Annotated in this window: 59 protein-coding genes, 1 pseudogene and 1 riboswitch (1 of these 61 only partly in view); of the genes and pseudogenes, 32 read left to right on the forward strand and 28 right to left on the reverse strand. The window is 72.2% G+C overall.

Features of this window, described 5'->3' with window-relative positions; translation table 11 throughout:
* From ACGFIB_RS18120 to ACGFIB_RS18140, 5 genes are all read left to right on the forward strand, one after another.
* A protein-coding gene (locus tag ACGFIB_RS18120; protein WP_142574254.1) for a mannose-1-phosphate guanyltransferase crosses the window boundary here: on the forward strand, positions 1–1,762 show its 3' portion. Its footprint begins 743 nt before the window's first position; only the last 1,762 of its 2,505 coding nucleotides appear in the window; its start codon lies off the left edge, out of view; the stop codon is at positions 1,760–1,762.
* Between the two features lie 140 nt (positions 1,763–1,902).
* The gene (locus ACGFIB_RS18125) at positions 1,903–2,406 is read left to right on the forward strand and encodes an FHA domain-containing protein (RefSeq protein WP_142574255.1); all 504 of its coding nucleotides are present in this window, start codon (positions 1,903–1,905) and stop codon (positions 2,404–2,406) included.
* A 19-nt stretch (positions 2,407–2,425) separates the two neighbouring features.
* Positions 2,426–3,082 carry a transcriptional regulator FtsR gene (gene ftsR / locus ACGFIB_RS18130; protein WP_357247206.1) on the forward strand — a complete coding sequence of 219 codons (657 nt, stop codon included), beginning with the start codon at positions 2,426–2,428 and terminating at the stop codon, positions 3,080–3,082.
* Positions 3,083–3,158: 76 nt separating this feature from the next.
* Entirely contained in the window at positions 3,159–3,629 is a 471-nt protein-coding gene (locus tag ACGFIB_RS18135; RefSeq protein WP_111698626.1) for a bifunctional nuclease family protein, read from the forward strand.
* A 155-nt stretch (positions 3,630–3,784) separates the two neighbouring features.
* Positions 3,785–4,402 (forward strand): MerR family transcriptional regulator, encoded by a 618-nt coding sequence (locus ACGFIB_RS18140; protein ID WP_244311170.1) that lies wholly within the window; start codon positions 3,785–3,787, stop codon positions 4,400–4,402.
* Between the two features lie 32 nt (positions 4,403–4,434).
* Here ACGFIB_RS18140 and ACGFIB_RS18145 read toward each other — a convergent pair whose 3' ends face one another.
* Complete coding sequence (locus tag ACGFIB_RS18145; protein WP_393373131.1) at positions 4,435–5,160, reverse strand: hypothetical protein; 726 nt, start codon at positions 5,158–5,160, stop codon at positions 4,435–4,437.
* A gap of 1,163 nt (positions 5,161–6,323) precedes the next feature.
* On the opposite strand from ACGFIB_RS18145, the pseudogene ACGFIB_RS18150 reads away from it, so the two are divergent.
* The 4 genes and pseudogenes from ACGFIB_RS18150 to ACGFIB_RS18165 all read left to right on the forward strand — a co-directional run.
* A pseudogene (locus ACGFIB_RS18150) lies at positions 6,324–6,890 on the forward strand (histidine kinase); the annotation flags it as partial.
* Between the two features lie 338 nt (positions 6,891–7,228).
* Entirely contained in the window at positions 7,229–7,741 is a 513-nt protein-coding gene (locus ACGFIB_RS18155) for a LuxR C-terminal-related transcriptional regulator (RefSeq protein WP_393373134.1), read from the forward strand.
* 22 nt (positions 7,742–7,763) lie between these two features.
* A riboswitch (glycine riboswitch) is annotated at positions 7,764–7,856 on the forward strand.
* A 182-nt stretch (positions 7,857–8,038) separates the two neighbouring features.
* A complete protein-coding gene (gene gcvP / locus ACGFIB_RS18160; protein WP_393373137.1) occupies positions 8,039–10,864 on the forward strand; it encodes an aminomethyl-transferring glycine dehydrogenase in 2,826 nt (941 codons plus the stop codon).
* A 91-nt stretch (positions 10,865–10,955) separates the two neighbouring features.
* Positions 10,956–11,498 (forward strand): hypothetical protein, encoded by a 543-nt coding sequence (locus tag ACGFIB_RS18165; RefSeq protein ID WP_142574261.1) that lies wholly within the window; start codon positions 10,956–10,958, stop codon positions 11,496–11,498.
* An 81-nt stretch (positions 11,499–11,579) separates the two neighbouring features.
* Here ACGFIB_RS18165 and ACGFIB_RS18170 read toward each other — a convergent pair whose 3' ends face one another.
* Complete coding sequence (locus ACGFIB_RS18170; protein WP_191053700.1) at positions 11,580–12,002, reverse strand: hypothetical protein; 423 nt, start codon at positions 12,000–12,002, stop codon at positions 11,580–11,582.
* 93 nt (positions 12,003–12,095) lie between these two features.
* Between ACGFIB_RS18170 and ACGFIB_RS18175 the strand changes: the two genes are divergently transcribed.
* Positions 12,096–12,692, forward strand: a complete 597-nt coding sequence (locus tag ACGFIB_RS18175) for an alpha/beta hydrolase family protein (RefSeq protein ID WP_393373140.1) — start codon at positions 12,096–12,098, stop codon at positions 12,690–12,692.
* On the opposite strand, the gene ACGFIB_RS18180 is transcribed toward ACGFIB_RS18175, so the two are convergent.
* Positions 12,679–12,879: a DUF5999 family protein gene (locus tag ACGFIB_RS18180; RefSeq protein ID WP_079313908.1), complete on the reverse strand. Its 201-nt coding sequence runs from the start codon at positions 12,877–12,879 to the stop codon at positions 12,679–12,681. The two genes, ACGFIB_RS18175 and ACGFIB_RS18180, sit on opposite strands and share 14 nt — an antisense overlap.
* Before the next feature lie 323 nt (positions 12,880–13,202).
* Positions 13,203–13,769 carry a TetR/AcrR family transcriptional regulator C-terminal domain-containing protein gene (locus ACGFIB_RS18185; protein ID WP_393373143.1) on the reverse strand — a complete coding sequence of 189 codons (567 nt, stop codon included), beginning with the start codon at positions 13,767–13,769 and terminating at the stop codon, positions 13,203–13,205.
* 150 nt (positions 13,770–13,919) lie between these two features.
* Here ACGFIB_RS18185 and ACGFIB_RS18190 point away from each other — a divergent pair, with 150 nt between their 5' ends.
* Positions 13,920–14,372 carry a hypothetical protein gene (locus ACGFIB_RS18190; RefSeq protein WP_393373146.1) on the forward strand — a complete coding sequence of 151 codons (453 nt, stop codon included), beginning with the start codon at positions 13,920–13,922 and terminating at the stop codon, positions 14,370–14,372.
* A gap of 105 nt (positions 14,373–14,477) precedes the next feature.
* Here the strand turns inward: ACGFIB_RS18190 and ACGFIB_RS18195 are convergent, their stop codons facing one another.
* From ACGFIB_RS18195 to ACGFIB_RS18205, 3 genes are all read right to left on the reverse strand, one after another.
* Positions 14,478–15,875 (reverse strand): RNA polymerase sigma factor, encoded by a 1,398-nt coding sequence (locus ACGFIB_RS18195; RefSeq protein WP_357261914.1) that lies wholly within the window; start codon positions 15,873–15,875, stop codon positions 14,478–14,480.
* Positions 15,876–16,040: 165 nt separating this feature from the next.
* Complete coding sequence (locus ACGFIB_RS18200; RefSeq protein WP_142574266.1) at positions 16,041–16,424, reverse strand: hypothetical protein; 384 nt, start codon at positions 16,422–16,424, stop codon at positions 16,041–16,043.
* Positions 16,425–16,464: 40 nt separating this feature from the next.
* Positions 16,465–17,598 (reverse strand): AMP-binding protein, encoded by a 1,134-nt coding sequence (locus tag ACGFIB_RS18205; protein WP_393373149.1) that lies wholly within the window; start codon positions 17,596–17,598, stop codon positions 16,465–16,467.
* Positions 17,599–17,719: 121 nt separating this feature from the next.
* On the opposite strand from ACGFIB_RS18205, the gene menB reads away from it, so the two are divergent.
* The 8 genes from menB (at position 17,720) to ACGFIB_RS18245 (ending at position 23,266) form a co-directional block, all read left to right on the forward strand.
* On the forward strand, positions 17,720–18,550 hold the full coding sequence (gene menB, locus ACGFIB_RS18210) for a 1,4-dihydroxy-2-naphthoyl-CoA synthase (protein ID WP_191053697.1): 831 nt from the start codon (positions 17,720–17,722) through the stop codon (positions 18,548–18,550).
* 118 nt (positions 18,551–18,668) lie between these two features.
* Complete coding sequence (gene menD / locus ACGFIB_RS18215) at positions 18,669–20,318, forward strand: 2-succinyl-5-enolpyruvyl-6-hydroxy-3-cyclohexene-1-carboxylic-acid synthase (protein ID WP_357247234.1); 1,650 nt, start codon at positions 18,669–18,671, stop codon at positions 20,316–20,318.
* 127 nt (positions 20,319–20,445) lie between these two features.
* Entirely contained in the window at positions 20,446–21,087 is a 642-nt protein-coding gene (locus tag ACGFIB_RS18220; RefSeq protein WP_357247237.1) for a DedA family protein, read from the forward strand.
* Positions 21,088–21,142: 55 nt separating this feature from the next.
* Complete coding sequence (locus tag ACGFIB_RS18225) at positions 21,143–21,682, forward strand: DUF1203 domain-containing protein (RefSeq protein WP_393373153.1); 540 nt, start codon at positions 21,143–21,145, stop codon at positions 21,680–21,682.
* Between the two features lie 129 nt (positions 21,683–21,811).
* Complete coding sequence (locus ACGFIB_RS18230; protein ID WP_393374113.1) at positions 21,812–21,958, forward strand: hypothetical protein; 147 nt, start codon at positions 21,812–21,814, stop codon at positions 21,956–21,958.
* Between the two features lie 34 nt (positions 21,959–21,992).
* Positions 21,993–22,454, forward strand: coding sequence for an SRPBCC family protein (locus ACGFIB_RS18235; protein ID WP_142574321.1), 462 nt, complete (start codon positions 21,993–21,995; stop codon positions 22,452–22,454).
* Entirely contained in the window at positions 22,451–22,801 is a 351-nt protein-coding gene (locus ACGFIB_RS18240) for an ArsR/SmtB family transcription factor (protein ID WP_142574271.1), read from the forward strand. Before ACGFIB_RS18235 ends, ACGFIB_RS18240 begins: the two co-directional genes overlap by 4 nt.
* Positions 22,802–22,822: 21 nt before the next feature.
* A complete protein-coding gene (locus ACGFIB_RS18245; RefSeq protein ID WP_357247246.1) occupies positions 22,823–23,266 on the forward strand; it encodes an SRPBCC family protein in 444 nt (147 codons plus the stop codon).
* On the opposite strand, the gene ACGFIB_RS18250 is transcribed toward ACGFIB_RS18245, so the two are convergent.
* The 3 genes from ACGFIB_RS18250 to ACGFIB_RS18260 all read right to left on the reverse strand — a co-directional run bounded on the left by ACGFIB_RS18250 (position 23,250) and on the right by ACGFIB_RS18260 (position 24,895).
* The gene (locus ACGFIB_RS18250; RefSeq protein WP_393373157.1) at positions 23,250–23,753 is read right to left on the reverse strand and encodes a hypothetical protein; all 504 of its coding nucleotides are present in this window, start codon (positions 23,751–23,753) and stop codon (positions 23,250–23,252) included. The two genes, ACGFIB_RS18245 and ACGFIB_RS18250, sit on opposite strands and share 17 nt — an antisense overlap.
* A gap of 292 nt (positions 23,754–24,045) precedes the next feature.
* A complete protein-coding gene (locus tag ACGFIB_RS18255; RefSeq protein ID WP_393373160.1) occupies positions 24,046–24,345 on the reverse strand; it encodes a hypothetical protein in 300 nt (99 codons plus the stop codon).
* 55 nt (positions 24,346–24,400) lie between these two features.
* On the reverse strand, positions 24,401–24,895 hold the full coding sequence (locus ACGFIB_RS18260; protein ID WP_393373163.1) for a dipeptidase: 495 nt from the start codon (positions 24,893–24,895) through the stop codon (positions 24,401–24,403).
* Between the two features lie 92 nt (positions 24,896–24,987).
* Here ACGFIB_RS18260 and ACGFIB_RS18265 point away from each other — a divergent pair, with 92 nt between their 5' ends.
* A complete protein-coding gene (locus ACGFIB_RS18265; RefSeq protein WP_357164023.1) occupies positions 24,988–25,608 on the forward strand; it encodes an IMPACT family protein in 621 nt (206 codons plus the stop codon).
* A 64-nt stretch (positions 25,609–25,672) separates the two neighbouring features.
* On the opposite strand, the gene ACGFIB_RS18270 is transcribed toward ACGFIB_RS18265, so the two are convergent.
* Positions 25,673–26,896 (reverse strand): isochorismate synthase, encoded by a 1,224-nt coding sequence (locus ACGFIB_RS18270; RefSeq protein WP_357247257.1) that lies wholly within the window; start codon positions 26,894–26,896, stop codon positions 25,673–25,675.
* 171 nt (positions 26,897–27,067) lie between these two features.
* Between ACGFIB_RS18270 and ACGFIB_RS18275 the strand changes: the two genes are divergently transcribed.
* Positions 27,068–27,883 carry an SGNH/GDSL hydrolase family protein gene (locus ACGFIB_RS18275; RefSeq protein WP_142574276.1) on the forward strand — a complete coding sequence of 272 codons (816 nt, stop codon included), beginning with the start codon at positions 27,068–27,070 and terminating at the stop codon, positions 27,881–27,883.
* Between the two features lie 10 nt (positions 27,884–27,893).
* Here the strand turns inward: ACGFIB_RS18275 and ACGFIB_RS18280 are convergent, their stop codons facing one another.
* Entirely contained in the window at positions 27,894–28,586 is a 693-nt protein-coding gene (locus ACGFIB_RS18280; RefSeq protein ID WP_191053688.1) for a FadR/GntR family transcriptional regulator, read from the reverse strand.
* A gap of 294 nt (positions 28,587–28,880) precedes the next feature.
* Between ACGFIB_RS18280 and ACGFIB_RS18285 the strand changes: the two genes are divergently transcribed.
* Complete coding sequence (locus ACGFIB_RS18285; RefSeq protein WP_393374116.1) at positions 28,881–30,536, forward strand: 2-isopropylmalate synthase; 1,656 nt, start codon at positions 28,881–28,883, stop codon at positions 30,534–30,536.
* Here ACGFIB_RS18285 and ACGFIB_RS18290 read toward each other — a convergent pair whose 3' ends face one another.
* Positions 30,537–31,394 carry a helix-turn-helix transcriptional regulator gene (locus ACGFIB_RS18290; RefSeq protein ID WP_393373168.1) on the reverse strand — a complete coding sequence of 286 codons (858 nt, stop codon included), beginning with the start codon at positions 31,392–31,394 and terminating at the stop codon, positions 30,537–30,539. It abuts the gene before it with no gap.
* Between the two features lie 152 nt (positions 31,395–31,546).
* On the opposite strand from ACGFIB_RS18290, the gene ACGFIB_RS18295 reads away from it, so the two are divergent.
* Positions 31,547–32,464 (forward strand): NADP-dependent oxidoreductase, encoded by a 918-nt coding sequence (locus tag ACGFIB_RS18295; protein ID WP_393373171.1) that lies wholly within the window; start codon positions 31,547–31,549, stop codon positions 32,462–32,464.
* Between the two features lie 34 nt (positions 32,465–32,498).
* Here ACGFIB_RS18295 and ACGFIB_RS18300 read toward each other — a convergent pair whose 3' ends face one another.
* The gene (locus tag ACGFIB_RS18300; RefSeq protein ID WP_393373174.1) at positions 32,499–32,963 is read right to left on the reverse strand and encodes a MarR family winged helix-turn-helix transcriptional regulator; all 465 of its coding nucleotides are present in this window, start codon (positions 32,961–32,963) and stop codon (positions 32,499–32,501) included.
* A 107-nt stretch (positions 32,964–33,070) separates the two neighbouring features.
* Between ACGFIB_RS18300 and ACGFIB_RS18305 the strand changes: the two genes are divergently transcribed.
* On the forward strand, positions 33,071–33,529 hold the full coding sequence (locus ACGFIB_RS18305) for a MarR family winged helix-turn-helix transcriptional regulator (RefSeq protein ID WP_191053684.1): 459 nt from the start codon (positions 33,071–33,073) through the stop codon (positions 33,527–33,529).
* Here ACGFIB_RS18305 and ACGFIB_RS18310 read toward each other — a convergent pair.
* Positions 33,526–34,098, reverse strand: a complete 573-nt coding sequence (locus tag ACGFIB_RS18310) for a CGNR zinc finger domain-containing protein (protein WP_357247276.1) — start codon at positions 34,096–34,098, stop codon at positions 33,526–33,528. The genes ACGFIB_RS18305 and ACGFIB_RS18310 overlap by 4 nt on opposite strands.
* Positions 34,099–34,119: 21 nt before the next feature.
* On the opposite strand from ACGFIB_RS18310, the gene ACGFIB_RS18315 reads away from it, so the two are divergent.
* On the forward strand, positions 34,120–34,563 hold the full coding sequence (locus ACGFIB_RS18315; RefSeq protein WP_393373178.1) for a VOC family protein: 444 nt from the start codon (positions 34,120–34,122) through the stop codon (positions 34,561–34,563).
* Between the two features lie 4 nt (positions 34,564–34,567).
* Here ACGFIB_RS18315 and ACGFIB_RS18320 read toward each other — a convergent pair whose 3' ends face one another.
* From ACGFIB_RS18320 to ACGFIB_RS18340, 5 genes are all read right to left on the reverse strand, one after another.
* Entirely contained in the window at positions 34,568–35,173 is a 606-nt protein-coding gene (locus ACGFIB_RS18320) for a response regulator transcription factor (RefSeq protein WP_357247280.1), read from the reverse strand.
* Positions 35,170–36,294, reverse strand: a complete 1,125-nt coding sequence (locus ACGFIB_RS18325) for a sensor histidine kinase (protein ID WP_393373181.1) — start codon at positions 36,292–36,294, stop codon at positions 35,170–35,172. The genes ACGFIB_RS18320 and ACGFIB_RS18325 overlap by 4 nt, the downstream gene beginning before the upstream one ends.
* Positions 36,295–36,314: 20 nt before the next feature.
* Complete coding sequence (locus ACGFIB_RS18330; protein WP_142574324.1) at positions 36,315–37,040, reverse strand: ABC transporter permease; 726 nt, start codon at positions 37,038–37,040, stop codon at positions 36,315–36,317.
* Positions 37,040–37,936, reverse strand: a complete 897-nt coding sequence (locus ACGFIB_RS18335; protein ID WP_142574285.1) for an ABC transporter ATP-binding protein — start codon at positions 37,934–37,936, stop codon at positions 37,040–37,042. The genes ACGFIB_RS18330 and ACGFIB_RS18335 overlap by 1 nt, the downstream gene beginning before the upstream one ends.
* A gap of 108 nt (positions 37,937–38,044) precedes the next feature.
* Positions 38,045–38,779 carry an alpha/beta fold hydrolase gene (locus ACGFIB_RS18340; protein WP_393373185.1) on the reverse strand — a complete coding sequence of 245 codons (735 nt, stop codon included), beginning with the start codon at positions 38,777–38,779 and terminating at the stop codon, positions 38,045–38,047.
* A 42-nt stretch (positions 38,780–38,821) separates the two neighbouring features.
* Here ACGFIB_RS18340 and ACGFIB_RS18345 point away from each other — a divergent pair, with 42 nt between their 5' ends.
* Entirely contained in the window at positions 38,822–39,826 is a 1,005-nt protein-coding gene (locus ACGFIB_RS18345; RefSeq protein ID WP_393373188.1) for a helix-turn-helix transcriptional regulator, read from the forward strand.
* Here ACGFIB_RS18345 and ACGFIB_RS18350 read toward each other — a convergent pair.
* Positions 39,808–40,647: a helix-turn-helix transcriptional regulator gene (locus ACGFIB_RS18350; protein ID WP_357247295.1), complete on the reverse strand. Its 840-nt coding sequence runs from the start codon at positions 40,645–40,647 to the stop codon at positions 39,808–39,810. The genes ACGFIB_RS18345 and ACGFIB_RS18350 overlap by 19 nt on opposite strands.
* A gap of 236 nt (positions 40,648–40,883) precedes the next feature.
* Between ACGFIB_RS18350 and ACGFIB_RS18355 the strand changes: the two genes are divergently transcribed.
* Complete coding sequence (locus ACGFIB_RS18355; RefSeq protein WP_393373192.1) at positions 40,884–41,645, forward strand: SDR family NAD(P)-dependent oxidoreductase; 762 nt, start codon at positions 40,884–40,886, stop codon at positions 41,643–41,645.
* On the opposite strand, the gene ACGFIB_RS18360 is transcribed toward ACGFIB_RS18355, so the two are convergent.
* The 3 genes from ACGFIB_RS18360 to ACGFIB_RS18370 all read right to left on the reverse strand — a co-directional run bounded on the left by ACGFIB_RS18360 (position 41,609) and on the right by ACGFIB_RS18370 (position 44,437).
* Positions 41,609–42,949 carry a glycosyltransferase family 4 protein gene (locus ACGFIB_RS18360; protein WP_393373195.1) on the reverse strand — a complete coding sequence of 447 codons (1,341 nt, stop codon included), beginning with the start codon at positions 42,947–42,949 and terminating at the stop codon, positions 41,609–41,611. The two genes, ACGFIB_RS18355 and ACGFIB_RS18360, sit on opposite strands and share 37 nt — an antisense overlap.
* 96 nt (positions 42,950–43,045) lie before the next feature.
* On the reverse strand, positions 43,046–43,705 hold the full coding sequence (locus tag ACGFIB_RS18365; RefSeq protein WP_393373198.1) for a class I SAM-dependent methyltransferase: 660 nt from the start codon (positions 43,703–43,705) through the stop codon (positions 43,046–43,048).
* Between the two features lie 75 nt (positions 43,706–43,780).
* A complete protein-coding gene (locus tag ACGFIB_RS18370; protein WP_393373201.1) occupies positions 43,781–44,437 on the reverse strand; it encodes a CatB-related O-acetyltransferase in 657 nt (218 codons plus the stop codon).
* Positions 44,438–44,594: 157 nt separating this feature from the next.
* On the opposite strand from ACGFIB_RS18370, the gene ACGFIB_RS18375 reads away from it, so the two are divergent.
* Positions 44,595–45,206 carry a TetR/AcrR family transcriptional regulator gene (locus ACGFIB_RS18375; protein ID WP_393373204.1) on the forward strand — a complete coding sequence of 204 codons (612 nt, stop codon included), beginning with the start codon at positions 44,595–44,597 and terminating at the stop codon, positions 45,204–45,206.
* A gap of 103 nt (positions 45,207–45,309) precedes the next feature.
* Here ACGFIB_RS18375 and ACGFIB_RS18380 read toward each other — a convergent pair whose 3' ends face one another.
* Complete coding sequence (locus tag ACGFIB_RS18380; protein WP_393373207.1) at positions 45,310–46,362, reverse strand: Rv2578c family radical SAM protein; 1,053 nt, start codon at positions 46,360–46,362, stop codon at positions 45,310–45,312.
* Positions 46,363–46,497: 135 nt separating this feature from the next.
* Between ACGFIB_RS18380 and ACGFIB_RS18385 the strand changes: the two genes are divergently transcribed.
* Positions 46,498–46,755, forward strand: a complete 258-nt coding sequence (locus tag ACGFIB_RS18385) for a DUF3040 domain-containing protein (RefSeq protein WP_142574293.1) — start codon at positions 46,498–46,500, stop codon at positions 46,753–46,755.
* 9 nt (positions 46,756–46,764) lie between these two features.
* Here ACGFIB_RS18385 and ACGFIB_RS18390 read toward each other — a convergent pair whose 3' ends face one another.
* Both ACGFIB_RS18390 and ACGFIB_RS18395 read right to left on the reverse strand, forming a co-directional pair.
* Complete coding sequence (locus ACGFIB_RS18390) at positions 46,765–48,387, reverse strand: penicillin-binding transpeptidase domain-containing protein (RefSeq protein WP_393373210.1); 1,623 nt, start codon at positions 48,385–48,387, stop codon at positions 46,765–46,767.
* Between the two features lie 59 nt (positions 48,388–48,446).
* Positions 48,447–49,109, reverse strand: a complete 663-nt coding sequence (locus ACGFIB_RS18395; protein WP_393373213.1) for a lysophospholipid acyltransferase family protein — start codon at positions 49,107–49,109, stop codon at positions 48,447–48,449.
* Between the two features lie 423 nt (positions 49,110–49,532).
* On the opposite strand from ACGFIB_RS18395, the gene ACGFIB_RS18400 reads away from it, so the two are divergent.
* Genes ACGFIB_RS18400 through ACGFIB_RS18410 form a run of 3 tightly spaced genes read left to right on the forward strand, consistent with a single transcriptional unit; the run spans position 49,533 to position 52,463 of the window.
* Positions 49,533–50,069 carry a GNAT family N-acetyltransferase gene (locus ACGFIB_RS18400; protein ID WP_393373216.1) on the forward strand — a complete coding sequence of 179 codons (537 nt, stop codon included), beginning with the start codon at positions 49,533–49,535 and terminating at the stop codon, positions 50,067–50,069.
* A 5-nt stretch (positions 50,070–50,074) separates the two neighbouring features.
* A complete protein-coding gene (locus ACGFIB_RS18405) occupies positions 50,075–51,064 on the forward strand; it encodes an NAD-dependent epimerase/dehydratase family protein (RefSeq protein ID WP_393373219.1) in 990 nt (329 codons plus the stop codon).
* 4 nt (positions 51,065–51,068) lie between these two features.
* On the forward strand, positions 51,069–52,463 hold the full coding sequence (locus tag ACGFIB_RS18410; protein WP_393373222.1) for a pyridoxal phosphate-dependent decarboxylase family protein: 1,395 nt from the start codon (positions 51,069–51,071) through the stop codon (positions 52,461–52,463).
* Positions 52,464–52,466: 3 nt separating this feature from the next.
* On the opposite strand, the gene ACGFIB_RS18415 is transcribed toward ACGFIB_RS18410, so the two are convergent.
* Complete coding sequence (locus ACGFIB_RS18415; RefSeq protein ID WP_393373228.1) at positions 52,467–53,372, reverse strand: alpha/beta fold hydrolase; 906 nt, start codon at positions 53,370–53,372, stop codon at positions 52,467–52,469.
* Positions 53,373–53,419 lie beyond the last annotated feature (47 nt).

The following is a 53,419-nucleotide window of genomic DNA, read 5'->3' on the forward strand; positions in this document are numbered from 1 at the left end:
GGGCGTGTGGGCCGCAGAGGGCGCCTCGGTGGACCCCGAGGCGGTGCTCAAGGGCCCCCTCTACATCGGCGACTACGCCAAGGTCGAGGCCGGCGCCGAACTGCGGGAGTACACGGTGCTCGGCAGCAACGCCGTCGTCAAGGAGGGCGCCTTCCTCCACCGCGCCGTGGTCAGCGACAACGTGTACGTCGGCCCCGCCGCCCACCTGCGCGGCTGTGTGATCGGCAAGAACACCGACGTGATGACCGGCGCGAGGATCGAGGAGAACGCCGTCGTCGGCGACGAGTGCGTCATCGAGGCCGAGGCGTACGTCTCCTCCGGCGTGAAGATCTACCCGTTCAAGACGATCGAGGCGGGCACGGTCGTCAACACCAGCGTCATCTGGGAGTCGCGCGGCCAGCGCAGCCTGTTCGGCCCCCGCGGGGTGTCCGGGCTGGTCAACGTCGAGATCACCCCGGAGCTGTGCGTACGGCTGGCCAGCGCGTACGCCACGACGCTGCGCAAGGGCGACACCGTCGTCACCTCCCGCGACGCCTCGCGCGCGGCCCGGGCGCTCAAGCGAGCGGTGATCAGCGCGCTGAACTCCAGCGCGATCAACGTGGTCGATCTGGAGGCCGCCGCCCTGCCGGTCGCCAGGTTCAACACCTCACGGGAGAACGTCCGGGGCGGCATCGCCGTGCGCACCACGGCGGGCGACCCCCAGAGCGTCGACATCGTGTTCATGGACGAGACGGGGGCCGACCTGTCCCAGGCGGCCCAGCGCAAGCTGGAGCGGGTCTTCTCCCGGCAGGAGTACCGCCGGGCCTTCCCCGGCGAGATCGCCGAGCTGACCTTCCCGGCCCGCGCCGTCGACACGTACGCGCGGGAGCTGCTGGCCTGCATCGACATGTCCGGGGTGAAGGACGCCGAGATGAAGGTCGTGGTCGACTGCGCGGGCGGCACCTCCTCGCTCGTGCTGCCGAGCCTGCTGGGCCGGGCCGGGGTCGACGTGCTCACCGTGAACAACCGCCTCGACGACGCCTCGCCGACCGAGACGCTCGCCGAGCGCCGCCGCGACCTGCAGCGCCTGGCGGAGCTGGTGGCCTCGGCGCGGGCCGCCTTCGGCGTACGGTTCGACCCGGTGGGGGAGCGCGTGTCCCTCGTGGACGAGATGGGCCAGCTGATCAGCGAGGAGCGGGCCCTGCTCGTCGTGCTCGACCTGGTGGCGGCCGAGCGCCGGGGCGGCCGGGTGGCCCTGCCGGTCACCACGACCCGGGTGGCGGAGATGGTGTGCCGCTTCCACGGCGTGCAGGTCGACTGGACGGCCACCAGCCTCGACACGCTGACGCGGTCGGCCCGGCATCCCGACACGATCTTCGCGGGCGACGGGAAGGGCGGCTTCATCGTCCCGGAGTTCGCGCCCACCGTGGACGGCCTGGCGGTGTTCCTGCGCCTGCTCGGCCTGGTCGCGCGCACCCGGCTGTCGCTCAGCCAGATCGACGCCCGCATCCCGGAGGCCAAGCTGCTCAAGCGGACCGTTCCCACGCCCTGGGCGCACAAGGGGGCCGTGATGCGCTCGGTCGTCGAGGCGGCCGAGGGCCACCGCCTGGACACCACCGACGGCGTCCGCGTCGTGGAGGACGACGGGAGCTGGGCCCTCGTCCTGCCCGACCCCGCCGAGGCCGTCACCCACCTGTGGGCGGAGGGCCACGACATGGACACCGCCCAGGCACTCCTGGAGCGCTGGGCCCGCGTCGTCGAACAAGCAGCGGGTGCTAGATGACATTGAACCTCCGCTGGCTGTAGCGTTGGTCAGTCCGCGCCCAGCCGCGGTCTTGACCTTTGTGCCTGATCAGCGTAAGTTGCGGCATTCGCAGTTTGAGCTAGTCCTAGAGCAAGTCGTGAGAGAGGCCGAGCCGTTCGATGCCCAGCGTCTACTGCACGCAGTGCGGTCATGCCAACCCCGAGGATGCCCGTTTCTGCTCACGATGCGGTTCGCCGCTGAGCGCTCCGGCGCCCGTCGCAGCCGACACCACCTCGACGATCTCACTTGAGGCGCTTGAGGCGGAGACGGGCCAGACGCTTCTGCCGGACAGGGCCTCGGTCGAGCAGTTGCCGCCCGGCACGGCTCTTCTGGTGGTCATGCGGGGTCCGAACGCGGGGAGCCGATTTCTGCTCGACAGCGACCTCACTACGGCGGGTCGCCACCCGGAAAGCGACATTTTCCTGGACGATGTGACCGTGTCCAGGAGGCACGTGGAGTTCTACCGGCGCGGCGGCCAGTTCACCGTGCGTGACGTGGGCAGCCTCAACGGCAGCTACGTCAACCGGGAGCGCATCGAGGAGTCCCCCTTGCAGGGCGGCGACGAGGTGCAGATCGGCAAGTTCCGGCTGGTGTTCCTCACGCGTGGTCCCGGAGGGCTGTGATCGGTGAGGAGGAGGAGTCATGAGCGCGCAGGCCGTACGGGCGTTCATGAGCATCGGGGAGGTGCTCGCCCTGCTGCAGGTCGAGTTCCCGGACGTGACCGTCTCCAAGATCCGGTTTCTGGAGGGTGAGGGGCTGATCGAGCCCCAGCGGAGCCCGTCGGGCTACCGCAAGTTCACCTACAACGACGTCGAGCGCCTGCGGTACATCCTGCGTGCGCAGCGTGACCAGTACCTGCCGCTCCGTGTGATCAAGGATCAGCTGGACGAGCAGGCGGCCCGTCCGCACGCGGTGTCCGACGGCGCCCCGCCCGTGCGTCTCAGCCGGGAGGAGCTCATCGAGGCCGCCGGCATCGACGAGGAGACCCTGACCGAGATGGAGAGCTTCGGCCTGGTCGCGGCCGTGGCGCGCCGCTACGACGGGGAGGCGCTGGAGGTCGCGCGCAGCGTGGGGGCGCTGGCGCGGTTCGGCCTGCGGGCGCGGCACCTGAGGGCGGTCCGCGCCGTGGTGGAGCGGGAGACCGGTCTCATCGAGCAGGCGGTGGCCCCGCTGCTGCGGCGCAAGGCGCCGGGGGCGATCGCGGAGGCGGACGAGACCGCCCGGGAGATCTCCGGACTTCTCCAGGAACTGCACAATGCATTACTGCGTGGGAGTGTTCGCGGCGTTCTGGGGCGGTGACCGGCACATCCGCACCTCCGTGGGTGTTACGTTGAATGCCTGGTGATATGCCGCGACGCTTGAGACGGAGCCGCCCGTGTTGCAGATGGAGGTCGTGGGGGTTCGCGTTGAGATGCCCACCAACCAGCCGATCGTTCTCCTGAAGGAGGCGAGCGGTGATCGGTACCTGCCGATCTGGATCGGGATGACCGAGGCGACCGCCATCGCGCTGGCCCAGGCGGAGGAGCCCCCGCCCCGGCCGCTCACCCACGACTTGTTCCGTGACGTTCTTGAGGCCCTGGGGGTGCGGTTGCGCACCGTCAACATCGTCGCGCTCCGCGATGGCATCTTCTTCGCCGATCTGGTCTTCTCCAACGGTGTGGAGGTCAGCGCCCGTCCTTCGGACTCGATCGCGCTGGCGTTGCGTACGGGTGCGACGATTTACGCGAGTGAGGACGTGATCCAGGAGGCGGGCGTGAGCATGCCCGACGACCAGGAAGACGAAGTGGAGAAGTTTCGCGAGTTCCTGGACAAAATCACACCGGAAGACTTCGGCCGGGCGGGCTGACGTGCCGGACGATTTCGGGAGATTACGCTTCACGACGCGCCGGACGGGGTCGTTGACTGACGATGGCCCCGGTCCTACGGTGCAAGGGAAACCACGGTTGTAATTCACGAACCCCCAGATCAGACCGTGGGATGAGAGAAAGCCGGAGGTCCGCAGTGGCGGTCAGCAGCGGCGAGGGTAAGTCGGCCGGCCAGCACGACCCGGTTCGGCAGGCGGCGCGCGAGCGCGCCGGCGAACAGGGCCTGCTGTTCGACGAGCAGCCGACGGCGCTGCCTCAGGGCATCGGATACCGCGGGCCCACGGCGTGTGCCGCGGCCGGGATCACCTACCGGCAGCTCGACTACTGGGCCCGGACCGAGCTGGTGCTCCCGACGATAAGGGCCGCCCAGGGATCCGGGTCCCAGCGACTGTACAGCTTCCGCGACATCCTCGTCCTGAAGGTCGTCAAACGTCTTCTGGACACGGGGGTCTCCCTCCAGCAGATACGCACCGCCGTTCAGCATCTGCGCGACCGCGGCGTCAACGACCTGGCCCAGATCACCTTGATGAGCGACGGCGTGAGCGTCTACGAGTGCACGAGCGCCGACGAGGTGATCGATCTGCTGCAGGGCGGCCAGGGTGTGTTCGGCATCGCGCTCGGGCGGGTGTGGCGGGAGGTCGAGGGATCGCTGGCCGAGCTTCCGGGTGAGCGCGCGGAGGCCGCTCCGGATGCGGAGGGGGACCATCCGTCGGACGAGCTGGCCCGCCGGAGAAAGGCCCGCAGGACCGGCTGACGGATGCCCCGGCTATCACCGGGCTCGAACGGTCAGGCGCGCGCGCCGGGCCTGGCCGGTGGCAGGTCGAACTCGTCGTTACGCATACGCAGCAGGGCGACGGACGCGCCGGCGAAGCCCACGGCCGTGATCAGCAGGCCGATGCCCGACGCGGTGTGACCGGGCATGAACGGATGGGTGAACCCGCCGGCAGCGAGCAGAAGGCCCATCCAGGCCGGTGCCGCGCCGCCGCGCGATAGCGCGAGGCCGAGCAGTAGCAGGCCGACGACGATGCCCACGATGAACAGCAGGCTCGCCACCAGCTGTACGGGGTCGTCCTCGAGCGCGTTCTGAATCCTCGCCATGGTCGCCACGTCGAAGTGCCTGGTCACTGTCAGGTACGCCAGGTCGTCGCCGCCGCGGATCAAGGGGAAGCCGGCCAGGTCGCCGAGCAGCGCGAGGAGGACGCCCGCCGTGGTGAGCCTGGGAGCGCCGCGACGGGCCACCCAGGCCACGGCGAAGGTGGCCGGGATCAGCCCGACCAGGAACGGCAGGGCGAACCATCGGATCACGCCCGCGGCCTGCTCGTGGGCCGCGTACGCCGCGACCGTGGCCTCGAACGACTCGCCGCCGTCCACGGGGCTGAACAGGTAGTGGAGACCCATGCCGAGCATGGGGAGCGGAGCGACGACGGCGAGCAGCACCCGCCAGAAGCCGCGCACGTCCCGCGGCGGTTTCTGCGGGGTGGTGGCGGCGCGGGCGTCGATGGTCGGCTGCATGATGATCCTCCGAGAGTTCGGGAGCTGTCCGATCGAGTCCGAGGATGGGCGCGGACCGCTCCCTTCGTCGTGGGGGCATGGTCCCGATTCCGGTCCCATGCTCCCCGTGATCCGGGAGCACGCTCCTATGGCCGATGGGAGCGCCGGGGTCCGATGATGAGCGCATGGCAGTCAGGCGGGCCGGTCCGGTCGCGGTGCTCATCCTCACGGCCGTCGTGGTGGCGGCGGCGTGGGTGTCGTGGTTCCTCGGCGGGTTCACCTTCGCCGACGCGGCCGACGACTCCTACCTGCTGACCAACAGCGTCCAGGCGCTGACCTTCACCGCGTTCGGCGCGCTGGTGCTCGCCCACCGCCCCGGGCACCGCATCGGGCTGCTGTTCGTGGCGTACGGCGCCTGTTACACGCTGAGCGTGGCCTGCCTCGGGCTGATCACCGACGCGGTCGGGCTGCCGGAGGGGTGGGCGCGGGCGGTCGAGCTGTTCGGCATCACCGTGTGGATCCCGGCGCCGGCCGTCTGTCTTCCGCTGATCGTCCAGTTGTTTCCCGACGGCAGGCCGCTGTCGCGGCGCTGGCGGCCGCTGGCCGTCGCGACCCTCGCCGTCCTGCCGCTCACGCCCACCCTGACCCTGCCCGTGGTGGCCGGGCTGGCGGGGGACGGGCTGGCCATGGGGGAGCCGATGCTGCCCGTCGTCGCGGGTGAGGTCGCCCAGCGGCTGATTCCGGTGTTCGCCGCCGCCGACGCGCTGGTGCTGCTGGCCTCTGTCGGCGCGCTCGTCCTGCGCGTCCGCCGGTCCCGCGGGGTGCCACGGCTGCAGTTGATGTGGCTGCTGTGGGCGGTGGGACTGTTCGCCGCGCTCAACGCGCAGCGGATCGTGACGACCGACGGGCCGGTGTTGTTCCTGCTGACCCTGCCGCTGATCCCGGCCGCGGCCACGGTGGCGATCCTGCGCCACGGGTTGTACGACATCGAGCTGATCGTCAACCGGTCGCTGGTGTACGGGGTGCTCACGCTCGGCGTCGTGCTGGCCTACCTGGGCATCGTCGCGGGGCTGTCCGCGCTGGCGCGGGACCGGCTGTCGGCCACCCCGCTGATCGCGACCGCGGTCGTCGCGCTCGCCTTCGCGCCCGCCCGCTCGGCCGTACAGTCCGCGGTGGACCGGGTCATGTACGGCCAGCGCCGCGATCCTGCGGCGGCCGCCGCCCGGGTCGGCCTGCGGCTCGGCACCGGCCTGGACGGGGTCTTGCGTGCCGTGTGCGAGGCGCTGCGGCTGCCGTACGCCGCGGTCAGCTCCGACGGGCGGCTGGTCGCGACGTACGGCCGGGCGCCGCGGCTGCGGCACACCGTGCCGCTGGAGGTGGCCGGCGGGCCGCCCGCGGACCTGCTCGTCGGGCTGCGGGCGGGGGAGAGCCGGCTGTCCGGCGCGGACCGGCGGGCCCTGGGACTGCTGGCCGCCCCGGTCGGCCTGGCCCTGCAGGCGGTGCGTTTGTCGGAGCAACTGGGCGAGTCCCGCACGCGCATCGTGGCCGCGCGGGAGGAGGAACGCCGGCGACTGCGCCGCGATCTGCACGACGGCCTCGGCACCGTGCTCACCGCGGTGACGCTCAAGGCCGACGCGGCCCACAATCTGCGTCACACCGACCCCGAGCGGAGCGGGCGGCTCCTGCTCGACCTGCGCGCCGACCTGACTGCCGCGATCGCCGACATCCGCCGGCTCGTCTACGATCTGCGCCCGCCCGACCTCGACGAGCTCGGACTGCTGGGCGCGCTGCGCCAGCGCGCCCAGCAATCCTGGCGCCGCGAGCACGCCGGGTGCGTGGTCACGGTCGACGCCCCGGACGACCTGCCGCCGCTGCCCGCCGCGGTGGAGGTGGCCGCCTATCGCATCGCCACCGAGGCGGTCACCAACGCGCTGCGCCACGGCGGGGCGACGGCGTGCCGGGTCTCCCTGCGCGCCGATCACGCCCTGCACGTTGAGGTGAGCGACAGCGGCTCCGGGGGCGCCGGAGCGACGCCGCCCGCCGTGAGGTGCAGCTCACGCGCCCCGATGTCGTGGTCATGGACCTGCACATGCCGGGCGTCAACGGGGTGGAGGCCACCAGGGCCATCGTGCGCGCCGTGCCCGCCACCCGGGTGCTCGTGCTCACGATGTTCGAGGACGACGAGTCGGTGTTCGCGGCGATGCGCGCCGGAGCCTTCGGATACCTGGTCAAGGGCGCGAAGCAGGAGGAGATCGTCTGGGCGGTCCGCTCGGTCGCGGCCGGACACGCCGTCTTCGGCCCGAGCGTGGCTCGCCGGATCATCGACTTCTTCGCCGTCGGGGCCTCCCGCGCGCCGGCCCCGGAGCCCTTTCCCGAGCTCACCGCGCGTGAACGGGAGGTCCTCGACCTCATCGCGGCGGGACGGTCCAACCCCGCGATCGCCCGGCATCTGGCCATCAGCGGCAAGACGGTGAGCAACCACATCACCGCCATCTTCGCCAAGCTGGCGGTCGCCGACCGGGCCGAGGCCATCGTCCGCGCCCGCCAGGCCGGTCTCGGCGCCGATCTCGAGCAGGGTGCGAGTCGGGCCGATCCGGGGTAGCCGGTAGAGTGGGAACGGCCGACGACCTCGTGCGGGAGAGACCCCTGGCATTTCAGGGGCGCCGAAGGAGCAAACCTCCCCGGAATCTCTCAGGCATCCGTACCGCACGGACGAGGCGACTCTGAAAAGCAGGCCCGCCGGCCAGGCGGCGCCTCACCGAAGGGGAAAGCCGGGCTCGACGGCCCGGTGAAGCTCTCAGGTCCGATGACAGAGGGGGAGACCGCTTCACGACCGGCCGCGCCACCCAGGGCGCCGGACGGTCGCCGCAGGTCTCGACCCGCCCAGGAGGCCCCTGTCATGACCGATCGGTCCACACTTCGCGATCTTTCCGCTCCGCCCTTCGCCACCCGTCATATCGGCCCCTCCGAGGCCGGCCGCGCCCGGATGCTGGAGGCCGTCGGCTACGAGTCGGTGGCCGACCTGCTCGCCGTGGCCGTGCCCGAGGCCATCCGCACGCGCGGCCCGCTGAACCTGCCCGCGGCGGTGGGGGAGGCCGAGGCCCTGGCCGAGCTGCGCGCCCTCGCCGGCCGCAACCGGGTGCTGACTCCGATGATCGGCCTCGGATACCACGACACGATCACCCCGGGTGTCGTCCTCCGCAACGTGCTGGAGAACCCCGGGTGGTACACGGCGTACACGCCCTACCAGCCGGAGATCTCACAGGGGCGGCTGGAGGCGCTGCTGAACTTCCAGACGGTCGTGTCGGACCTCACCGGCCTCGACGTCGCCGGTGCGTCCCTGCTCGACGAGGCGACGGCCGCGGCCGAGGCGATGACGCTGGCGCGGCGGGCGAGCAAGGCGAAGACCGACGTGTTCGTGGTGGACGCCGACGCGCTGCCGCAGACCAAGGCCGTGCTGGCGACCCGCGCCGAGCCGCTCGGCATCACGCTGGTGGAGTCCGACCTCGCCGGTGAGCTGCCCGAGTGCTTCGGGGTCCTCGTCCAGTATCCGGGCGCGAGCGGCCGGGTGGCGTCCTTCCACGCGGTCGCCGAGCGGGCGCACGCCCAGGGGGCGCTGCTGGTGGCCGCGGCCGACCTGCTGGCGCTGACCCTGTTGGAGCCTCCGGGCGAGCAGGGCGCCGACATCGCCGTCGGCTCCTCTCAGCGCTTCGGTGTCCCGCTGGGCTACGGCGGCCCCCACGCCGCGTACATGGCCGTCCGCGAGGGCCTGCAGCGGCAGATGCCGGGCCGCCTGGTCGGCGTCTCGGTGGATGCCGACGGCCGCACGGCCTACCGGCTGGCCCTGCAGACCCGCGAGCAGCACATCCGGCGGGAGAAGGCCACCAGCAACATCTGCACCGCGCAGGTCCTGCTCGCCGTCATGGCCTCGATGTACGCCGTCTACCACGGCCCGGACGGTCTCAGGAGGATCGCCCAGCGGGCGCACCGGTACGCGGCCGTCCTGGCAGCCGGGCTGCGCGAGGGCGGCGTGGAGGTCGTCCACGACGAGTTCTTCGACACCGTGCTCGCCCGCGTGCCCGGCCGGGCCGCCGAGGTCGTGGCCGCCGCCGCGGAGCGGGGCGTGAACCTGCGCCTGGCCGGCGACGACCACGTCGGCGTCGCCTGCGACGAGAAGACCACCACGGACCACCTGCGGGCGGTCTGGGCGGCGTTCGGCGCGCCCGACCTCGTGGTCGAGGACCTCGACCGGGTGACCTCCGACGCGTTTCCGGCCGACCTCCACCGGACCTCGGACTTCCTCACCCACCCGGTGTTCCACTCCCACCGGTCCGAGACGGCGATGCTGCGCTACCTGCGGCGGCTGCAGGACAAGGACATCGCGCTCGACCGCTCGATGATCCCGCTGGGCTCCTGCACGATGAAGCTCAACGCGACCACCGAGATGGAGCCCATCACCTGGCCGGAGTTCGCGTCCATCCACCCGTTCGCGCCGGTGGAGCAGGCCGAGGGGTACGCCGAGCTGATCGCGACGCTGGAGGGCTGGCTGGCCGAGGTCACCGGCTACGACCGGGTGTCGATCCAGCCGAACGCGGGCTCCCAGGGCGAGTTCGCCGGGCTGCTGGCCATCAGGTCCTACCATCGCTCCAGGGGCGAGGGTAGCCGCGACGTGTGCCTCATCCCGTCCTCCGCGCACGGCACCAACGCCGCCAGCGCCGTCATGGCGGGCATGCGGGTCGTCGTGGTGGCCTGCGACGAAAGCGGCAACGTCGACCTGGCCGATCTCGCCGTCAAGATCGGCAAGCACCGCGACGCGCTCGCCGCGATCATGGTGACCTACCCGTCCACCCACGGGGTGTACGAGGAGACGATCGTCGAGATCTGCGAGCGGGTGCACGAGGCCGGCGGGCAGGTCTACGTCGACGGGGCCAACCTCAACGCGCTGGTGGGCCTGGCCAAGCTGGGCGAGTTCGGCGCGGACGTCTCCCACCTGAACCTGCACAAGACCTTCTGCATCCCGCACGGCGGCGGTGGTCCCGGCGTCGGCCCGGTCGCGGTCAAGGCCCACCTCGCCGAGCACCTGCCGGCGCACGTCTCGGCCGCGCCGTACGGCTCGGCGGGCATCCTGCCGATCTCGTGGGCGTACGTCAGGATGATGGGCGCCGACGGGCTGCGGCAGGCCACCGAGCAGGCGATCCTGTCGGCCAACTACCTGGCCCGGCGGCTGTCGCCGCACTACCCGGTGCTCTACACCGGCAAGGACGGCCTCGTCGCCCACGAGTGCATCGTCGACCTTCGCCAGATCACCAAGGAGACCGGCGTCACGGTGGACGACGTGGCCAAGCGGCTGATCGACTACGGCTTCCACGCGCCCACGATGTCGTTCCCCGTCGCCGGCACGCTCATGATCGAGCCGACCGAGAGCGAGGACCTGGCCGAGCTCGACCGCTTCGCCGACGCGATGATCGCCATCCGGGGCGAGATCGCGAAGGTGGCGTCGGGAGAGTACGACGCGACCGACAACCCGCTCCGCAACGCTCCGCACACGGCCGAGTGCCTCACCGTCGGCGAGTGGACCCACCCGTACTCGCGGGCGGTGGCCGCCTACCCGGTTCCCGGCCTGCGCGACGACAAGTACTGGTCGCCGGTGCGCCGCATCGACCAGGCGTACGGCGACCGCAACCTCGTCTGCTCCTGCCCGCCCCTGGAGGCCTACGAGGACTGATCAGTTGGGTATGTCGGCCCCGCCCGGCGGCCGGTCTCGTTAAGATCGCGGTGATCGTTTCTCATCACCTGCGACCATGCGAGGCCCCTGTATGACGGCCATCGATTCCGGGCGGCGGTCCGACCGGCTCGACCACGCGCGCCGGCTCGCCGAAGGCGGCGACCTCGACGGCGCGGCCGCGATCTTCGCGGAACTCGCCGCGGACGAGGACGCGCCGGACCGCGGCGAGGCCGGCGAGGGTCTGTCCGTCGTGGTCGAGCGGATGGCCGAGCGGCTGCTGGAGGACGGCGAGCCCGAGCGGGCCGCCGACGTCCTGCTTGAGGCGCTGTCGGTCAGCGCGGTGGCCGACCCGGCGCGGCTGCGGGTGCTGCTCGGCATGGCGCACCTGGAGATGGCGTGCGCGCAGTTCGCCGGAGCCGTGGAGGACAGCCGTCAGGAGGGGGCCGACGCCGGCACCGGCGCGCTCGCGATCGAACTGCTGGCCCGCACGCTGCCGCTGCGGGGCCGCGACGCCGACGCGGAGACCGTGTGGCGCTACGGCCTCGACCATCCCGATCCCGCGCTCGCCGAGCAGGTGCTGCTGCGCCTGGGCCGGGACGTCCGTCCCGGGATGGAGGCCGGCGCGGCCGGCTGAGGACGCTCAGCCGGCGGCGGTGAACCGACGGGCCGGATGTCAGCGCCCGGACGTCAGCGCCCGGACGTCAGCGCCCGGACGTCAGCGCTGGGAGCGGCGGCTGACGGCGTAGGCGAAGTTGACCGCGATGATCCCGCCCCAGGACAGGAGCAGGCCCGGGAGGTTCGCGTTTCCCACCGCGATCCCGGTCAGGGGGATGCCCAGGGCCAGCGACCCCATGGCCACGCCCACGGCGCCGTCCCTCTGCTTGACCACGGGGCCGGGCGGCTGGTGACGCAGCTGGGCCGCCACCTCGTTGCGTATTCGTGCGGCGATCTCGACGTCGAGCTTGTCGAGGAACGAGTCCACCAGCGCGTCCTCGTACTCGGGGCCGAGGTCACGACGGGCCGCCATGACGGCGCGCAGGTCCTCGCGGGTCGAGGAGGCCGCCGACGGCGGAGGAAGCGGCGGAGGAACGGGGCGCCCGGTCGCGGGCGGCGGCTGCTGCGATGTGATGTCCGTCACTGTGACATTCTGGCCCCTTCCGCGGGGGCGTGCCATCCTCCGATCGGAGGGTCGTGTCCTCCTGCTCCGGTCGGACCCGCTACCGTCGCCCGCATGGAGATCGAGACCCCGCACGGCCGTGCTCTGGCCGAGGTGGACGAGGCGGCCGATCCCCGGCTGCTGCTGGTCCTGACCCACGGGTCCGGGGGAGGTGTGGACGCCCCCGACCTGCTCGCCGTACGGGACGCGGTGCTGGCGATCGGGGGGACCGTCGCACGGGTGACCCAGCCCTTCCGGCTGCGCGGCGCGCGTGCGCCGGGGTCGGCGGTCAAGCAGGACGAGGCGTGGCTGTCGATCGTCGCCGCGCTTCGTGAGCGCCACCCGGACCTGCCGCTCGTCCAAGGCGGGCGCAGCAACGGCGCGCGGGTCGCCTGCCGCACCGCGCGCGCCGTCGGAGCCGAGGCGGTGGTGGCGCTCGCGTTCCCGCTCCACCCGCCGGGCAAGCCGGAACGCTCACGGGCGGAAGAACTACGGCAGGCGGGGATCCCCGTGCTCGTGGTCAGCGGAGATCGGGATCCGTTCGGCGTGCCGGACGAGAAGGACGCCGCACGTCTCGTGGTCCTCCCCGGGGAGGGGCACGAGTTCAAAAAGGACCCCGCCCGGGTGGGCGAGGTGGTGGCCCGGTGGCTGCTTTCGCCTAAGCGGCGCTGATGGCCATGTCGGTGGGGCGGTGCGGGGCGATGACGCCGCCGTCGGGCAGCAGCTCGCCGGTGTCCTCGAACAGCACGACGCCGTTGCAGAGCAGGCTCCAGCCCTGCTCTGGGTGACAGGCTATCGTGCGGGCGGCTTCTCGGTCCTTTGCATCCGCGCTGGGACAGGCCGGTTCATGAGGGCACATCGCCGGGGCTCCGTGTCTTATCGTTCGCTCTTGTTTGTCTTCCGGGTGCCCGTGGGGTATGACGCACACCACACTGGACTCCACCAGTTTGCGGCTCGGCCGCATCCGTACGACATAGTCCGTTCGGAGCATTTCCGCCGGTCGGGCAGGGGACCCGACCGCACCCCGAGCAGGCTCGCGCACACTGATGTGACCTAGTACACAAGAATGCCCCATTGGCGGCACCGGTCGGGCCTCGACACGCCGACGGTCGGGTAACCGAGATGTCACAGATTCCGGTCGGCGGACACGACCGATGCGGACCGACCGGAAATTCCAGGGGCTCAGCCGCCGAGGCCCGCGACCAGCGCGTCGAGGCCGTGCTCGAAGTCGCGCTCGCCCTCGGCGGTGCGCGCGTCGCGCACCTCGGCGTCCGGATCCGCCCACCCCGACTGCTGAACCTCCACCGCCACGCTGCCGAAGACGTAGGCGCGCAGCGCGCGGACCGCTCCGGCCGGGTCGCCCGCCCCCGACTCGCGCAACTGCTCGATCTGCTCCGTGATCGCGATGAGGGCCGACCCCTTCGGCGGCTTGGTCAGGGCCAGCGACAGCACGCCGGGGTGTTCGAGCAGCGCGGCACGGCTCGCGCGGGCCCAGGCGCGCGCCCTGTCCTGCCAGGTGGCGGCGGTGGCCGGATCGACCTGCACGGTCGTGACGTGCTCGGCGAGGGCGTCCATCAGCGCCTCCTTGCCCCGCGGCAGGTGGTGGTAGATCGCCATGGCCTCCACCTGGAGGGCGTCGCCGAGCCGGCGCATGGTCAGCCGGCGCAGGCCCTGGCCGTCGGCGATGTGCAGGGCGGCGTCGATGATCCGCTCGCGGGACAGGGGGACGGGTGGTCGCTTGGCAGGCACACGATCATGCTGCCATACTGATCCTTACTATGTAAAGGGGGGCGCACCCTGCGGTGCGGGTGCCCGCGCGGAGCGCGTACGCTACGGACTGCGACGCGAGTTCGATTGCGCGCGTCCGATCGCGCGAGTTCGATACCGAAGGGGCTGACGATGGCGTTTTTCCGTCCGCGGGTGAGCCGGGAGGCGGAGGTCCGCTACCACGCGGATCTGGAGATCCGGAAGGACTTCGACCACGTGCTGGAGAAGGTCCGGGTGGCGCAGCGGCGGTTCCAGGAGGCGAAGGCGGCGGGCGCGCCGCTCCCTGAGCTGCGTGAGGCGGCCCTGGGCTTCGACGCCGCCCTGACCGAGGGGCTGCGCGCGGCGGAGGCGGGCCAGCGCGCCACTTTCGGCGTGAAGTCCTACGACAGCAGGATCGCCCGGCGCAAGGCGAAGGCCACCCCCGACGGCGCGCTGTGGACCGACGAGGTGAACCGTCTGCGCACGCTGCGCGAGGCGCACCGCCTCAGCGGCATCCCGCGGGTGCCCCGCGCCTCCAAGACGGGCGACCCCGCCCGCCTGACCCCGCGCGACGTGCGCAAGGGCCTGGCCGCCGCCGGCCACTGAGCGCACGCAGCAGTACGGCCCGCACCCCCAGGGGTGCGGACCGTACGAGTATCCGGATCAGCCGGCCCGAATCTCAGCCGGCCAGAATCTCAGCTGGCCCGAATGTCAGCTAGCCCAGTCGAGCAGCGGGCGGGTGTTGCTCGGGTGGCGCAGCTTGGACAGCGACTCCTTCTCAAGCTGGCGGATCCGCTCACGGGTCAGGCCCAGGTGCTTGCCGATCTCGTCCAGCGTGTGCGGCTTGCCGTCGGCCAGGCCGAAGCGCAGGCTCATGATCTTGGCCTCGCGCGGCGACAGGTTGCTCAGCACGCCCTTGAGTTGCTCGGCCAGCAGCTGACGGTCCACGACCTCGGACGCCTCGGGGGAGTCGACGTCCTCGATGAGGTCGCCGATACGCGTCTCGCCGTCCTCGCCGATGGTCGAGTCGAGGCTGATCGGCTGCCGGCTGGTGCGCAGCAGCTCCTCGATCTGGTCCGGAGTCTTGTCCAGCTCGGCGGCCAGCTCCTCCGGCGTGGGCTCCCGGCCGAGCCGCTGGTGCATGTCACGCTCGACGCGCGACAGCTTCGACAGCATCTCCAGCACGTGGACGGGCAGCCGGATCGTCCGGGCCGAGTCGGCGAAGCCGCGCTGGATGGCCTGCCGGATCCACCACATGGCGTACGTCGAGAACTTGTAGCCCTTGGTGTAGTCGAACTTCTCGACGGCGCGGATCAGGCCGAGGTTGCCCTCCTGCACGACGTCGAGCAGGGCCATGCCCCGGTCGGTGTACTTCTTGGCCACCGAGACGACCAGGCGGAGGTTGGCCTCCAGCATGTGGTCCTTGGCCCGCCGGCCGTCCTCGATGACCCACTCCAGGTCCTCGCGCACGTGCGGGGGCAGGTGCTCGCCGTTATCGAGCCCGGTCTCCAGCTTGTACTCGGCGTACAGCCCGGCCTCGATCCGCTTGGCCAGCTCCACCTCCTGGGCGGCGGTGAGCAGGGTGCGGCGGCCGATGGACTTCAGGTAGGTGTGGACCGAGTCGCCCATGACCGAGGAGGTGTCGTCGAGGTCGAGCGTCCCGCCGTCCTCCACCTCGGCCTCGTCGGCCTGCGGCTCCTCGTCGTGCGGCTCCTCGGCGGCGGCCTTGGCCGTCTTCTTCGCCGCGCTCCTGGCGGCCGGCCCGTTCTTCGCGGCCTGCGCCGCGGCCTGGGCGGCCCGGCGGGACTTCCTGGCCGGCGTCGCGGGGGGAGCCCCCGCGCCCGTCTCGGCTGCCGCCTCGGTCTGCGCGACCGGCTCGCTGTCCGGGCCGCTGTCCGGGCCGCTGTCGGCGGCCAGGTTCACGCCCGCCTCCGTGAGCTCGCGCAGAATCGAGCGGCCCTCGACGGGGCTGACGCCGGCCTTGGCGAAGGCCTCGCGCAGCTCCGGCAGGGAAAGGCGACCCTGTGCGCGGCCTCGCTCCAAGAGCAGGTCGAGCGTCGTCGGGGTCGCCTCGCGCTCGGGCGAGGCCGCCACGGCGGTCCGGGGCATGAGGACACCTCCTCCTTGCGGAGTTCATGGTTGGTTCGCGGTCTGATGCTTGCGATCGGGGCGCGGCGTCCGGCGGCTCAGCGCACCAGTATCAATAACGCTCTCGTGCCCGGTTTGTTCCCTCACCTCGCGGGGGAGGTTGTCAGGTTCGCCCGGATGGGCCGTTCAGTTGGGGATGATGCTGACGCTGACCTGGGGCACCGGCAGGGGATTCGCCCCCTGGATGCGCTCGTCTGTCCAATAGTCGGCGACCCCGTCCGGGTCGTCCGTGAGCTCCTTCAGCACCACGTCGGGGTCGACCTCGGATCCGGACCGCGGCCCGGTGGGGTCGTCGTGGCCGGGATCGCCGGGGGAGACCTCGACCGAGCTCCCGTGGCCGCCCGCCGCCGGGCCGAGCTTGGCGGCGGGGGCGTCGCCCACCTTCGCGACGTCGTCCAGGCGGCCGGCGAAGGCGGCGGCCGTGACCGACGCCCCGCCCACGATGACGACGCCGACGAGCACGGCGGAGGCCATCATCTTGTGGGCCGGCGTGAGGCGGATCGGTTGCATGCGGCGTCCCCTTCCCCCTGCTCTTACAGACGCACGAAGGTCATCCGCGGTTCCGGTTCTTGAGTTCGACCATATCGGGTTTGCCGTTCGGCAGGAGCGGTATCCGGGACACCAACTCGACGGCGCGCGGCGCGGCGTAGGCGGGCAGCCGCTCCTTGGCGAACGCCCTCAGCTCGCCGAGCGTGACCTCGCCGCCATCGCGGGGGACCACGACGGCGACCAGGATCTCGCCCCACTCGGGGTCGTGCCGGCCCACCACAACGACGTCGCGTACGGCCGGATGCCCGGCCAGGACCTCGGCGACCGAGCCGGCCACGACCTTGCGGCCGCCGGTGTTGATCACGTCGTCGGCCCGGCCCAGCACGGTGAGCCGTCCGTCCTCGATCGAGCCCAGGTCGGAGGTGACGAACCAGCCGCCCTCGAAGGGCCGCTCCTCGCGCAGGCGGTAACCCGAGAACAGCACCGGGCCCGCGATCCGCACCCGTCCATCGCCGCCGATCTTGACCTCGACTCCGTCGAGCGGCAGGCCGTCGTACACGCAGCCGCCGCTCGTCTCGCTGGAGCCGTACGTGGTGACGATCCTGGCCCCCGCCGCGCGGGCCTCGGCCAGCAGGCCCTGGGGGGCGGCGGCCCCGCCGAGCAGGATCGTGCCGAAGGCCGCCACATCGGCTCCCGCGTCCAGCATCCGCCGCAGCTGGGTGGGGACCAGCGAGACGTGGTCCGCCCCGCTCGTGGCGACCTCGCCGGGGGAGAAACGCGCGTGGACGATCGGCTCGGTGCCGCACAGCAGCGACCGGACGAGCACCTGCGCGCCCGAGATGTGCGACGGCGGCAGGCAGCACAACCAGCGGTCGCCCTCGCGGGCTCCGAGCCTGGCCAGCGAGGCGCGGGCCGAGGCGAGCAGCGCCTCGGCCGTCAGTTCGACCCCCTTCGGGGCGCCGGTGGAGCCGGAGGTCGCGATGATCAGCGCGGCGTCGGACGGCTCACCGTCCGGCTCGCGCCGCACGCCGTCGGCGGTGACGACGTGGGTGGGGCGCAGCGCCTCAAGCGTCGCCTCGAGCGCGGGTCGCGGCAGGTCGGGCGACAGCGGCAGCACGGCGGGGCCGTCGCCGGTCAGGGCCTGCCGTACGGCGTCGGACAGAGCGGGCCCCGGAGGCAGGACGAGGGCGTGCACGGGTCGCTGTCTTGGGCGGTGTCCTGGACGGCTGAGCACGGTCGTAAGGTTAGTCCCGGCGCCTGATTGAGGACGACGCCTGGTTGGTGACGACGCCTGGTTGATGACGATAGGAGCGGGTGTGACGAGCGGGGTCGACTGGAAGCGGTCGGGCGAGTACGAGGACATCATCTACGAGACCGCGGAGGGGATGGCGAAGATCACCATCAACCGCCCCGAGCGGCACAACGCCTTCCGGCCCACGACCTTGTTCGAGCTCCGCGAGGCCTTCAACCGGGCTCAGGAGGACACCGAGGTCGGTGTGATCATCTTCACCGGAGCCGGGGACAGGGCGTTCTGCTCCGGCGGCGACCAGAAGATCCGCGGCGACGACGGCTACGTGGACGACAAGACCCACGGCATCGGCCGGCTCAACGTCCTGGACCTGCAGGTGCAGATCCGCCGCTGCCCCAAGCCGGTCATCGCCATGGTGGCGGGCTACGCCATCGGCGGCGGCCACGTGCTGCACGTCTGCTGCGACCTGACGATCGCCGCCGACAACGCGAAGTTCGGCCAGACCGGCCCCAAGGTGGGCTCGTTCGACGGGGGATACGGCTCCTGGCTGCTCGCCGAGACCGTCGGCCTCAAGCGGGCCCGCGAGATCTGGTACCTGTGCCGTCAGTACGACGCCCAGACCGCGCTCCAGTGGGGCCTGGTCAACGCGGTGGTGCCGTTGGAGCGCCTGGAGGAGGAGACCGTCCAGTGGGCCCGCGAGCTGCTGGAGAAGTCGCCTCTCGCGCTGCGCATGCTCAAGGGCGCGCTCAACGCGGTGACCGACGGCGCGGCCGGCATGCAGCAGTTCGCCGGCGACGCGACGCTCATCTACTACATGAGCGAGGAGGCCCAGGAGGGCCGCGACGCGTTCAAGGAGAAGCGCAAGCCGGACTTCTCGAAGTTCCCCCGCCGCCCGTAGAGGGCCGCGCGATGACGGGGGCCTCTCCGTTTTGCCGTACGCTTGCGGCTCCGAGAACGGGAGGAGACGGGCGGGTGGACAGGAACCGGGCCGGCCGGGGCGTTCTGGGGGCGCGGCAGTGAACCCGGCGACCGCTCTTTCGACCGTCCTGATCGACGAACTGGTGCGCTGCGGGGTCACCGACGTGGTGCTCGCCCCGGGCTCCCGGTCCGCGCCGCTGGCGCTCGCCGCGCACGCCGAGTCGCGGGTGCGGCTGCACGTGCGCTTCGACGAGCGTTCGGCCTCGTACCTCGCGCTCGGCCTGGCCAAGCGGTCCGAGCGGCCGGTGGCCCTGATCTGCACCTCGGGCACGGCGGCGGCCAACTTCCACCCCGCCGTGATCGAGGCGTCCGAGTCGGGCGTTCCGCTGCTCCTGCTGACCGCCGACCGGCCGCCCGAGCTGCGCGGCACCGGTGCCAACCAGACGATCGACCAGGTCAAGCTGTACGGCTCGGCCGTGCGCTGGTTCGCCGAGGTCGGGGTGCCCGAGGAGCGGCCGGGCCAGGTGGCCTACTGGCGGTCGCTGGTGTGCCGGGCCTGCCAGCGCGCCGCCGGGCCGCCGGACCCCGGGCCCGTCCACCTCAACGTGGCCTTCCGCGAGCCGCTGATCCCCGACGGCGACGCGAGCTGGTGCGAGCCGCTGGACGGCGGCGCCTCCGGCGCGTGGTTCCGGGCACGGGTTGCGCCGCCCTCCGCCGCCCTGCACATCCCGCCGACCCGGCGCGGAGTGCTGGTCGTCGGCGACGGCGCCGTCAACGTGCGGCGATACGTCGCGGCCGCCGGCATGGCGGGCTGGCCCGTGCTGTCGGAGCCCAACGGCGGCGGCCGGTACGGCGACCACGCCGTCTCGACCTACCACTTCCTCCTCGGCGACCAGGAGTGGGCCGACGCCCACCGGCCCGACGTCGTGGTCACCCTCGGCCGCCCCGGACTGTCACGCCCCCTGCTGTCGTGGCTGCGCCGGGCCGACGAGCACATCGTGGTCGCCCCCGACCTGACCCGGTGGCCCGACCCGACCCGCTCGGCGACGCAGGTGGCCCAGGCCGTGGAGATCCCGATCGCGGCCGGAGGGGACGCCTGGCTGCGCGCCTGGCGGCACGCCGACCACGTGGCCCGCGAGGCGATCGACGACGTTCTCGACTCCTCCGGGCTGACCGAGCCGCGGCTGGCCAGGGACCTCGCCGAGGTGGTGCCCAACGGCTCGCTGCTGTTCTGCGGGTCCTCCATGCCGATCCGCGACCTCGACCAGGCCATGCGCCCCCGGCGGGGGCTGCGGCTGATGGCCAACCGGGGCGCGTCGGGCATCGACGGCCTGGTCTCCGCCGCCGTCGGGGCGGCGCTCGCCCACAACGGCCCGGCGTACGCGCTGATCGGCGACCTCACGCTGCTGCACGACCAGAACGGACTGATTCTCGGGCCGCGCGAGCCCCGGCCCGACCTGTGCCTGATGGTGGTGAACAACGACGGCGGGGGGATCTTCTCCCTGCTGCCGCAGGCCGCGCTGGAGGACCCGTTCGAGCGGGTCTTCGGCACGCCCCACGGGGTGGACATCGGCTACCTGGCCGCCGCGAGCGGCCTGCCGTACACACTGGTCGAGGACCCGGAGGAGCTGTCCAGGGCGATCAAGGGGGACGGCCTGCGCATCGTGGAGGCGCGCACCGACCGGGTGAGCAACGCGGCCGTCCACGCCGCGATGCGCGAAGCCGTGCGCGCGGCGATGCGCGACTGACCGCCTCCCGGACGGGGGCGGGGCACGCCCGTCGTTCTCCCGGGTGACCCGCTCTGGTCCTTCCGGCGGATGGCTCACCCCCGGGGCGACGGCAGAATGGGTGCTGTTACCGCGTTGAGGGAGTGAGATGCACGTCGACGAGTGGCTGCAGACCATCCCGTCCGTCTGGGTCTACGTGCTCGTGGGCGCCGTCATCGGGCTGGAGAGTCTGGGCATCCCGCTCCCGGGTGAGATCGTGCTGGTGAGCGCCGCGCTGCTGTCGGCCAAAGGGGTCGTGGACCCCGTGGTCGTCGGGCTCTGCGCGAGCGGCGGCGCGATCGTGGGGGACTCCATCGGCTATCTGATCGGCCGCAAGGGCGGACGGCCGCTGTTCGACCGGCTGGGACGGCGCTTCCCCAAGCACTTCGGCCCCGCGCACATCGCCAAGGCGGAGCAGGTGTTCAACCGCCACGGCATGTGGGCGGTGTTCTTCGGCCGCTTCGTCGCCCTGCTGCGGATCCTCGCCGGTCCGCTGGCCGGCGCCCTGCACATGCCGTACTGGCGCTTTCTGGTCGCCAACGTCCTCGGTGGCGTCGCGTGGGCCGGCGGGACCACGGCCGCGATCTACTACCTGGGCGTGGTGGCCGACAAGTGGCTGAAGAACTTCTCCTGGGTGGGGCTGGCGGTCGCCGTCCTGGGCGGCCTGGGCACCACCGTGTGGCTCAAGCGCAAGGCCGCCAAGGCCGCGGGCGAGGAGGACACGGTGCCGGAGACCGTCAGCGCCTCCTGACGCGTCGTCCGTTTTCCGCCAGCCCTCCGGACGGCCGTACGGCCACGATGAGGGCATGACGTTCGACATCAGGGCCATCGCGCCCGACGTGCTTGACCAGCTCAGGAAGACCGACGACGCCGGGCGGCGGCCGCGCCGGATCGTCGAGGAGGAGGGCGGCAACCCGCTGCGCTGCTGCCTGCGCCGCTCCCGGCCTGGAGAGGCGATCCTGCTCGCGGCCTACGCGCCGCTGCGCCGCTGGGCGCTGGAGACCGGCGCCGACCCCGGGGCGTACGAGGAGGTCGGGCCGGTGTTCGTCCACGAGGAGCCGTGTGAGGGACCCGAGCCGGAAACAGGACCCGGCTATCCGGCCGCGATGGGCGGCCCGCGCCGGGTCTTCCGCACCTACCGCGCCGACGGCTCCATTCTGAACGGGCACCTCGTGGAGGGGCACCAGTCGGCCGACTCCGTCGCGGCGTCGATCCTGCTGGACGCCCTGCTGGAGGACCCGGAGACGGCGCTGGTCCACGTGCGGGCTGTGGAGTTCGGCTGTTTTCTGTTCGAGGTGCGGCGCGCTGTGCGGAGTCCTACTGCGAGCGATGCGCCGGTTTGGTGAGGTGGACTTGGTGGCGGCGGGAAAGGACGCCTGGCGTTCGGGCAACCACGAGGGAGAGGTCCACGAGTTCGCCGCCGGGGTGCTCAACGTCGCACCGGCGTCGAGGCGACCTCCGACTCGCTCTTCCAGATCGGCTCGATAACGAAGCTGTGGGCGGCGACGCAGATCATGCTGCTGGCCGAGCAGGGGCGGGTCACCGTCGACACGCCGGTGTGGAGACCGGCCGGGCCGGCGATGCGCAACCGTTGGTTGCGCAAATGCCGGCCTCCGGGATAGCCTCATGTGCAACCAAACGTTGCAGGAGGTTGACATGGAGTTCGGCACCATCGAGCGCGAGATCTACATCGAGTCGGCGCCGGAGATCGTCTTCGAGGTGGTGAGCAGTCCCGACCACCTCAAGGAGTGGTGGCCTGACGACGCCCGGTACGAGCCGGCGCCCGGGTCGGCGGGGGAGATCGTTTTCGGCGACCGCGACGCCGGCGGGGCGGTGGTGGCGTTCACCGTCGTCGACGTGCGGCCGCCGCGGACGTTCTCCTTCCGCTGGACGCACCCGGCCGGCGAGGTGGCGGCCGGGGGCAACTCACTGCTGGTCACCTTCGACCTGACCCCCTCGGGCGGCGGGACGCTGCTCAGGATGACCGAGTCCGGCTTCCGCGAGATGGGCTGGGAGGTCGCCGTCCTGGAGCAGCAGTACCGGGAGCACGTCACCGGCTGGGACTTCTACCTGCCGCGGCTGGCGCCGTACGTCGCGACGCTGCGGGTGCGGCCGTGAGCGCCACAACGGCCGAGAACGTCGACGACGACCTCTGGTCGGCGATCGGAGACCCGACCCGGCGACGGATGCTCGACCTGCTGCTCATCGAGGGCGACGGCACCGCGACCTCGCTGGCTCAGCGGCTCCCGGTCACCCGTCAGGCGGTGGCCAAGCACCTCGGCGTCCTCGACCGGGCCGGCCTGGTCCGGGGGACACCGGCGGGCAGGGAGAAGCGCTATCGGGTGGACGACGCCCAGCTCGCCCGCGCGGTGGCCCAGCTGTCGTCCGTAGGGGCGGCGTGGGACGCCCGGCTGCAGCGGATCAAGCGCATCGCCGAGGCGATCCAGCGCACCCAACAGGACTGACGAGACCGAGGAGAGCCGAGGATGGCAGACATTCTGCACAGGATCGGGGTCAAGACCCGGTCGCCGGAGAAGGTGTACGACGCGCTGACGACCGTCGAGGGCCTCGCCGGCTGGTGGACCGACGACACGAAGGGGAGCGGCGACGTCGGCGGCGTGCTCGAGTTCCGGTTCCCGCCCGGCGGCTTCGACATGGAGGTCGTCGAGCTGCGTCCGTCCGAACGGGTGGCGTGGCGGGTGGCCGACGGCCCCGAGGAGTGGATCGGGACGACGATCGACTGGGATCTCCGCCAGGACGGCGACTACACGATCGTGCTGTTCAAGCACCAGGGCTGGAAGGAGCCCGTGGAGTTCATGCACCACTGCAGCACCAAGTGGGCCACGTTCCTGATGAGCCTGAAGTCCCTGGTGGAGACCGGCGAGGGCGCGCCGGCCCCCCGGGACGTGCAGATCAGCGACTGGCACTGAGCCGTCGCAGGCGGGCCGGCCGGCCGCCGTCGTCTAGCCCCCTGACGGCGTCCGGCGGGATCTCCACCGGGGACGGCTCACGCCGTACGGCGGCGAGCACGGGCGATGAGGTTAGGCACCAGACGGCGAGCACCCGGTCGGACTCGTCCCCGGCGTTGATCGCGTCGCCCATGCTGCCGTAGAAGGCCGACAGGTATTCCTCGGGTCGGGCCCCGAGCTTGGCGAGGTTGAAGTGGGCGTTGCGGCGCACCAGCGGATCGTACGTCCAGGTGATCGTCTCCAGGCAGCGGTCGAGCGCCCACTGCCGCTGGTGCAGCTTCAGTGCGAAGCCGACGCCCCGCCCGGTGAGGGTCACGGTGATGTGAGAGTGCAGCGTCCGCCGCGGCGGGGCCGCGACGAACCCGACCGACGCGCCGACCAACCGGTCGTCCAGGTAGGCCCCCGCCGCATAGTTTCCGGCGTGCGACAGCGCACGCAGCATCTCCACCGTGACCGGCGCACCGCCGGGATCCGGCCGTCAGATGCCGCAGAACAGGCGGCAGACCTCCTCGAACTCCTCGATGCCGTGCAACTCGCGCAGACATGGCTCCCGCAGGTCCGGTTTGTCAGGGCCGCGCGCTCGCCTCCAGCACGAAGGCGGCGGCGCGACCGCGCGCCGACTCCTCGACCAGGGCGCGGGAGGACGGCGACCCGACCTCCTCGTCCCCGGTGACCAGCACGCACACGCCGTCGGGGGAGGGCAGCGCGGCCAGCGTGGAACATCTGCACCAGCCCGGCCTTCATGTCGAACACGCCGGGCCTCCGCGCGATGCCGCCGCCGACGGACCACGGCCGCGTGCGCAGGGACCCGATCGGCCAGACCGTGTCGTGGTGACCGAGCAGCAGCCGCGCGGCTCGCCGAAGCTCCACCGCAGGTGCGTCACCCCGTCGACCACGATCGACTCGGGAGACGCGCCGAGCAGGCGGCGCCCCTGGTCGGCGACCACGGCGGCGCTGCGGGCCACCGCCTCGTGGTCGGCGGAGAACAACTCGCAGCAGACGAGCTCCTCCAGGTCGGCCAGCATGGCGGAGAGGTTCACAACGGCCTGCCCAGCTCGGCCAGGAACAGCCGCCGCACGTTGCCGCCGAGGATCTTCAGCATCTCGTCGCCGGACCGGCCGCGCCGCAGCAGGGCCTCGGTGCCCAGGGGCAGCCCGCGTGGCCCGTCCAGCCCGGGAAGAAGTTGACGCAGACGACCCCGCCGGTGGCGGCGACGCCGCGGATCTGGTCGTCGGTGAGGTTGCGGTGGTGGTCGCGCAGGGCGCGGGCGGACGAGTGCGTCGCCATCACCGGGCGGGTGGCCAGCTCCAGCACGTGCTCGACCCCGCGTGCGCCCAGGTGGGAGACATCGAAGATCATGCCGAGCCGCTCCATCTCGCGTACGGCCGCCACCTCGGCGTGGGTCAGCCGGCCACCGGTGGCGTCCTCGCCGCTGCCGTCCGCCAGCGGCGTGCGCCCCCAGTGGGCGATCGAGGCGACCCGTACGCCGAGCCGGTGCAGGGTGGGCAGCAGTTCGACCGATGGGGGTGCTGGTGGAGTTCGCCTGACACCTCGCAGAGGGTACGGCAGGGAGGGAACGGGATAGTTCATCGGGTCTCACCAAAGAACGGTGTGATGTTCGTCCGCGTGCACGAAGACCCGACATTACTTTGTAAAGGCGGTGTGCTGAATAAGCTGATCCCGTGGCAGCGCCGTACCGAACCATCAGGGACATTGTCGAGCACGAGATCGAGATCCGCCGTTCGCGTTTCATCTGCGCGCTCGCCCCTGCGGCCACGGAGGAGGCCGCGCGGGAGTTCGTCGCCGAGCGCAGGCGGCTCTACGCCGACGCGACCCACAACTGCTCGGCGTACGTCGTGGGGGAGAGCGTGCGCAGGGCGGACGACGACGGGGAGCCCGGCGGCACGGCCGGCACGCCGATGCTGGAGATGCTCACCCGGCGCGGCTTCGCCGATGTGGCCGCGGTGGTCACCCGCTACTTCGGCGGGGTGCTGCTTGGCGCGGGCGGCCTCGCGCGGGCGTACGGCGGCGCGGTGGGGGAGACGCTCGACCGGGCGGAGGTGGTCGAGATGGTCCCCGCGGCGGTCGTGACCGTGTCGGTCGGCCACGCCCAGGCCGGGAGGCTGGAAAGCGACCTGCGCGCCTCGCCGTACGCGTTACGCGGGGTGGACTACGGCGCGCGGGTCGCCTTCGAGGTGGCGGTGGCCGAGGACCGGCTGCCCGTCTTCGAGGAGTGGATCGCGGCGGTCACCGCCGGGCGGGCCGTGACCGCGCTCGACGGCACCGTTCACCTCGCTCGCTGACGCGAGTCCCACCTCGCTCGCCGATGTGAGTCCCACCTCGGCCGTTGTGACGGGGAGACGCGCGTCACCCTTCCAGGGCGTACCGCATCACGCGAAGCTTGGCCTGCGCCTCGGCGAGCTCGGCGGCGGGGTCCGATTCGGCCATGATGCCGCAGCCGGCGAACAGCCGGGCGCGCCTGCCCGAGACGTACGCGCAGCGCAGCGCGATGCCCCACTCGCCGTCGCCGCGCGAGTCGATCCAGCCGACCGGCCCGGCGTAGCCCCCGCGGTCCATGCCCTCCAGCTCGCGGATGACGCCGATCGCGGCGCCGGTCGGCGTCCCGCCGACGGCGGCCGTGGGATGCATGGCCGCCACCACGTCGAGCACCGACGCGCCGTCGGACAGCCGCCCGGTGACCCGGCTGGCCAGATGCTGCACGTTGGACAGCACGAGGAGCTCGGGCTCGTCGGGGACGTTCAGCGTCGAGCACAGGGGGGCGAGGGCCTCCCGGACCGAGGCGACCGCGTAGGCGTGCTCGTGACGGTCCTTCTCCGAGGCGTACAGCGCGGCGCCGCGGGCGGCGTCGTCGGCCGGGCCGCCGCCCCGCGCCGTCGTGCCCGCGAGCACCAGCGACTCCACCGCCTGGCCGGTGTGCCGCACCAGCAGCTCCGGTGTCGCGCCGACCAGCCCGTCCACCGAGAACGTGTAGCACTCGGGGTAGCGCTCGGCCAGCCGGTCCAGCAGCACGCGGGGGTCGATGTCCCGCTCGGCGACGGCCGTCAGGTCGCGGGCGAGCACGACCTTGTCCAGCATGCCGTCCTTGATCCGCCGTACGGCTCGCGCGACCCGGTGCTCCCACTGGGCCGCCGTCAGCGAGCCGTCGGCGTACCGGATGCGGCCGGGCTCCCTCGGCGGGGAGAACAGGTCGAAGGCGCTGTCGCCGATCGTGGTGAGCCAGGCGCGGCCGTCCCGCCGGGCGAGCACCACGCGGGGGACGACCAGCACGGTCCCCGGGGCGTGGCCGTCGAAGGTGAAGGAGCCGAAGGCGACCGGTCCCGAGCCCGGCACGCCGACCTCGTCCTCGATGAGCGCCCCCGCGAACAGCGAGGAGAGCCAGCCGCGTGCCCAGTCGAACCGGCCGGGGCCGGCCGGCACCGCGGCCCGTGCCGCCTCCCCCCAGCCCACGAGTCCCTCACCGTGTCTGATCCAGGCGTACGGCGCGGCGTCGGGCAGACGCGCCAGCAGATCGTCAGGGTCGCTCACCGCGACCGTGCGAACCACGAGGGGCCGGATAAGAGCGACACTCACTCGACTCACTCTACGCAGGATCTGAACGTGTTCGACAACAGGCCCCCCTTGCGTTCGCGGGCCCCACCTGTCAAGCCGCGATAGGAACTTGGTCATGGAAGGGTCGCCTTCCCTGGTGGCGATAGAGCGCACCTCCACGCGATCCCTACCTTTGATCTCCCGGAGGTGCCCATGATCAAGAAGATCACGCCAGTCCTGGCCACGGCCGTCCTGCTCGTGCCGACCGGCGCCCACGCCCGTACGATGCCCGCCGTCATGGCGGCGCTGGGCGACTCGATCAGCGCAGGGTTCAACGCCTGCGGCTGGTACGTCGCCTGCACGTCCCGCTCCTGGTCCGCGGGCGACTCGCCGTCGGTGAACAGCCACTATCTCCGCCTGCTCACCATGGGGAGCGCGATCAAAGGGCACAACCTGAACTTCGCCGTCCCGGGGGCGACCAGCGCCGACCTGGCCGGGCAGGCGCGCAAGGCCGTCCAGGCCGGGGCCGGCTACGTCACCGTCCTGATCGGCGCGCAGGACGCCTGCGTGGGCTCCGAGAAGGAGATGACCCCCGTGACCGCGTTCCGGCGCAACATTGACGCGGCCTTCGACGTGCTGCGGCCCACCGGCGCGCGCGTCTACGTCGCGAGCATTCCGGATATCAAGCGCCTGTGGCGGGTCGGCAAGGCCAACGGATGGGCGCCCGTCTTCTGGGGGATCGGCCACATCTGCCAGTCGATGCTGGCCAACCCGAAGTCCACCGCGAAGAAGGACGAGGCCAGGCGCGACCGGGTGCGCGAGCGGGTGATGGACTACAACGAGCAGCTCGGGCAGGCATGCGAGAGCTACGGCCCGGCCTGCCACTACGACGGGGGCGCGGTCTTCTCCTACCCGTTCACCCTCAAGCAGGTGAGCGGGTGGGACTACTTCCACCCCAACGCCGACGGGCAGAAGGCCCTCGCCAAGATAACCTTCGACGCGGGCTTCTTCGCCGACGTGGAGCCCTGATCGCGTTCACTCAGCCCGCGCGGCGGAGGCGGCCGAGGGTCTGCTCCAGTTCCTCCTGCAGCACGCGGCCCGCGCCGTCGGCGTCACCGCGCTCGACGGCGCCGACGAACGCCGCGTGGGTGTGGTCTCCCGGGTTCGGGTCGCCCGCCCGCAGGTCGAGCAGGTCCACCAGGGCGACCAGACCCTCGCGCAGCCGGGGGACGAACTCGGCGAACAGGTCGGTCAGCACCGGGTTGTGCGCGGCCGCGACGACGGCCGCGTGCAGAGCGATGTCGGCGTCGACGAAGGCGGCGTCACTTTCCCGCGCGGCGGCCCGCCGCGCCTCCAGCGCCGCGTGCAGCGCCGTCACGTCGTCCGGCGTACGGCGCCGCGCCGCCAGCCGGGCGGCCTGCACCTCGACCAGCATCCGCACCTCGTAGACGTCGGCCACGGCGGCACGGCGCAGGCGGGCCGTCCAGTCCTCAGCAGGACTGGTGGCGATGACGAAGACCCCGGCGCCCTGCCGCGCCTGCACCAGCCCGGCTCCGGCCAGTGCGCGCAGGGCCTCGCGGACGGTGGAACGGCCCACGCCCAGGGTCGTGGCCAGGGTCGTCTCGCCGGGCAACCGGGTGCCGACCGGCCAGCGGCCCTCCGCGATCTGCTCGCGCAGGCTCTCGACGGCCTGGTCGACCAGAGGGCTGCGACGGAGTGCGCCGAGCGCCATGGATTTTCACCTCTCAGGTTGTCAGATCTCAGGTTGTCTGAGGAGTTGTTCTGTGGTTAGTCTAACCGCCATGTCGCCGCGCTGGTCCTTCGGCCGTATCTCCGGCCTGCTTCTCAGTCGCCGCGGCGGGGTTTGACCCGAGACCGGCGCCCCGCCGCGGAGTGCCGTTCCGCCGGTCGCCGGCAGTCCGACCAAAGGACCATCTCCGTGACCACCGTCTTCCCCACGATTCGCACCCCGCGAGGCGCGGTGCCCGCCGATGCTCCCGCCTGGAATCCCCAGCGGGGCAGCGAGATGCCGTCTCACCGCTACCGGCCCGCCCACGAGCGGGTCGAGATTCCCGAGATCCGGCGCGCCTGGCCCGGGCGCAGGATCGAGCGGGCCCCCCTGTGGGTGCCCGTGGACCTGCGCGACGGCAACCAGGCGCTGGCCGAGCCGATGGACACGCCGCGCAAGCGCCGCATGTTCGACCTCCTCGTCGCGATGGGGTTCAAGGAGATCGAGGTCGGCTACCCGTCGTCGAGCCGGACCGACTTCGACTTCGTCCGTCACCTGGCCACAGGCGGCGCGGTGCCGGACGACGTGACCCCCGTGGTGTTCACGGCGGCCCGCCGCGACCTCATCGAGCAGACCTTCGCCTCCATCCAGGGCATGCCGCGCGCGGTGGTGCACCTGTACACCGCGACCGCGCCGGTCTGGCGCGACGTCGTGCTCGGACAGGACCGGGCCGGGCTGCACGCGCTCATCCGGGAGGCCGCCGGGCACATCGCGCGGCTCGCCGACGCCATGCCGGCAACGGCGCTGCGGTTCGAGTTCTCCCCTGAGGTGTTCAACTGCACCGAGCCCGACTTCATCCTGGAGGTCTGCAACGGCCTCACCCGGTTGTGGGACGCCTCGCCCGACCGGCCGGTGATCCACAATCTGCCCGCCACCGTCGAGATCGCCACGCCGAACCTGTACGCCGACCAGATCGAGTACATGCACCGCCACCTCGAACGGCGTGACGCGGTCATCCTCTCGGTCCACCCGCACAACGACAGGGGCACGGGGGTGGCCTGCGCGGAGCTCGCCGTACTGGCCGGGGCGCAGCGCGTCGAGGGCTGCCTGTTCGGCAACGGCGAGCGCACCGGGAACGTCGACCTCGTCACCCTCGCGCTCAACCTGTACGCGCAGGGCGTCGACCCGATGGTGGACTTCTCCGACATCGACGTCATCCGGCGGACCGTCGAGGAGTGCAACCGCCTGCCGGTCCACGTACGGCATCCGTACGGCGGAGACCTGGTCTACACGGCCTTCTCCGGGACCCACCAGGACGCGATCAGCAAGGGCCTCGCCCACCACGAGCGCGCGGCGGCCGAGCGGGGCGTGCCGGTGGGGGAGGCGCCCTGGTCGGTGCCCTACCTGCCGATCGACCCGGCCGACGTCGGCCGCACGTACGAGGCAGTCATCCGGGTCAACAGCCAGTCGGGCAAGGGCGGCATCGCCCACCTCCTCCAGGCGCACCACGGGCTCGACCTGCCGAAGGCGCTGCGCGCGGAGTTCTCCCGCGTCGTGCAGGAGGCGACGGACCGCAGCGGGCGGGAGGCCACGCCTGAGGACCTGCTCCGGTTGTTCCGCGCCGCTTACATGGCGCAGGACGGGCCGGTCACGCTGGGCGAGGGCGAGGGCGAGGGCGAGGGCGAGGGCGCCGGACCGGCGGCGGCCCTCGCCGCCGCGCTGGAGGCGTCCGGAATCGCGGTGGAGGTGCTCTGGCAGGGCGGGCATCCGGCGGAGGGCGGCGCCGTCGCCTACGCCCGGTGCCGCGTCGGCGACACGTCCGTCTGGGGGGCGGGCGAGGACACCGACGCCGCGTCGGCGTCCGCCCGGGCGGTGCTCGCCGCCGTCAACCGCGCCCTGGCCGGGCAGCGGGGCGACCGCTCGCAGGGGTGGCCGGGCGACGTCATGCCTTGATCAGGTACGCGTCGCGGCGGTGCCGTGCCGGTGCTGCGGGCCGAGCACGCGCAGCATGTCGAGCGCCTCGGTGCCGCCGGGCGGCGGGGTGAAGACCCGCAGCCGCTGGTCCGCGGCAGGTGTCGCCAGCACCTCGCAGTCGAACTCGATCCTGCCCAGCTCGGGATGCATGAGCCGGTACGGGTGTGACCTGCGCACCGCGACCTCGTGCCGGTCCCAGAGCGTCGCGAACTCGGCGCTGGCCGCGCGGAGCCGCGTGACAAGCGTGCGGGCCGCCGCGTCGTCCCCGCGGCGGGCGACCGCGGCGCGCAGGTCGGCGACCAGCTGCCGGGAGTGCTCCTCGTGCTCCTCGGCGGCGAAGTGGTTGCGCACGTCCGGCTCGGTGAACCAGCGCAGCACGATGTTGCGGTCCTCCTGGGCCACCGTGCACACGCACCCGAACAACGCCTGCGCCATGTCGTTCTGCGCCAGCACGTCGCCCAGATCGCTCAGGATCTGGACCGGAACGCCGTCCAGCCGGTCGAGGAGGTACAGCATGCCCGGCCGCAGGTACTCTCCGGCCCGCGCCCCCTCCGGCGGGCGGTGCCCGGCGAGCAGGTAGAGGTGGTCGCGCTCGTCGGCGGTCAGCCGCAGCGCGTGCGTCAGCGCGGACAGCACCTGAACCGAGGGCTGTGGGCTCCTGGCCTGTTCGAGCCGCATGTAATAGTCGGCCGACATCCCGGCGAGTGCCGCGACCTCCTCGCGGCGCAGTCCCGGCGTACGCCGCCTCGGCCCCTCGACCAGTCCGACGTCCCGTGGAGTCAGCCGCTCCCGGGACCGGCGCAGGAAATCGGCGAGGTCGTCGCGGTGAATCCCCATATCGCTAGTGATATCACCGTTCGTTCAGCACATCCTGGGACCGTCGATCCTAGGTAGACCGCTCCGTTCCTGGGCCTTCGCCGGCGAGGGCATAGTCGACGGCGTGGCCGTCCCAAGGCCTTGCCCCGACGAGGAAGAGCGGTGATCACGCGATGAAGGCGGTGCGGTTCCACGAGTACGGCGGCATCGATGTGCTGCGGGTGGAGGAGGTGGCGCGTCCGGTGCCCGGCCCCGGGCAGGTGCTGGTCGAGGTCCGCGCGGCCGGGATCCAGCCCGGCGAGGTGATGATCCGGAAGGGCGCGCGGCACGAGCGCTGGCCGGCGACGTTCCCCTCCGGGCAGGGCAGCGATCTGGCCGGTGTGGTGGTGGAGGCCGGTCCGCAGGTGCGTGGCGTCGCGGTGGGCGACGAGGTCCTCGGCTTCACGCACAACAGGGCGAGCCACGCGGAGTTCGTCGTGGCCGACGACGTGAATCTGACCCCGCGTCCGAAGGGGCTGCCCTGGGACGTGGCCGGGTCGTTGTACGTGGCCGGCACGACCGCGTACGCCACCGTGTTCGCGGTCGACCCCGGTCCGGCCGACACGGTCGTCGTGTCCGGTGCGGCGGGCGGCGTCGGGTCCCTTGCCGTGCAGCTCGCGCGGCGGCGCGGCGCCACGGTCATCGGGCTGGCGAGCGAGCCGAATCACGCCTGGTTGAAGGATCGCGGCGTCGTCCCGGTCGCGTACGGACAGGGCGTGGCCGAGCGGATCCGGCAGGCCTCCGGCGGGAACGTCGACGCCTTCATCGACACGTTCGGCGACGGCTACGTGGATCTGGCGGTGGAGCTGGGCGTACGGCCCGAGCGGATCGACACGATCCGCGACTGGCGGGCCGCGGCCAGGGTCGGCGCGCGGACCTGCGGAGAGGGCGCGGCGGCGTGCGCGGTCGTGCTCGGCGAGCTGGCCAGGCTCGCCGCGCGCGGGGAGCTCGAGGTGCCGATCGCCCGCGTCTACCCGCTGGAGCGGGTGCGGGACGCGTTCCGCGAGCTGGAACGGGGGCACACGCACGGCAAAATCGTGCTCCACCCCTAGGGAGGCCGGAACCGCCCGCGCCCTCAGATGGCCGCTACGCGCCGGCGAGCCGTCCGAGTGTGGCGGCGGCGCGTTCTCTGGCCGCCAGCACCACCGTGAGAGCAGTGTCGAGCTCGGCTGGATCGATGCCCTCGAAGACGGCATCTGTGACCTTGCGCGCATACGCGTACAGGGCCGTGAAGTGGTCCGCGCCGGCTTCGGTGAGTTCCGCTTCGACGGAGGCGCTTTCGGGTCGGTACGCGATGTGGCCCGCAGCAACGGCGCGCTCGAGCACCCGCATGGTGTCCGGCTCGGACAGGTCCAGTCCGCGGTCGAGTTCCTTCGCCACCTCGTCAAGGGGCAGTGGAGCGTCCGCCTCCCAGAGCAGGGTCAGGAGCATCCAGGTGGGGAAGTCCGAGTCGAAGTCCGCGAGGGCGCGGCGGTGCAGCTTGCCGATCAGGCGTGCGGTCTCGCCGAGCGCGCGGCCGAGGCTGGGACGTGATTCGGGGTTCACGGTCATCCGAGTCTCCTTGTTGCGTGGTGGCCAGTTATTGGTGCGACCAATGTTGGTGCCACCCACCATACATCGAATTGATGGCGTCACCAACGATCGGTTAGCCTGAGAGGGTGGACGGCACTACGCACCCGACACCCGCCCGGCTGCTCGCCCTGCCGAGTTGGGTGATCAATCAGGCCGCGATCGCGGCCAACCGGCTGACCGACCGAGCGCTGGCGGGCACGAGTTCCCGGCGCCAGTTCGCGATGCTGTCGGCCCTCGACGAGTTCGGCCCATCCAGCCAAGCCGATCTGGGCAGATGCACCGGAATCGATCGCAGCGATGTGGTGGCGGGGGTGAACGCGATGGTCAAGCAAGGATTTCTGCAGCAGCGTCCCGACCCGGCCGACGGCCGGCGCAACATCGTCACGCTCACCCCCGCGGGGAAAGATCATCTGGAGAGGCTCAGCGCCCTCATCGCCGGCGCCCAGAACGAACTACTGCACGCCCTCTCCCCTTCGGAATCAAAAATGGTCGTCGACCTGCTCAAACGCGTCCTCGACAGTGGCTGGCGCGCAGACGAACGCTAGCGTTCCCGGGAACGGTGGGCGCGGACCTTGTGGCGGTTGCCGCACCGCTCCATCGAGCACCAGCGCCTGCTGCCCGGGCGTGAGGTGTCGACGAAGATGAGCGCGCAGTTGTCCCCCGCGCACTCCCGCACGCGGTCCGCGTACGGGCCGGTGAACAGCTCGATCGCGTCTCTCGCGACGGTCGCGATCACCTGGCTCCCGGTCGCGGGGGCGACCCGGGATCGCAGCCCGTCCGCCGTCATCACGGGCGTCAGCGGTGGCGCCGCCGCCGCCCGGTTGACCGCGTCCACGTCCGCCGGTCTCGGCGTGCGGCCGTGGACGCGGTCGCCGGCCAGCCCCCACAGGGCGGTGCGCAGGGCTTTGGCGCGGGTGAGCTCGTCGGCCGTCGTGTCCACTTCCTCCAGGCCGAGCCGGGACACGGCGGCCCACCGGGCCAGATCGGCCGGCTCGTGCAGTGTCTCGTAGTGGGCGTAGACCCCCACGCCGCCGCTCACGAGGAACTCCAGGCAGAGGGCGCCCGGATCGAACCGGAAGGAGACCCCGTCACGCGGGTGTAGCGTCAGGCTCATGTAACCACTATAAAGGGTTACATGACTCTCGAATGGAAGCTCGTCGTCGACTGCGCCGACCCGCACGCGCAGGCCGCGTTCTGGGCCGAGGCACTGGGCTACGAGGTGGAGGACAACAGCGTGCTGGTCGGCCGGCTCCTGGCCGCCGGCGTCGTGGGAGAGGAGGCGGTGACCCCCGACCACGCGGCCTTCCGGACGCTGCGGGCGGTACGGCACCCGGACGACCCGGTCGATTCGGACAGCGGCACCGGGCTCGGCCGCCGAATTCTCTTCCAGGCGGTCCCCGAGCCGAAGGCCGGCAAGAACCGCCTGCACATCGACCTGCACGCGGGCCCCGAGCGCAGGGACGCCGAGGTGGACCGGCTCACGGCGCTCGGCGCCACCGTACTGCAGGTCGTCAGGGAGCCTGGGAGCCACCACGTGACCATGGCCGACCCCGAGGGCAACGAGTTCGACGTGCAGTGAGCCTCTACAGCCAGCCGTTGTGGCGGGCCAGGCGGGCGGCCTCGATCCGGTTCCTGGTGCCGGTCTTGCCGATGGCCGACGACAGGTAGTTGCGCACGGTGCTCTCCGACAGGTGGAGACGGGCCGAGATGTCGGAGATCGTGGAGCCGTCGGCCGCCGCGGCGAGGACGTCCCGCTCCCGGTCGGTCAGCGGGCTCGGGCCGGTGCTGAGCGCGGCCGCCGCGAGCGCGGGGTCGATGACCCGCTCGCCGCGCAGCACGCGGCGGACGGCGTCGGCGAGATCCTCCACCGGGCCGTCCTTGACCAGGAACCCGCGCGCCCCCGCTTCCATGGCGCGGCGCAGGTAGCCGGGCCGCCCGAACGTCGTGAGGATGAGCACGGCGCAGCCGGGCAGGCGCTCACGCAGGTCGGCGGCGCTGTCCAGCCCGCCGCGGCCCGGCATCTCGATGTCCAGCAGGGCCACGTCGGGCCGGGTGCGCAGGGCGGTGTCCACCACCTCGTCGCCGTGGCCGACCTGGGCGACGACCTCGATGTCCTCCTCCAGGCCGAGGAGCAGGGCCAGCGCGCCGCGCATCATGCCCTGGTCCTCGGCCAGCAGCACCTTGATCACTGACCGTCCTCCTCCGCGTACGGCACGGCCACCCGGAGCAGGAAGCCGCCGACCGGCGGCGCCGTGGTCTCCACGGTGCCGGCGACGGCCTTCACCCGCTCACGCAGGCCGATCAGCCCGTTGCCGTGCCCGTGGGCCTTCTGCGGCGGGCCGTCGTCGCGGATCTCCAGCACCAGGACCCCGCCGTCGTCGCGCAGGCCGATCTCGCACGCCGACGCGCGGCTGTGCCGTACGACATTGGTCACGCCCTCGCGCACGGCCCAGCCGAGCAGGGCGTCGGCCTCGGGACCGGGCCGTACGGAGGAGGTGCGGATGGTCGCCTCGATGCCGGCGTCCGCGAGCGCGGCGCGGGCGGAGTCGAGTTCGGCGGCCAGGCCCCTGCCGCGGTAACCGGTGACGGCGGCCCGCACCTCGGTCAGCGCCTGCCGCCCGATCTGCTCGATGTCGGCCGCCTGCCCGGCCGACGCGTCCGCGTCCACCCGGGCCAGCCGGCGCACGGCCTCGGCCTTGACGACCATGATCGAAAGGGTGTGTCCGAGCAGGTCGTGCAGGTCGCGGGAGAAACGCAGCCGCTCCTCGGCCACTGCGGCCCGGGCCAGCTCCTCGCGGGTGGCCTTGAGCTCGTGGATGGCCTCCCACAGCCGGATGATGATCGCCGGAATGAGGCCCGCGGTGAACGTGCCCCAGATCATGGAGAGCACACCGGTGAGGTCGGCGTCGGCCCGTACGGCCACGACCAGAGCGGCGGCGCACTCGGCGAGCAGCACCACCGGCAGGATCTTGCCGCGCACGGTGGTCCCGGTGGCGACGGCCAGCATCATGATCAGGTAGAGCCAGTTGCCCTCGAACCCGGCGGCGGACGCCAGGACCACCACCGCGAGCAGCCCCAGCAGCGGCAGCGCACGCCGCCGGTCCGTGAAGGCGAAGTGCGTGGTGGCCACGTACAGCCCGGCGGCGGCCAGCGCGGCCGGCCATGCCAGCCAGAGGGGATGAGACCGGCCGTGTGCGATGTCCCACACGGGTGCCGCCGTCACGGCCGCCCACATGTACATGCCCTTGGCGTCGGGGCCGCGCTCGCCCTGCCGCAGCGGGTCGAGCCAGGTGTCGCGTTCTGTCGTCATCGGCAACGTCACACTAGCGGTCAGGCCCGGCGACCGGCGCGGCGGTAACCGTACACCGCGTAGACGCCGAAGACGAGCAGCCAGGCCGACAGGAGGACGACCTGACGGAGGCTGGGGACGTCGCCGAAGGCGATCCGCCAGGACAGGCCCGCGTAGCTGTTCGACGGCGTCCACTCGGCGATCGCCCGCAGCCAGGACGGGAAGTTCTCGACCGGCACCCACAGGCCGCCGAGGATCGACAGCGTCAGCATGGTCGCGATGTTGGCCATCGCCGCGGACTGACCCGACAGGCGGTAGCCGTTGCCGAGACCGAGCAGGGAGAAGGGCACGGTGCCCGCCCACAGGAGCGCGACGATCGCCAGCCACCGCTGCGGGGGGAGCGTGACGTGGTTGACCAGCACACCGGCCAGCAGCACCGCCGCGATGCTCGGCACGACGGCGACCGCTCCGGTGACGACCTTCCCGGCCACGACCTGGGCGGGGGTCAGCGGGGTGAGCCGCAACTGGCGCAGCCATCCCGCCGCGCGGTCCTCGGCGATGCCGCTGCCGTTGTTGAACGCGCCGCCGAGCGCGCCGTACGCCGCCATGCTCACCATCGTGTAGATCGCGGCGTCGTGCCGGTCGCCGGGGGCCAGGCCGAGGTTGGTGAAGACGAGGTACATGACGACCGGCATCACGATCGCGAAGATCACATAGCCGCCGTCACGCATGGACCTGGTCAGTTCGAGCCGTACGTATCCCCACATCACGCGTTCTCCTTCGCCGTGAGGGCCACGAAGGCGTCCTCCAGGCCGGCCGGGACGACCTCCAGGTCGCGGACGGCGCCCGCGCGGGCGAGGGCCATGACGGTGGCGTCGGAGTCGCCGCTGCGCAGGTGGACCCGGCCGCCCCTGATCTCCATGTGGCGCACGCCCGGCAGGGTAGCGAGCCAGGCGGACTCGCCGTCGGCGGTCACGCTCACCGTGGTCAGCGCCGCCGCCCGCTTGACCTCCGCGCTGGTGCCGTCGGCGATCACCCGGCCGTGGCCGAGCACGACGACGCGGTCGGCGTGCTCGTCGGCCTCGTCCAGATAGTGGGTGCTGAACAGGATGGTCATGCCCTGGCCGGCCAGCCCGCGCATGCCGCTCCAGAACTCGCGCCGGGCCGTCACGTCGAGCGCGGCGGTGGGCTCGTCGAGGACGATCAGGTCGGGGTCGCCGCACACCGCCATGGCGAACCGCACGCGCTGCGCCTGCCCGCCGGACAACCGGTCCACCCGGCGGTCGCGCAGGTCTTCGATCCGGGCGAGCGCGAGCACCCGGTCGAGGGGGAGGGGAGCGGCGTACGTCCCGGACACGAAGGTCAGCAACTCGCGGACCGTGACGCGGGGGATCAGGCCGCCCTCCTGCGGCATCGCGCCCGCCAGGCCCTGCCGTACGGCCTGCTCCGGGTCGAGCCCGAACAGCGCGGCCCGCCCGGAGTCGGGCGGCAGCAGTCCGAGCAGCAGCGCGATGGTGGTCGACTTGCCCGCGCCGTTGGGGCCGAGGAGGGCGACCGTCTGACCTCGGGGGATGGCGAGCGTGAGCCCGTCCACGGCCCGTACGGGGCCGAAGCGCTTGGTCGCCGAGGTCAGGGAGACGGCGTCGGCGGTTTTCGTGGTCATGGGGACGACGGTAGGCAGGCGACGCCGGCCCAGGTAGAGAGATCGATACGGCCCTGGGCGGGACAAATGTCCCGCCCAGGGAATCTACAATGTAAAGGCGTCGGCTTGTTACACCATTTCAGAAAGGAGCACGGCCAGGTCACCTGGACGGGAGAACATCGGCCAGTGACCGGTGGGCAGCTCACGCAATTCCCACTCCGGCCCGGCCAGCGGTGCGAACGCCGGGTGTCCGGTCGCGATCAGCTCCTTGACCTGCGTCAACGGGAACGAGCAGCTCACCAGGGTCTTCGGCAACGCGGCGAACGCGGCGGCGTCGTCTCCCAGGGCGAGGGGCTGCGTGATCGTGCCGAGCGGCTGGCCGGTGGCCCGGGAGGCAATCAGCGCACGCTCGGGCTCGCCCAGCCCCTCCAGGCTCGAACCCGACTCCTGCAGTTCGTCCCACGAGGGCATGGGGTAGCGCCAGCCGTCCACGACGCGCTTGTCGACGAACTCGCGCCCGGTGAGGTCGATCTGGGCCATGCCGTCCGGCACCGGGCCGCTCTCGACGTACACGACCCGGCTCACACGGCCGGCCGCGCGGGCGGCGGCTCCGGTGACCGCGGCGGCGCTCCCGCTGTGGCCGACGAGCACCACGTCGTTCAGGTCCTCGGCCTCGACGAGGCCGGAGATGTCGCGGATGTGGGTGTCGAGGTCGAGATCGGGGGAGGCGAGGTGGGCGCGGTCCGCGAGGCCGGTGAGGGTCAGGGGGTGGACCTCGTGCCCCATGCCGCGAAGGGCGGCGGTCACGTCCCGCCATGCCCATGCGCCCAGCCAGAAACCCGGAACGAGTACGTATGTCGTCATGTTTCGACGCTAGAGCCGAATCAGGGCAGAATCGGTCCTGATATGTCGACCAATCGCGTTCTCGCCTTCCTGGAGCTGCTGCAGGCCAGGCCCGGGCTCACCGGTCCGGAGCTGGCCGAGCGCCTGGAGGTTGATGTGCGGAGCGTGCGCCGCTACGTGCGCAGGCTGGAGGACCTCGGCATTCCGGTGCAGGCCGAGCGGGGACGCTACGGCGGCTACCGGCTGATGCCGGGCTACCGGCTGCCGCCGCTCATGCTCACCGGAGACGAGGCCACCGCCGTGGTGCTCGGGCTGCTCGCGGGCCGCCGCGCGGGCCTGACGGTGGGCGAGGGGGCGGCGGAGAGCGCGCTCGCGAAGATCCAGCGCGTGCTGCCCGGCGCCCTGCGCGACCGGATCGGCGCCGTCGAGGACATGGTCGGGCTGACCACCCGCTCCGCCGCGACCTCCCGGCCGAGCGGCGCCACGTTGCTGACGCTGGCCGACGCGGCCCGGCGTCGTCTCCGCGTACGGCTGGCCTATCGGTCCTACCGGGGACAGGACAGCGAGCGGACGGTCGATCCCTACGGGCTGGTGTTCCACTCGGGCCGCTGGTATCTGACCGGCCACGACCACCGCAGGGGCGAGGTGCGGACGTTCCGGCTCGACCGGATCGGCCGGGCGGAGACGACGGAGGAGGAGTTTCCCGCCCCGGGGGAGTTCGACGCGGTCGCCCACGTCATGGAGTCGCTGGCCTCCGTGCCGTACCGGTACGAGGTCGAGGTGGTGCTGGCCACGACGATGGAGGAGGCCCGGCGGCGGATCCCGCCGACGGTGGCCGCGCTCGCCCCGGTCGACGGGAGCGCGGTTGACGGGAGCGCGGTGAACGGCGGCGCGGTGAACGGCGGCGTACGGATGACCGGCCGCGCGGAACGGCTGGACGGCATGGCGCAGGTGCTGGCGGGCCTCGGCGTGCCGTTCACCGTGGTCGGCCCGCCCGAGCTGCGCGAGGAGGTCCGGGCGCTCGCCCGTCGTCTGGAGGAGTGGACCGGTCAGGCCCCGAGGTGCTGACTGCCGATGACGGCGAGCAGGCGCAGCTTGTCGTGGCTCTCGGTGCCCGGCGTGGCCGTGTAGACGAGCAGCGCCTGCGACTGGTCGGGATCGAGCAGCGTCTGGCACTGCAGTTCCAGCACGCCGAGTTGGGAGTGCACGAGGCGCTTGTCGGCCGGGTGCCCCAGGCCGACCTCGTGCCTGTCCCAGAGCGCGGCGAACTCGGGGCTGCGGCCGAGGAGGTCGCGGGTGAGGGCGGCGGCGCGCGACCGGGGCCCCTCGCGCGTGGCGGCCTCGCGCAGCAGGGAGGTGAACACCCGTCCGTACAGTGGATGGTCGTCCTCCAGGTAGAGGCGTCGCTCGGCCGGGTCGGTGAACCACCGGTAGAAGACGCTGCGCACCATGCCGCTGAAGCCGGTCTGGTCGCCGAACAGGGCGACGGCGGCCGGGGTCTGCCGGAGCGTCTCGCCGAGTGCCGTGGTGACCAGGGCGGGGGTGTCGCAGAGCCGGTCGAGCACGCGCATGATCCCCGGGTTCACGTGGTCGCTCCGCAGCGCCCGTTGCGGTGCGCTGTGGCCGGCGAGAAGGAAGAGGTGGTCACGCTCGGCGAGGGTGAGGCGCAGGCCACGGGCGATCGCGGAGAGCATCTGCTCCGACGGCTGCGGTCCTCTCTGGCGTTCCAGACGGCTGTAGTAGTCGCTGGACATGCCGCAGAGGTCGGCCACCTCCTCGCGGCGGAGCCCGCTGGTGCGCCGGCGCGGCCCGCGGACCATCCCGACGTCCTCGGGCTGCAGGGCCTCCCTGCGCCTGCGCAGGAAATCCGCCAGTCCCTCGCGGTCCACCCTCGGCCTCCTCGCCTTCTCCCGTTCCCGCTCATCCTGTCGCGCCGGTCACCGCGTATCCACGGCCTGCCGATCCCCGGATAAGGAGGCCCCGGCTGCGTGAACCGTGGCTGCGTGAACCGTGGCTGCGTGAACCGTGGACATGTGGGCCGTGGCAGCCCGGCGCGCGACGCGGTCAACTGGGCGTGACAGCCCCCGCCAGGGGGCCGTGTCCCCTATGACCAGGAGCTTCCATCATGACCTCTCAGCGAATCGCCCTCATCACCGGCGGCAACCGGGGCCTCGGACGTGCCACGGCACTCGCCCTCGCCGAGCGCGGCGTCGACGTCGTCATCACCTATCGGGCCGGCAAGGACCAGGCCGAGGAGGTCGTCGAGTCCGTGACCGCGCTCGGCCGCACCGCGGTGGCGCTGTCACTGGACACCGCGGTGGTGGCGGGGTTCGGCGACTTCACGGACGAGTTGCGCCGCACCCTGCGCGAGCGGTGGCACCGGGACGACTTCGACTACCTCGTCAACAACGCCGGCATCGCGGTCACCGCGGCGTTCGCCGACACGACCGAGAGCGAGTTCGACGCCCTGATCGACGTGCATCTCAAGGGTGTCTTCTTCCTCACGCAGAAGCTGCTGCCCCTCATCGCGGACGGCGGCCGGATCGTCAACCTCTCGACCGGGCTGACCAGGTTCACGAGCGTGGGGCAGGCGGCGTACGCGTCGGTGAAGGGCGCGGTGGAGGTGCTGACGCGATACCTCGCCAAGGAGCTCGGGCCGCGCGGCATCACGGTCAACACCGTCGCCCCCGGACCGGTGGCCACCGACTTCGCGGGCGGCGTCATGCGGGACGACGAGGGGTTCCGCGCCATGCTCGCCTCGCAGACCGCGCTGGGACGGGTGGGGGAGCCCGCCGACGTCGGGGGCGCGATCGGCGCCCTGCTCGCCGACGGGAGCGGCTGGATCACCGGTCAGCGCGTCGAGGTCTCCGGCGGCATCCTCATGTGACCGTGGCGTTGCCAGTCGTCCTCGCTCGCCCCGTCCGGCCTGTACGCGAGCGGGGCGCCGGGCGGGAGAGCGCGGCGCCGGGCCACCAGGCCGGACAGCAGGTCCTCCCACCGCGCGCCGACGACGTCGAGGTCGTGGCGCGCGGCCGTCTTCAGTGCGTTGGCGCCCATCCGGCGGCGCAGGTCCTCGTCCTCGATGAGCGTGCAGATGGCGTCGGCCATCGCGTGGATCTTCTCCGGCTTCACCAGCAGCCCGTCGTGGCCGTGGCTGATCATCTCCTTGGGGCCGGTCGGGCAGTCGTAGCTGACGACGGGGACGCCCTTGCTCATCGCCTCGAGGATGGCCATCGGCATGCCCTCGTGACGGGAGCTCAGCACGAACATCGAGGCGTCCGCGAGGACGGCGCCGACGTCCTCGGCCGGGCCTTCGAGGAAGACCCGCTCGCAGAGACCGCGCTTGTCGATCGACGCCTGGAGCTTCTCCTGCCGGGGGCCGCCGCCGTAGATCCGCAGCGTCCAGTCCGGGTGCCGGGCCGCCACGTGCGCCCACGCGCGGATGAGCAGGTCGTAGCCCTTGCCCCAGGTCAGGCGGCCCACGGTGACGACGGTCTTCGCGGTGAGCGGCGAAAGGCCGCCGTTCAGGCGGGGCGTCGCGTTGGGCACCTGCGCCAGCACGGCCGGCCGGTCCACGCCCGCCTTCTCGAAGGACCGCTCGTAGGCGCGCAGGTCGGCCTGTGTGAGGGTGACGACCGCGTCGTGCCTGCCGTACCTGCGGATGATCTGCCTGCGCACCGCCGGCTGGTGGGAGGACAGGTTCCCGTGCTCCTGGGCGACCGTGATGATCTCCGGTGGTGCGAAGCGGGCGGCGATCAGGTTCAGGCCGGGCCGGGTCCCGATGAGGGCGCCCCCACGGCGGGAGCGAATGTAGCGGACGAGTTTGAGGTCGGTGCGCAGGGTGAACCAGTGGTAGGCGGCCTCGCCCTTCGGCACCAGCCTGCTCGGGAACCGCGACAGCAGGCCCTTGCGCCGGGGCAGCCGGTCGTCGAGGTAGCGAACACGCACTCCGGGAGGAACCTGGAAGAAGGGCTCCTCGCGTTCCCGTACGACGCTGACGATCTCGACATCATGAGTGCGCGCCAGTTGTCCGGCGAGGTTGAAGACCGTGCGGATCGTGCCGCCCATGCCGTTGGCGTGCAGCAGCAGGATGCGGATCTCGTGACCGTCGGGCGGCGGCGCCGACCGGGCACGCTGCCGGTCGCGGGCCTCCAGCGCCCGTACGACCACCCTGGCCGCTTTCCTTGCCACCCTGCGGTGAAGAGAAGGCACAGCCACGCCCCGTTCCGTGTCAGATGAAGATCCCCTTCCCTGTGACGTAACCGGCAGTTGCTTCGTTGTTGTGACCTAGGTCACAGCGTGCTTGGAAAGCTCATATATGGTCGTCCGTTTGCTGGGGACGTCCTCCAGATAGGCGGGCACGCGATGCACTGCGACCTGCTCGAACACGCCTTCAGGGAGATAGGAGCAGGCGCGGTCGGGCACGCCGATAAGGACATCGCCGCCGGCCCGGGACAGGAACGGGGTGACCCGCCGGGCCAGCGGTTCCTCGTAGTAGACGTCCCCGGCCAGCACGACCTGCGGGGACGGCGTCCCGTCGAGCAGGTCGCCACCGGCGATCCGCACCGCGACGCCGTTGGCGCGGGCGTTCACGGCGACGGCCGCCAGCGCGTACGGGTCGACGTCGTTGGCGACCACCAGGGCGGCTCCGGCCAGCGCCGCGGCGACCGCGACCAGCCCCGAGCCGCTGGCGAGGTCGAGGACGGTGCGGCCCCGCACAATCTCGGGGTGGTCGAGCACGTGGCGGGCCAGCGCCTGCCCGCCCGCCCAGGGGCAGGCCCAGAAGGGCAGCCGTCCGGCGCGCTCCCACAGCTCGTACACCCGGTCGTCCCCGCCCGCGTCCGGCACGGCGCCGGGCATGACCAGGCGCAGCCGTATCTCCGGCACGTACGGCACGGCCGCGAGCCTGGTGTGCGCGCGGACGAAGTCCTCGGCGTCGTGCTCCACGGCCGCCGATCGTATCCGCACGGACAACCGTCCGGAGCGGCCGGAGTTCTCGATGTCGCCGGCAGAAGCACCGGATCATCCGTGAGGGAGCGCCGGCGCCGCGTTCTCCAGGGCGTCGATGCTTCCGGACATGATCGTGCGGATGTGGTCGGTGATGTGCTGGAGCGGCCAGTCCCACCAGGCCAGCGCGAGAAGGCGCTCGATGTCCGCGTCGCCGTAGCGGCGGCGGATGAGCCTGGCGGGGTTGCCGCCGGCGATGCCGTAGTCGGGGACGTCGTCCACGACGACCGAGCCGGACGCGATGATCGCTCCGTGGCCGATGCGTACGCCCGGCATCACCATCGACCGGTATCCGAGCCAGACGTCGTTGCCCACCACCGTGTCGCCCCGTCCGGGCAGGCCCGTGATGAGGTCGAAGTGCTCCGCCCAGGACCCGCCCATGATCGGGAACGGGAACGTCGAAGGCCCGTCCATGCGATGGTTGGCGCCGTTCATGATGAACCGCACGCCTTCGCCCAGGGCACAGAACTTCCCGATGACCAGCTTCTCCGGCCCGTAGTGGTACAGCACGTTGCGAGTCTCGAACGCGGTCGGATCGTCCGGGTCGTCATAGTACGAGAACTCGCCGACCTCTATCAGCGGCGAGGCGATCAGCGGCTTCAGCAGCACCACCCGCGGTTGCCCGGGCATCGGATGCAGCACGGTCGGGTCGGGGGGCACGGCCGGCATCATGCGTCGTTTCCTTCCTGGCCAACGCTTCGAACGAGAGTCGATGGCGCCACTACTGCGACAGTTGGTGCGTTAAGATGCTGCCACGACGCCGTTCCCAGGAGCAACCGGACCACCAGCGATGACTCCTTCAGCACCACCACCGGAGGGCGCCAGGCCCGTGCCGCCGCCTCGGCGCCGCCCCGGCGGCCGTACCGCCCGAATCCGCAGGCAGGTGCTCGACGCGGTGCTCGCCGAGCTTGGGGAGCACGGTTATGACGGGCTCACCATGGACTCCGTCGCCGCCCGCTCGGGTGTGCACCGCGCGACGGTGTACCGGCGCTGGGGAGACGTCGGCGGCCTGCTCGCCGACGTCCTGGACGCGGCGGGCGACGACGCCTGGCAACCCCCGGACACCGGTTCCCTGGAGGGCGACCTGGCGGCACTGAACCGCGAGATCCATGACGCGCTCACCGCACAGCCGCCGATCGTGGCGGCCCTGATCGCCGCCTCGTTCCGCTCCGAGCAGGCCGACCACGCCCAACGGCGGCTCTGGGAGGACCGGTACGCCCGGTGCGAGGTCATCGTCCGCCGGGCCGTCGAGCGCGCCGAACTCCCGCTGGGCACGGACGCCCGGCGACTGCTCATCGCCGCCACCGCGCCCGTGTATCACCAGTTGGTGCTTCTCCGCACGCCGCCCGGCCCGGACCTGCCCGGCCAGGCGGCCAGAACCGCCGCTCTCGCCGCATCCGCCGGCGCCTTCGCCGTGCCGCCACCGGCCGGTGCTACCTGACCGCCCCGGCCCGGCCCGGGCCGGGGCCGAGCAGGAGCGGCCGCACCTACCGCTTTTCCCTACGGCCGCCCATCCCCGACGGCCGCTTACCGCCGACGGCCGCCTAAAGGAGCGTGAGCTGTTCGGGCGCCGCGGCCGGTGCGGGCGGGGGAGCCGGCCGCTCACCGGGCCGTTGCCCGGCACGAGTGCCGCGCGGGGCCGACCGGCCGATGCCGTGCTCGCGGGCGAGCGCGCGCACGGCCTGGCCGATCCGTTCCTGGTACGCCTTGGGGGCGTAGGCGCCCCGGCCGTACAGCTCCAGATAGCGGGGGACGAGCCGGGGGTGCTCGCGCGACAGCCAGGCCATGAACCACTCACGCGCGCCCGGCCGCAGGTGCAGCACGATAGGTGTGACGTGCGTCGCGCCGGTCTCGGCGATACGGCGCACCGTGGTCTCCAGCGCCCGCGGGGAGTCGCCGAGATACGGGAGGATCGGCGCCATGAGCACGCCGCACGGGATGCCGTGCTCGTTCAGGGTGGCGCACACCTCCAGCCGTTTGCGTGGCGAGGGGGTGCCCGGCTCGACGGTCCGCCACAGCGACTCGTCGGTGAACCCGATCGAGACGGCCGTGCTGACGTCGGTCACCTCCGCCGCCTCGGCGAGCAGCGCGAGATCGCGCAGGATCAGTGAGCCCTTGGTGAGGATCGAGAACGGGTTGCGGGCGTCCCGCAGGGCCGTGAGGATGCCCGGCATCAGCCGATAGCGGCCCTCGGCCCGCTGGTAGCAGTCGACGTTGGTCCCCATCGCGACGGGGTGCCCGCCCCACTGGGGCGCCGCCAGTTCCCTGCGTACGAGGTCGGGGGCGTTGACCTTCACGACGATCTTCGAGTCGAAGTCCCGCCCGGAGTCCAGGTCGAGGTATTCGTGCGTCCTGCGGGCGAAGCAGTACGTGCACGCGTGGGTGCAGCCGCGGTAGGGGTTGATCGTCCACTCGAACGGAACCCGGCTGGCCGACGGGACCCGGTTGATGATCGACCGTGCGTGGATCTCGTAGAAGGTGACGCCCCGGAACTCCGGGGTGTCGAAGGTGCGGGCCACGGCCGATCGGGCGAACAGGGGAGTCGTCTCTCCCTGCCCGCCTTCCCCCGTTTCGAGCCGCAGCCCGTCCCACCGCACCCTCCGATTAGAACAGAGGTTCGATGGAGATCGCAACATGCAACGCGTCGTAAATCGCGGCCCTGGAAACGGCTAACGATCTTCATCGTTGGGGAGAACGTCGGCACATACCTTGCGTTCTGGGAGAGTTGCGCGATGGCCTGGTCGCAGGACGAAGAGCGGATGCTGGCGATGATCGAGCGGCACCTCACCGACGAGGATCCGAAGCTCGCGGCCAGGCTCGAGTCGTTCAACCACCGTGCGGAGCGCGGGCGGCAGGGAAAGGGGGCGGGCCGCCGCCTGCCGGGCCGCTCCACCGTGATCATCGCGGTCAGCTGGCTGCTCATCGCCACGTTGATCGCGACCCTGCTCGTTATGGCCCTGCGGCACGACGCCGCCGCTCTTCCGGTGTAGCGACCGGCCTCAGGACAGGGACTTGAGGAAGTGCGCGGCGACCGGGGCGGCCACCCCGCCGCCCATGCCGCCGGCCTCCACGACGACGGCGAAGGCCAGGTCGCCGCGGAAACCCATGAACCAGGCGTGCGAGTCGAGTTTCGGCCCGGTGCCGAACTCGGCGGTCCCGGTCTTGCCCGCCGTGCCCGCGGGCAGTCCTGCGGCGTGGGCGGTGCCCTTGGTGACGACGGCCCGCATCATCGACCGCAGGCTCGCGACGACCTCACCCGGCAGCTTCTTGGGGCCGGCCTTCTGCTCCAGCGAGGGCACCAGCGTGGGTGGCCGCCAGGAGCCGTCGGCCACCGCCGCGGCCACGTTCGCGATCACCAGCGGGCTCGCGGTGATCCTGGCCTGCCCGAACGACTCCGCGGCCAGTTCGGCGTCGCTGGTGGCCTTCGGCATGCTGCCGGGGGTCGCCGGGACGCCGATGCGCAGCGGCTGGTTGAAACCCAGGTCCGTCGCCAGGTCGTACAGCTTGCGCGCGCCCAGCTTCTGGGCGGCGAGCGGGGCGAACGTCGTGTTGCACGAGTGGGCGTAGGAGTCGAGGAACGACAGCGACCCGAACGCCTCGTGGTCGGAGTTGCGGATCTTCAGCCCGCCGACGACCGCCTCCTCTGGGCAGGTCACCCGGCTCGCCGGGGTCAGCCCCTCGGCCAGCAGTCCGGCGGCCGTGATCGTTTTGAACGTGGATCCCGGGGCGTACTTGCCGTCCAGCGCGCGGTTGAAGCCGCCCTTGTTGTTCACGACGGCGAGGATCTCGCCCGTCGAGGGTTTGACGGCGACGAGCGAGGTGGGCTTGTCCAGGTCGCGCACCGCGTCGGCGGCGGCCTTCTGCACCTTCAGGTCGAGGCTGGTACGGAGGTCCTTGCCGGGGGAGCCCTTGACGGTGTGCAGGGTCTTGCGGCTCTCGCCGACCACCTGGATCTCCGTGGTGGGGGTGCCGGCGAGCTGCTTCTGGAACGTCTCCTGCAGGCCGCCGCGGCCCACGGCGTCGCCCTTCTTGTAGGCGGTGCCCAGCTTCTCGACGTCCTTGTCCGTCGCCTTGTCCAGGAAGCCGACGAGCTGCTGCACCGAGCCGCCCACGTCGCCGCCGTCGATGCGCTCGCCGTTGGCGTCGGTGACGGCCGCCCGCTGCGGCCACGACGTCCTCAACGCCAGGTGGTTGGTCCCGTCGAGCGCGGGATGAACCGCGGACGGCGACCAGTCGACCTTCCAGTAGTGGTCCTTGACCACGAGCGCGAGCGAGCCCTTGTAGGTCCAGTCGCCGACGTTCTTCACCGTGGCGGTGGCGGTGTAGGAGGCGGTCGCCCGGTCGTCCTTCTCCGCGCCGGCCCGTACGTCGCGGACGGCGACCTTCGTCACCGCGAGGTTCTTGGTGAGCTCGGCGTACGCCGCGTCGAAGCCGGCGGCGGGTGAGGCGAGCTCGGCCTTCATCGCCGCGAGGTCGCCTCTCGACCAGGCCGCGGTGAACCGCGCCGCCGTCTCCTGCGGCGTGCCGCGCGTGTGCAGCACGTAGTAGGCGCCGCCGGCGGCCGTCCCGGCCAGCACGACGGCCACGGCGGCCGAGATCGCGACGGTACGTCCTCGCGGCACGCGCACCCCCAATGACGGCCCTGTGGTCGGGTTCAGAGCCTAGCGGGGCCGACTGGCATTTACACTCCGGCTTCGCCGGCGCCCTTGACGCTGGCGGCGTACCGGGGAACGTACTCCTGGCCGGACAGGCGCTGGATCGCGACCATGACCTCGTCGGCCACCCTCCGCCGGTCCCTGGCGCTGCCCGCGTCGCCGGTGAAGGTCATCGGCTCGCCGAACCGCACGCCGATGCTGTGCAGGCGCGGCACCGAGGTGCCGGGCGGCAGCACCTTCTGGGTGCCGAGCATGGCGACGGGCACGACCGGGGCGCCGGTGGTGAGTGTGAGCCAGGCCACGCCGACCTTCCCCCGGTACAGCCGGCCGTCGGGGGAGCGGGTGCCCTCGGGATAGATGCCGAACAACTCGCCCGCCTTCAGGACCTCCACCGCGGCGTCCAGCATGTCCTGGGCGGCGGAGACGTTCTCCCGGTCGATCTCCATCGCTCCCATCGCGCGCATCCAGGCCGCGGCGACGGGGTTGCCGGTGAAGTACTCCTTCTTGGCCACGAACCGCACCATGCGCGGCACCAGGGCCGGCATGAAGAACGAGTCGAGCACGGACAGGTGGTTGGAGGCGATGATCGCGGGCCCGTGCGTGGGGACGTTCTCGCGTCCCTCCATCCGCGGCCGCCACAGCGCGTGCATGACGGGAACGCTGACGAGCTTCAGGGCGGGGTAGAGCACGGCCTCTCCTTCTCCGGTCCGACGGACATACCCTAGGCCGCCCGGACCCCTGTTCAGGTGTAGGCCCCCTGCAACACACCGCCTGATGTTTTGTACGGCTTCACCAACACTTCTTTGCGCCCAGGCGAGGTCGGAACCCCCTGGCGGTGTGGGGCCGAGCCTGGGGAAAAGACACGGCGCCCCGCGAGAACGAGTCTCGCGGGGCGCCCACGTCGAGGGCCGATGTGGCGGTCGCCTCCTCGGCGAGATGCACAACACGGCTCCAGCCGAACGGTATTCCGTGAAGGCGGTGATTGCGGCCCGGGGGACACAAACCACATCGGCCATGGATGACTCTAGCCGACTTTCGCCTCTGCTTTCTCCCGCCCCCCGTATCGGTGTCCGTCATCAGCGGCCAAAGCCCGCGTGCACTATCGTCGCCGGGTGGCGCATCTGATCAGAACTGAGCGGCTCGTGCTGCGGCGCTGGCGCGAGGAGGACAAGGAGCCTTTCGCCGTCCTGAACGCCGATCCGGTCGTCATGGAGCACTTCCCGGCCACGCTCTCCCGGGAGGAGAGCGACGCTCTGGCCGAGCGCGTCGAGGTCGCGTTCGGCGAGCGCGGGTTCGGCTTGTGGGCGGTCGAGGCGGACGGGGAGTTCATCGGCTTCACCGGGCTGTCGGTTCCGAGGTTCACCGCCCACTTCACCCCGTGTGTGGAGATCGGCTGGCGGCTCGCCCGGTCCGCCTGGGGGCGGGGATATGCCACGGAGGCGGCGCGGGCGTCGCTGGAGGACGGGTTCGGCCGGGTCGGTCTGACCGAGGTCGTCTCGTTCACGGCGGTGCCGAACGTCCGCTCGCAGGCGGTCATGCGGCGGCTGGGGATGACCCACGATCCCGCCGAGGACTTCGACCACCCGGTGCTCTCCGAGGGTCACCCGCTGCGCCGCCACGTTCTGTATCGGATCCGGAGGCGGAAGTGAGCGGCATGCGGTTGCTGGTGCTGGGCGGCACGACGTTCGTCGGCCGGTGGGTGGTCACGGCGGCCGTGGAGCGCGGCTGGCACGTCACCACGTTCACCCGCGGGCTGGTCGGCTGGGCCCACCCCGGGGCCGAGGCGGTGATCGGCGACCGGCTGCGCCCGGCCGGCCTGGCCCCGCTCGCCGAGACCCGGTGGGACGCCGTGGTGGACACCTGGGCGGGCGCGCCCCGGGTCGTGCGCGACAGCGCCCGCGCGCTGGCCGGGTGCGCGGGCCGGTATGCGTATGTCTCCAGCAGGGCGGTGTACGCGCCCCCGACGCCGGCCGGCCTGAACGAGGACTGGCCCACGGTCGAGGCGTCCGCGGACGCCGAGGACACCGGCTACGCCCCGAACAAGCGGGGTGGCGAGATCGCCGTGGAGGAGGCCTTCGGCGACCGCGCCGTGCTGGCCAGGGCCGGGCTGATCCTCGGGCCGTACGAGGACCAGGGACGGCTGCCGCACTGGCTGCTGCGGGCCGCGCGGGGCGGGGAGATGCTCGCCCCCGGCCCGGCCGACCAGCCGTTCCGCTACGTGGACGTGCGGGACCTCGCCGCCTGGCTTCTCGACGCGGCCGAGGGCGGCGTGCCGGGCCCGGTCAACCTGGTCAACCCGGAGGGGCACTGCACGACCCGCGACCTGCTGGAGGCCGCGGCCGAGGTCACCGGCGGGCTCGCGGAGCCGGTCTGGGTCGAGCCCGAGGCGATCGAGGCCTCCGGGATCGACCGGTGGGCGGCGCTGCCGGGATGGATCCCGCCAGGTCCCGCGCAGGCCGGGCTCATCCGGACCGACGTCGGCCGGGCCCTGGCCACCGGGCTGCGGTGCCGCCCGGTGGCGGAGACCGTCGCCGACACGTGGGCGTGGCTGAGCGGGCCCGGCGACATCCCCGACTTCCCGCCCGGAGTGGACCCCGCCGAGGAACAGGCCGTGATCGATGCCTGGCGGCGACCGGCGTCGTGACGCGATGACGGACGACCTGCGCGAGGCGGCGCGACGGGCCGCGGACACGGCGGCCGACCACCTGGCCGCGGTTCCCCGCGGCCCGGTGTGGCGGCCGGTGGCCGGCCCGGACCTCGACTGGCTGACCCGGCAGCCGCTGCCCGCCGCGGGGCGCCCGCTCGCGGAACTGCTCGGCGACGCCGACCGGCACGTGCTGCCCTACCCGATGGGCAACGGGCACCCCCGGTTCTTCGGCTGGGTCAACTCCCCGCCCTCGGCGGCCGGCGTCGTGGTCGCCCCGATGGCCGCGGCGATGAACCCGAGCTGCGCAGGGGGCGAGCACGCGGGCGTCCTGCTGGAGCGCACCGCCGTGCGGTGGCTGGCCGAGCTGGCAGGCTTCCCCCACCGGCCGGGCGCCGGGCTGCTGACCAGCGGAGCGTCCATGGCCACCGTCGTCGCGCTCGCGGCGGCCCGGCAGCGCGCCGTCCCGGACGTACGGGAGACGGGCCTGTACGGGCGCCCTCCGCTGGCCGTCTACCTGTCGGAGGAGGGCCACAGCTGCCTGCGCAAGGCGGTCGAACTGCTCGGCCTGGGCAGCGAGCACATCCGCACCGTCCCCGTCGACGACGCGTTCCGCATGGACACCGCCGCGCTGCGCCGCCTCGTCGCGGCGGACCGTGAGGCGGGCGTGCGCCCGTTCTTCGTGGCGGCAAGCGCGGGGACGGTCAACACCGGGGCCGTCGATCCTCTGCAGGACGTCGCCGAGGTCGCGCGCGAGCACGGGCTGTGGTTCCACGTCGACGGCGCCTACGGTGCGCTCGGCGTGCTCGCGGACGAGTGCCGGCCCGCGTACGCCGGGCTGGAGCTGGCGGACTCCCTCGCTCTGGACCCGCACAAGTGGCTCGGCGTCCCGGTCGGCTGCGGATGCGTCCTGTTCCGCGACCCGTCGGGTCCGCGCGCGGCGTTCAGCCTCGTCCCGCCCTACCTGCGGGACGACGACGCCGGGGAGCTGGGGTGGTTCTCCGAGTACGGGCCGGAGCAGACCCGGCCGTTCCGCGCGCTGCGCGTGTGGGCCACGATCGCGCACCTGGGCCACGACGGCGTCGCCGGACTGGTGCGCCACACCACCCGGCTGGCCCGCGTCCTGGGCACGATGATCGAGGAGTCCGCCGACTTCGACCTGCTCGCCCCGGTCGTCACGTCGGTCGTCGCGTTCCGATACCGGCCCGCGGGTCTCGACGCCGCCGCCGTGGAGACGCTGAACGAGGTGATCCCCGCCGCCGTGCAGCGGCGCGGACGCGCCTTCCTCACCGGCACCCGGCTGCGCGGCGCGGCGGCTCTGCGCGCCTGCGTGCTCCACCCGGACACGGCCGAGGCCGACCTCGCGGTCCTGCTGGAGGAGATCCGCGCCGCCGCGTGACGCTCAGGCGGCGGCGGTCAGGTCGCGGATCGCCCGCAGCACCTCCTCGGCCCGCTCGACGTGCAGGTGCTGGTGGGAGGCGCCGTCGATCACGCGCTGCCGCCCTCGGGGCACCGAGCGGGCGATCGCCGCGTGCAGGGCGCGCACCCCGTCGTGTGCCGCACGCATCACCTCCTCCGGCATGAACTTCGCCCAGTAGGGGTTCACGCCGCCGGCGGTCAGCACGATCAGCGGGACGTCGGGCAGCGGTCCGCCGTCGCGCAGCTCGTCGTAGACCTCGGTCTCGAAGTTCTCCGTCTCCCGCAGGCTCGTCCGCCACGACGCCAGGTGGTGGTCGATCAGCGCCTCGCGAACCGGCGCGGGCCACTCGGCGTACAGGCGGGCGTACGCCTCGCGGGCGGCGCGGCGCTGCTCGTCGGTCAGCTCCGGCAGCCGCGCCGGGTCGGGCCGCATCCGCTCGGCCAGCTCGGCGGCCTGTGCCGGCATGTGGTCGAGGATGTCCTCGTGGCCGGGATCGAGCAGGAGGAGACCGGCGACCTCGCCTGGGAAGAGCTGGGCGTACCGGCGAGCGTAGAAGGCGCCGAGGGAGTGGCCGACCAGGAGGAACGGGCCCGGAACCGCCGCGGCTCGCAGGAGGTCGCGCAGTTCGACGGCGACCTCGGCCGCGCCGCGGGGGAGGGGCGCGGCCGTGCTCCAGCCCGTGCCGGCGCGGTCGTACAGCACGCTCGTGGTGAACGCGGCGGCGCTCTCCTGCACGTTCAGGAAGTCGAGACCCACCAGGCCCGCGCCGGGCAGGAACACCACGCTCGGCCCGCCCGAGCCCGAGCGGTGCAGCATCAGCCGCCGTTCGCCGACGTCGTACAGGCGCCCCAGGGGCGGGGCCGTTGTCTCCGATGACGGTCGTCCCATGCCGCCCTCTCTCACACTGATCGTTCGCATTTCTGCGAAAGGTAGCA

It is taken from the genome of Microbispora bryophytorum, from assembly GCF_043197435.1.
GTDB classification, from domain to species: domain Bacteria; phylum Actinomycetota; class Actinomycetes; order Streptosporangiales; family Streptosporangiaceae; genus Microbispora; species Microbispora bryophytorum.

Bases quoted from the DNA above. Each gene is read 5' to 3' on its own strand.
- ACGFIB_RS18125 (WP_142574255.1), top strand. From the start codon at position 1,903: ATGCCCAGCGTCTACTGCACGCAGTGCGGTCATGCCAACCCCGAGGAT.
- ftsR (WP_357247206.1), top strand. From the start codon at position 2,426: ATGAGCGCGCAGGCCGTACGGGCGTTCATGAGCATCGGGGAGGTGCTC.
- ACGFIB_RS18145 (WP_393373131.1), bottom strand. From the start codon at position 5,160: ATGCAGCCGACCATCGACGCCCGCGCCGCCACCACCCCGCAGAAACCG.
- ACGFIB_RS18155 (WP_393373134.1), top strand. From the start codon at position 7,229: ATGCCGGGCGTCAACGGGGTGGAGGCCACCAGGGCCATCGTGCGCGCC.
- gcvP (WP_393373137.1), top strand. From the start codon at position 8,039: ATGACCGATCGGTCCACACTTCGCGATCTTTCCGCTCCGCCCTTCGCC.
- ACGFIB_RS18165 (WP_142574261.1), top strand. From the start codon at position 10,956: ATGACGGCCATCGATTCCGGGCGGCGGTCCGACCGGCTCGACCACGCG.
- ACGFIB_RS18175 (WP_393373140.1), top strand. From the start codon at position 12,096: ATGGAGATCGAGACCCCGCACGGCCGTGCTCTGGCCGAGGTGGACGAG.
- ACGFIB_RS18180 (WP_079313908.1), bottom strand. From the start codon at position 12,879: ATGTGCCCTCATGAACCGGCCTGTCCCAGCGCGGATGCAAAGGACCGA.
- ACGFIB_RS18190 (WP_393373146.1), top strand. From the start codon at position 13,920: ATGGCGTTTTTCCGTCCGCGGGTGAGCCGGGAGGCGGAGGTCCGCTAC.
- ACGFIB_RS18195 (WP_357261914.1), bottom strand. From the start codon at position 15,875: ATGCCCCGGACCGCCGTGGCGGCCTCGCCCGAGCGCGAGGCGACCCCG.
- ACGFIB_RS18200 (WP_142574266.1), bottom strand. From the start codon at position 16,424: ATGCAACCGATCCGCCTCACGCCGGCCCACAAGATGATGGCCTCCGCC.
- ACGFIB_RS18220 (WP_357247237.1), top strand. From the start codon at position 20,446: ATGCACGTCGACGAGTGGCTGCAGACCATCCCGTCCGTCTGGGTCTAC.
- ACGFIB_RS18225 (WP_393373153.1), top strand. From the start codon at position 21,143: ATGACGTTCGACATCAGGGCCATCGCGCCCGACGTGCTTGACCAGCTC.
- ACGFIB_RS18235 (WP_142574321.1), top strand. From the start codon at position 21,993: ATGGAGTTCGGCACCATCGAGCGCGAGATCTACATCGAGTCGGCGCCG.
- ACGFIB_RS18245 (WP_357247246.1), top strand. From the start codon at position 22,823: ATGGCAGACATTCTGCACAGGATCGGGGTCAAGACCCGGTCGCCGGAG.
- ACGFIB_RS18260 (WP_393373163.1), bottom strand. From the start codon at position 24,895: ATGAACTATCCCGTTCCCTCCCTGCCGTACCCTCTGCGAGGTGTCAGG.
- ACGFIB_RS18275 (WP_142574276.1), top strand. From the start codon at position 27,068: ATGATCAAGAAGATCACGCCAGTCCTGGCCACGGCCGTCCTGCTCGTG.
- ACGFIB_RS18280 (WP_191053688.1), bottom strand. From the start codon at position 28,586: ATGGCGCTCGGCGCACTCCGTCGCAGCCCTCTGGTCGACCAGGCCGTC.
- ACGFIB_RS18285 (WP_393374116.1), top strand. From the start codon at position 28,881: ATGCCGTCTCACCGCTACCGGCCCGCCCACGAGCGGGTCGAGATTCCC.
- ACGFIB_RS18290 (WP_393373168.1), bottom strand. From the start codon at position 31,394: ATGGGGATTCACCGCGACGACCTCGCCGATTTCCTGCGCCGGTCCCGG.
- ACGFIB_RS18295 (WP_393373171.1), top strand. From the start codon at position 31,547: ATGAAGGCGGTGCGGTTCCACGAGTACGGCGGCATCGATGTGCTGCGG.
- ACGFIB_RS18300 (WP_393373174.1), bottom strand. From the start codon at position 32,963: ATGACCGTGAACCCCGAATCACGTCCCAGCCTCGGCCGCGCGCTCGGC.
- ACGFIB_RS18310 (WP_357247276.1), bottom strand. From the start codon at position 34,098: ATGAGCCTGACGCTACACCCGCGTGACGGGGTCTCCTTCCGGTTCGAT.
- ACGFIB_RS18315 (WP_393373178.1), top strand. From the start codon at position 34,120: ATGACTCTCGAATGGAAGCTCGTCGTCGACTGCGCCGACCCGCACGCG.
- ACGFIB_RS18325 (WP_393373181.1), bottom strand. From the start codon at position 36,294: ATGACGACAGAACGCGACACCTGGCTCGACCCGCTGCGGCAGGGCGAG.
- ACGFIB_RS18330 (WP_142574324.1), bottom strand. From the start codon at position 37,040: ATGTGGGGATACGTACGGCTCGAACTGACCAGGTCCATGCGTGACGGC.
- ACGFIB_RS18335 (WP_142574285.1), bottom strand. From the start codon at position 37,936: ATGACCACGAAAACCGCCGACGCCGTCTCCCTGACCTCGGCGACCAAG.
- ACGFIB_RS18340 (WP_393373185.1), bottom strand. From the start codon at position 38,779: ATGACGACATACGTACTCGTTCCGGGTTTCTGGCTGGGCGCATGGGCA.
- ACGFIB_RS18345 (WP_393373188.1), top strand. From the start codon at position 38,822: ATGTCGACCAATCGCGTTCTCGCCTTCCTGGAGCTGCTGCAGGCCAGG.
- ACGFIB_RS18355 (WP_393373192.1), top strand. From the start codon at position 40,884: ATGACCTCTCAGCGAATCGCCCTCATCACCGGCGGCAACCGGGGCCTC.
- ACGFIB_RS18370 (WP_393373201.1), bottom strand. From the start codon at position 44,437: ATGATGCCGGCCGTGCCCCCCGACCCGACCGTGCTGCATCCGATGCCC.
- ACGFIB_RS18385 (WP_142574293.1), top strand. From the start codon at position 46,498: ATGGCCTGGTCGCAGGACGAAGAGCGGATGCTGGCGATGATCGAGCGG.
- ACGFIB_RS18405 (WP_393373219.1), top strand. From the start codon at position 50,075: ATGCGGTTGCTGGTGCTGGGCGGCACGACGTTCGTCGGCCGGTGGGTG.
- ACGFIB_RS18410 (WP_393373222.1), top strand. From the start codon at position 51,069: ATGACGGACGACCTGCGCGAGGCGGCGCGACGGGCCGCGGACACGGCG.
- ACGFIB_RS18415 (WP_393373228.1), bottom strand. From the start codon at position 53,372: ATGGGACGACCGTCATCGGAGACAACGGCCCCGCCCCTGGGGCGCCTG.